At 34.8% G+C, this 57,671-nt stretch carries 38 protein-coding genes, 1 rRNA gene and 2 pseudogenes (1 of these 41 running past the window's edge); 35 read left to right on the forward strand and 6 right to left on the reverse strand.

Going from position 1 to position 57,671, the window contains the following annotated elements; translation table 11 throughout:
• Positions 1 to 159: 159 nt before the first annotated feature.
• Positions 160 to 269: ribosomal RNA gene (gene rrf / locus B0A65_RS04665) — 5S ribosomal RNA — on the forward strand.
• Positions 270 to 373: 104 nt separating this feature from the next.
• Here the strand turns inward: rrf and B0A65_RS04670 are convergent.
• Positions 374 to 982, reverse strand: a complete 609-nt coding sequence (locus B0A65_RS04670; protein WP_074662361.1) for a transposase — start codon at positions 980 to 982, stop codon at positions 374 to 376.
• Between the two features lie 30 nt (positions 983 to 1,012).
• A complete protein-coding gene (locus tag B0A65_RS04675; RefSeq protein WP_074662358.1) occupies positions 1,013 to 2,170 on the reverse strand; it encodes an IS3 family transposase in 1,158 nt (385 codons plus the stop codon).
• Positions 2,171 to 2,381: 211 nt separating this feature from the next.
• Between B0A65_RS04675 and B0A65_RS23460 the strand changes: the two genes are divergently transcribed.
• Together B0A65_RS23460 and B0A65_RS23465 are read left to right on the forward strand one after the other, a co-directional pair.
• The gene (locus B0A65_RS23460; RefSeq protein ID WP_242670232.1) at positions 2,382 to 2,807 is read left to right on the forward strand and encodes a DUF1016 N-terminal domain-containing protein; all 426 of its coding nucleotides are present in this window, start codon (positions 2,382 to 2,384) and stop codon (positions 2,805 to 2,807) included.
• Between the two features lie 57 nt (positions 2,808 to 2,864).
• Positions 2,865 to 3,404 (forward strand): DUF1016 domain-containing protein, encoded by a 540-nt coding sequence (locus tag B0A65_RS23465; RefSeq protein WP_262490016.1) that lies wholly within the window; start codon positions 2,865 to 2,867, stop codon positions 3,402 to 3,404.
• A 226-nt stretch (positions 3,405 to 3,630) separates the two neighbouring features.
• On the opposite strand, the gene B0A65_RS23470 is transcribed toward B0A65_RS23465, so the two are convergent.
• On the reverse strand, positions 3,631 to 4,206 hold the full coding sequence (locus tag B0A65_RS23470) for a DUF1016 domain-containing protein (RefSeq protein ID WP_262490017.1): 576 nt from the start codon (positions 4,204 to 4,206) through the stop codon (positions 3,631 to 3,633).
• A gap of 18 nt (positions 4,207 to 4,224) precedes the next feature.
• A pseudogene (locus B0A65_RS23475) lies at positions 4,225 to 4,776 on the reverse strand (DUF1016 N-terminal domain-containing protein); the annotation flags it as partial.
• Between the two features lie 1,085 nt (positions 4,777 to 5,861).
• On the opposite strand from B0A65_RS23475, the gene B0A65_RS04690 reads away from it, so the two are divergent.
• Both B0A65_RS04690 and xylE read left to right on the forward strand, forming a co-directional pair.
• The gene (locus B0A65_RS04690) at positions 5,862 to 7,604 is read left to right on the forward strand and encodes a glycoside hydrolase family 43 protein (protein WP_074662356.1); all 1,743 of its coding nucleotides are present in this window, start codon (positions 5,862 to 5,864) and stop codon (positions 7,602 to 7,604) included.
• Between the two features lie 108 nt (positions 7,605 to 7,712).
• On the forward strand, positions 7,713 to 9,134 hold the full coding sequence (xylE, locus tag B0A65_RS04695) for a D-xylose transporter XylE (protein ID WP_074662353.1): 1,422 nt from the start codon (positions 7,713 to 7,715) through the stop codon (positions 9,132 to 9,134).
• Positions 9,135 to 9,145: 11 nt separating this feature from the next.
• Here xylE and B0A65_RS04700 read toward each other — a convergent pair whose 3' ends face one another.
• Positions 9,146 to 10,021 (reverse strand): AraC family transcriptional regulator, encoded by an 876-nt coding sequence (locus B0A65_RS04700; protein WP_074662350.1) that lies wholly within the window; start codon positions 10,019 to 10,021, stop codon positions 9,146 to 9,148.
• 149 nt (positions 10,022 to 10,170) lie between these two features.
• On the opposite strand from B0A65_RS04700, the gene B0A65_RS04705 reads away from it, so the two are divergent.
• From B0A65_RS04705 to B0A65_RS04815, 23 genes are all read left to right on the forward strand, one after another.
• A complete protein-coding gene (locus B0A65_RS04705) occupies positions 10,171 to 11,034 on the forward strand; it encodes a phytanoyl-CoA dioxygenase family protein (RefSeq protein WP_074662348.1) in 864 nt (287 codons plus the stop codon).
• Positions 11,035 to 11,042: 8 nt separating this feature from the next.
• Positions 11,043 to 11,861, forward strand: coding sequence for a sugar phosphate isomerase/epimerase family protein (locus tag B0A65_RS04710; protein ID WP_074662345.1), 819 nt, complete (start codon positions 11,043 to 11,045; stop codon positions 11,859 to 11,861).
• 8 nt (positions 11,862 to 11,869) lie between these two features.
• Entirely contained in the window at positions 11,870 to 14,422 is a 2,553-nt protein-coding gene (locus B0A65_RS04715) for an alpha-glucuronidase family glycosyl hydrolase (RefSeq protein ID WP_074662343.1), read from the forward strand.
• A gap of 438 nt (positions 14,423 to 14,860) precedes the next feature.
• On the forward strand, positions 14,861 to 18,004 hold the full coding sequence (locus B0A65_RS04720; protein ID WP_074662340.1) for a SusC/RagA family TonB-linked outer membrane protein: 3,144 nt from the start codon (positions 14,861 to 14,863) through the stop codon (positions 18,002 to 18,004).
• A gap of 10 nt (positions 18,005 to 18,014) precedes the next feature.
• Positions 18,015 to 19,709, forward strand: coding sequence for a RagB/SusD family nutrient uptake outer membrane protein (locus B0A65_RS04725; RefSeq protein WP_074662337.1), 1,695 nt, complete (start codon positions 18,015 to 18,017; stop codon positions 19,707 to 19,709).
• Between the two features lie 17 nt (positions 19,710 to 19,726).
• Positions 19,727 to 20,869, forward strand: a complete 1,143-nt coding sequence (locus B0A65_RS04730) for a glycan-binding surface protein (RefSeq protein ID WP_074662335.1) — start codon at positions 19,727 to 19,729, stop codon at positions 20,867 to 20,869.
• Between the two features lie 26 nt (positions 20,870 to 20,895).
• Positions 20,896 to 22,428 carry a hypothetical protein gene (locus B0A65_RS04735; RefSeq protein WP_074662332.1) on the forward strand — a complete coding sequence of 511 codons (1,533 nt, stop codon included), beginning with the start codon at positions 20,896 to 20,898 and terminating at the stop codon, positions 22,426 to 22,428.
• 96 nt (positions 22,429 to 22,524) lie between these two features.
• Entirely contained in the window at positions 22,525 to 23,628 is a 1,104-nt protein-coding gene (locus B0A65_RS04740) for a glycoside hydrolase family 26 protein (protein ID WP_074662330.1), read from the forward strand.
• A gap of 3 nt (positions 23,629 to 23,631) precedes the next feature.
• Positions 23,632 to 24,927 (forward strand): family 43 glycosylhydrolase, encoded by a 1,296-nt coding sequence (locus B0A65_RS04745; RefSeq protein WP_083370495.1) that lies wholly within the window; start codon positions 23,632 to 23,634, stop codon positions 24,925 to 24,927.
• Positions 24,928 to 25,060: 133 nt separating this feature from the next.
• Positions 25,061 to 27,331 (forward strand): GH92 family glycosyl hydrolase, encoded by a 2,271-nt coding sequence (locus B0A65_RS04750; RefSeq protein ID WP_074662325.1) that lies wholly within the window; start codon positions 25,061 to 25,063, stop codon positions 27,329 to 27,331.
• 28 nt (positions 27,332 to 27,359) lie between these two features.
• Positions 27,360 to 29,324: a sialate O-acetylesterase gene (locus tag B0A65_RS04755; RefSeq protein WP_074662323.1), complete on the forward strand. Its 1,965-nt coding sequence runs from the start codon at positions 27,360 to 27,362 to the stop codon at positions 29,322 to 29,324.
• A 2-nt stretch (positions 29,325 to 29,326) separates the two neighbouring features.
• On the forward strand, positions 29,327 to 31,246 hold the full coding sequence (locus B0A65_RS04760; protein ID WP_083370494.1) for a sialate O-acetylesterase: 1,920 nt from the start codon (positions 29,327 to 29,329) through the stop codon (positions 31,244 to 31,246).
• A 16-nt stretch (positions 31,247 to 31,262) separates the two neighbouring features.
• Positions 31,263 to 32,624, forward strand: a complete 1,362-nt coding sequence (locus B0A65_RS04765) for a family 43 glycosylhydrolase (RefSeq protein ID WP_166670613.1) — start codon at positions 31,263 to 31,265, stop codon at positions 32,622 to 32,624.
• Between the two features lie 30 nt (positions 32,625 to 32,654).
• The gene (locus tag B0A65_RS04770) at positions 32,655 to 34,211 is read left to right on the forward strand and encodes a glycosyl hydrolase (RefSeq protein ID WP_083370493.1); all 1,557 of its coding nucleotides are present in this window, start codon (positions 32,655 to 32,657) and stop codon (positions 34,209 to 34,211) included.
• 53 nt (positions 34,212 to 34,264) lie between these two features.
• The gene (locus B0A65_RS04775; protein WP_074662318.1) at positions 34,265 to 35,143 is read left to right on the forward strand and encodes an AraC family transcriptional regulator; all 879 of its coding nucleotides are present in this window, start codon (positions 34,265 to 34,267) and stop codon (positions 35,141 to 35,143) included.
• A 412-nt stretch (positions 35,144 to 35,555) separates the two neighbouring features.
• A complete protein-coding gene (locus B0A65_RS04780; protein ID WP_074662315.1) occupies positions 35,556 to 37,769 on the forward strand; it encodes a family 43 glycosylhydrolase in 2,214 nt (737 codons plus the stop codon).
• A 16-nt stretch (positions 37,770 to 37,785) separates the two neighbouring features.
• Positions 37,786 to 40,764, forward strand: coding sequence for an RICIN domain-containing protein (locus tag B0A65_RS04785; RefSeq protein ID WP_074662313.1), 2,979 nt, complete (start codon positions 37,786 to 37,788; stop codon positions 40,762 to 40,764).
• A 23-nt stretch (positions 40,765 to 40,787) separates the two neighbouring features.
• Positions 40,788 to 43,091: an RICIN domain-containing protein gene (locus B0A65_RS04790; RefSeq protein WP_074662310.1), complete on the forward strand. Its 2,304-nt coding sequence runs from the start codon at positions 40,788 to 40,790 to the stop codon at positions 43,089 to 43,091.
• A 44-nt stretch (positions 43,092 to 43,135) separates the two neighbouring features.
• Positions 43,136 to 45,739, forward strand: a complete 2,604-nt coding sequence (locus B0A65_RS04795) for a glycosyl hydrolase (protein ID WP_074662307.1) — start codon at positions 43,136 to 43,138, stop codon at positions 45,737 to 45,739.
• A 436-nt stretch (positions 45,740 to 46,175) separates the two neighbouring features.
• A complete protein-coding gene (gene xylA, locus B0A65_RS04800; protein ID WP_074662305.1) occupies positions 46,176 to 47,501 on the forward strand; it encodes a xylose isomerase in 1,326 nt (441 codons plus the stop codon).
• A gap of 24 nt (positions 47,502 to 47,525) precedes the next feature.
• Positions 47,526 to 48,584, forward strand: a complete 1,059-nt coding sequence (locus B0A65_RS04805) for a LacI family DNA-binding transcriptional regulator (protein ID WP_074662302.1) — start codon at positions 47,526 to 47,528, stop codon at positions 48,582 to 48,584.
• 120 nt (positions 48,585 to 48,704) lie between these two features.
• On the forward strand, positions 48,705 to 49,787 hold the full coding sequence (locus B0A65_RS04810) for a glycoside hydrolase family 43 protein (protein ID WP_074662298.1): 1,083 nt from the start codon (positions 48,705 to 48,707) through the stop codon (positions 49,785 to 49,787).
• A 216-nt stretch (positions 49,788 to 50,003) separates the two neighbouring features.
• Positions 50,004 to 51,194 (forward strand): TlpA family protein disulfide reductase, encoded by a 1,191-nt coding sequence (locus B0A65_RS04815; protein WP_074662295.1) that lies wholly within the window; start codon positions 50,004 to 50,006, stop codon positions 51,192 to 51,194.
• 369 nt (positions 51,195 to 51,563) lie between these two features.
• On the opposite strand, the gene B0A65_RS04820 is transcribed toward B0A65_RS04815, so the two are convergent.
• Positions 51,564 to 52,028: a JAB domain-containing protein gene (locus tag B0A65_RS04820; protein WP_035685144.1), complete on the reverse strand. Its 465-nt coding sequence runs from the start codon at positions 52,026 to 52,028 to the stop codon at positions 51,564 to 51,566.
• A 390-nt stretch (positions 52,029 to 52,418) separates the two neighbouring features.
• Here B0A65_RS04820 and B0A65_RS04825 point away from each other — a divergent pair.
• The 7 genes and pseudogenes from B0A65_RS04825 to B0A65_RS04850 all read left to right on the forward strand — a co-directional run.
• A pseudogene (locus B0A65_RS04825) lies at positions 52,419 to 53,463 on the forward strand (tyrosine-type recombinase/integrase).
• A 136-nt stretch (positions 53,464 to 53,599) separates the two neighbouring features.
• Positions 53,600 to 54,163, forward strand: coding sequence for a hypothetical protein (locus tag B0A65_RS04830; protein WP_074662292.1), 564 nt, complete (start codon positions 53,600 to 53,602; stop codon positions 54,161 to 54,163).
• On the forward strand, positions 54,163 to 54,288 hold the full coding sequence (locus B0A65_RS23605; RefSeq protein ID WP_262490015.1) for a hypothetical protein: 126 nt from the start codon (positions 54,163 to 54,165) through the stop codon (positions 54,286 to 54,288). The genes B0A65_RS04830 and B0A65_RS23605 overlap by 1 nt, the downstream gene beginning before the upstream one ends.
• A gap of 39 nt (positions 54,289 to 54,327) precedes the next feature.
• Complete coding sequence (locus B0A65_RS04835) at positions 54,328 to 54,777, forward strand: DUF7832 domain-containing protein (protein WP_074662290.1); 450 nt, start codon at positions 54,328 to 54,330, stop codon at positions 54,775 to 54,777.
• Between the two features lie 210 nt (positions 54,778 to 54,987).
• On the forward strand, positions 54,988 to 55,542 hold the full coding sequence (locus B0A65_RS04840; protein ID WP_074662287.1) for a hypothetical protein: 555 nt from the start codon (positions 54,988 to 54,990) through the stop codon (positions 55,540 to 55,542).
• A gap of 178 nt (positions 55,543 to 55,720) precedes the next feature.
• Positions 55,721 to 57,193, forward strand: a complete 1,473-nt coding sequence (locus tag B0A65_RS04845; protein ID WP_074662285.1) for a phytoene desaturase family protein — start codon at positions 55,721 to 55,723, stop codon at positions 57,191 to 57,193.
• Between the two features lie 160 nt (positions 57,194 to 57,353).
• Positions 57,354 to 57,671: the 5' portion of a hypothetical protein gene (locus B0A65_RS04850; RefSeq protein ID WP_074662282.1), read on the forward strand. Its footprint extends 117 nt past the window's final position; 318 of the gene's 435 nt are visible here — the first part of the coding sequence; its start codon is at positions 57,354 to 57,356; its stop codon lies off the right edge, out of view.

The raw sequence follows: 57,671 nt of genomic DNA on the forward strand, positions 1-57,671 counted from the left end.
GCTTATGTACACCCTTTTCCTCCCGAGCAATCGGGAGGAAGAAACTTTCTAAATAAATCTTACTTTTCTTTATCTCAGTATGTTAAGATATTATTTTTAATTATGAATTGTGAATTATCAATTATTAATTAAAAAAGTTACCTAAAGTAACAACGACCTTAAGGTGGTTATTGCGGCGGGGCTCACCTCTTCCCATCCCGAACAGAGTAGTTAAGCCCGCCTGCGCAGATGGTACTGCAGTTATGTGGGAGAGTATGTCGTCGCCTTTCTTTTAAAAACCCTGTTTCTAACGAAACAGGGTTTTTTGTTTTACAAAACAGGCAGTTATGTGGAACCCCCGATAGCTATCGGGGGGCAGTGAAGGCAAACATTTTCAAGTTTTGATTTTATACTTTTTTACTGCAACATGCAGATTTAATTCGCGCATATATCTACGCACTGTATCAGCAGATAATTGGTATCCTGATCTTTGAAGTTCTACGCTTATGCGTTTAGATCCATAACGTTTTTGAGATAATATAAATATCGATACTATTTCTTCCTTGACCATCATTTTCCATTTTTGTCTTTCAGAAACAAATTCATTTTTCCAGTTGTTGTAGCTTCCAAAGTTTACCTCAAGAATTTTACACATCATATAACTTGAATAATTTTGTTCATTTTTAGCTATATATTCAAATATAAAAGGTGGTCCTTTTTGAAGGTAATCTGCTGCTTCTTTAATAATTTTAAATTCAGTATCTAACTCTCTAGTTTTTATTTCAAGATCATATATTTTTTTTTCCTGGGAAGTTAATTTTGTTTTTTCTAGAACAGAGAAATTTTCTTCGCCGTGTATAATATAGTTTTTTCGCCAGTTCCACAACGTGTTGTATGTTATGTTGAATTTTCGTGCGATGTGTACTAGTTTAACTTTTTCAAAACTTAGCTTGACAACTTTTAGTTTGAAATCAGGGTGGTATTCTTTTTTATTTAGTTTCATAAATGTAATTGACGATTTTATTTTTTGGCATTATATTTCTGCATTGAACTCTTCGATTGTTTTATATTTAAGTGCTGAGTGTCTCCTTTTTTTGTTGTACCAGTTTTCTATATAGTCAAATATCTCCGCTCTCATCTCTTTTGGAGTTAATAATGTTTTCTGACTGTATATTAATTCTCTTTTTAATGATTTAAAAAAGCTTTCAGAAACAGCGTTATCGATGCTATTTCCCTTTCCGCTCATACTTTGTACACACTTATGTTGACTAAGAGTACTGGTAAAGAGTTTGTTCGCATACTGTGTTCCGCGATCAGAGTGGAATATTAAACCTTCTTGTATTTTGCGATTGCTTATAGCCATATTCCAGGCAGGAAGAATGGTTGTAGTAGTTGAAAGCAAAGAGCTAAGGTTCCAGCCCACTATTTTCCGGTCATATAAGTCTATTATGACGGTAAGGTATAAAAAACGTTTTTCGATCTGTAGATAGGTGATGTCGGAAACCCAAACCTTTGAAGGTTTATCTGTCGTAAACTGCCTGTTAAGTATATTTGGCGAAATATATAACGTATGCTTTGAATCTGTGGTAACTTTGTACTTCTTTTTAACTTTACGTTTAAGACCAAGCTGCTTCATAAAAAATGTAACCTGATCTTCTGATATATGTATTCCTCTTTTGCAAATCTCTCTGGCGATTAAGACACAACCACGGTATTGTTTAAATTCATAAAAGACAGAAGTTATTGCATCTTTGTATAGGCTGACCTGTATTTCTCTTTTTGAGAGAGGATACTGCATCCTTAAATTATACATTGAAGTAGAAACCCCTAAAACCTGACACATTATACCAATGGGGTATTTATTTTTGTTTTGATGGATAAAATTGTACAGCTCTTGTTTGCTCTGAGGTTTTAATTTTATAACTTCTCTAAGTATCACTAATCTTAATTGCGATTCTGCAAGTTTCTTTTCTGATTCAAAAATCTTTAAATCCTCATAATAAATTCTTTTTTTACCTAAGCCAGGAAAACTACCCTCTTTATATTTTCGATAAATTGACCTCCATTTAGAAAGCAATTTTGGTGATATTTCAAGTTCGTTGGCTGTGTCAAGAACATTTCTTCTTTCATAACTCAGCAGAACTGCCTTCATTTTAAAGTCAGATGTGTGACGTCGTTGTATTTCTGCCATCTTATTTGAAAATTAAGTGATATTGTTTTTTGTTGATTTTTGATAATATAATTGCGTCCGCACTACGGACGTAATTTATTTTAAGTTTAAAACGTTTGTGTTAATCCTAAAAGAAAGTTTGATACATATATTTATAACTGTGTGAACTTACTTTTAGTATTTTTGTTTTTGTAAGATACATTTTACGAGACTTATTATTAATAATTATGTGATGGCGGATAAAGAAAATAATATAACATTTATTGAAATTGATTTACTTACTGAATTATCTCAACTTGTTGAGCAAACTCAACAGCAAGTTATCGTTCAAAACAATAGTTCTTTAACATTGCTTTTTTGGCAAATTGGTTTTAGAATTAATGAAACTATACTTCAAAATAAGCGCGCTGAATACGGAAAACAAATTGTGCCGACACTGTCGGCACAATTGGAAACTAAATATGGTAGAAGTTTTACTGAAAAAAACTTAAGAAGAATGCTTCGTTTTGCAGAGCAATTTTCAGATAAACAAATGGTGATAGCACTTTCTCAAAAATTAAGTTGGTCACATTTCATTGAATTATTGCCCATAAAAAATCATGACGCTATGATATTTTATGCAAATCAAGTAAGCAACCAACTTATGAGTGTAAGGTAGCTTCGAAAACAAATAGAAAAGAAAACTTTTGAACGTACAACAATAGCAAATGTACAAATACCTGCTTCTGATTATAATTTAAAATATAGTTTCAAGGATCCTTATTTATTGGATTTTCTAAATTTAGGGAATGCTTATTTAGAAAAGGATTTAGAGCAGGCAATATTGTATGAATTAGAAAAATTCATTCTTGAGCTTGGGAAGGGATTTACATTTGTGGAACGTCAAAAAAGAATGATAATAGATGGTGAAGATTTTAATTTAGATTTACTGTTCTATCATCGTAAATTAAAACGACTAGTAGCAATTGAATTGAAGTTAGGGAAGTTCCAAGCTAAACACAAAGGACAAATGGAGCTTTATTTACGATGGTTAGACAAGTATGAAAAGCAAGAAGGTGAAAATACTCCAATTGGATTAATACTCTGCGCCGAAAGTAGCCGTGAACAGATAGAATTACTTGAAATGCATAAAGACGGGATAATAGTTGCTGAATACTGGACCGATTTGCCACCGAAAAAACAGTTTGAAGAAAAAATTCATTCATTATTGACAGAAGCAAAGGAAAAAATAGAAAGAAAATACCTGTCTGAATAATTTCAGATCCAATTATGTCCGCACTGTGAACACAATTTAAATTAAAGGACAATTAATTTATTAAATAGTTTTTTTAAAATTTAAAAAACTGCAGTAAATTATTTTTACAATATGACCTTTGAATATTCGAACCCTAGGTCGATTGAACCTGTCAATACTGGATTTTTACTTTTGTAAAAGGGAAGTGCCACGATTCTGCCAAAAAAATTAAATGTCAATTTCTTTCTTATATTTCCTTTCTGTCCTCTTGAAAATTTGCCAATTCTTTGTTGACTTCTTCCAGTAATTGCTGCTCGGTTGGAAGATATAAATGATACTGGCTTGCAATAATACTTTTGTTGCTTTCAGGTAATGTGAATTTAACTACACCGTCATTTTTATTAGCGCAGAGCAATATTCCAATTGTAGGGTTTTCATTCTCATTTTTCTCGATTCGGTCATAATAGTTGACATACATCTGCAACTGACCAATATCCTGGTGAGTAAGCTTATGTGTTTTGATTTCTATCAAAACAAAGCATTGAAGTAATCTATTATAAAATACCAGATCTACAAAAAACTCATCTCCATCAATATGAATTCTTTTTTGTCTTGCAACAAAAGAAAAGCCATTTCCTATTTCCAATAAAAACTCCTGAAGATGCGTTATAATGGCCTGTTCAAGATCTTTTTCATAATAAGAAGCTTCACGTTTTAAACCTAAGAATTCCAAATACATCGGGTCTTTGATAATCTCCCGGGCATCTGAAGGCAAATTTTCATTTTTAGCAACTGCCAGGACACTTTCTTTATCACTGCTCATTAAGAGGCGTTCATATAAACTGCTGTTTATTTGACGTTCCAATTGACGTGATGTCCAATTGTTTTTTACACTTTCAGCAATATAGAACTCTCTTTTTTCTTGAGTATCAATTGATAATAAGAACTTGTATTGTGTCCAGCTCAATTGTGTCCGCAGTGCGGACACAATTGGAAAAGTCCTGTAAAATTAACGATACCAGTTTAATTGACGGTAAGAAAATCCACTGCCATACTCGGGCTGTAATTGTTCTGCAAGAAATCTAATTAAGTAAGTTCCATAATCAGCTCTTTCTTTTCCCTGCTGTTCTTCCTCAAAAATACGTTTCCCAATAGACCAGTACATTCTGGTTCTTTCGTTATCAACTGCTCTAATTGCACTCTCTTTTGATGTCGCAATTATTGCCTTTATATCAGGAATTATGGATTGGTTTTGAAGCATTTTTTTTTTAAGTAAGGAAGTTAGTTGTAGTTTGCAAACATACAAAAAAGTAATAAAAACAGATAAAATCAAATGGGTTGCTACGAAATGAAAGTAGTAGATTGTTTTGTTAAAAATCTGTTTTTTACGCATTTGTGCTGTTTTTATTCAAGAGCAGAATTTCTTTTGGAAGTGTTGTAGATATTTTTGATATAACCAATCACTGATTTTTTTGCTCTTACCGATGCCTAGTTGCTATGGTAAATTAATTTTGTTACGTCGTGAAAAAAAACACTCTCAGCTACTACTGAAGAGTACAAAAAATAAATTGTGCCGACATTGTCGGCACAATTAGAAGATAGATATCGGAAGAACCTCGAAGAAAACAATCTTTGAATTATGTAATATATAGATCTGTCTACAGATAATGAATTTTGTCGTGACAGTGTCACGACAATTAAGTTTGCCTCTCTTCTTAGCAATTGATAGTTACTGATATATTATTTGCTAGCTGAAGTAAAAACTTTAATCGAAAGAGTTTTTTTTTAGTAGCGGTATTCTAGTATGAAATTTTCTTTCTGCTAGTAGTTAGTAATGTTTCGAACTTAAACTCTTAAATATTTGTTTCACAGGGTTTTAATTTGGTCCTGGGTCTGAATGCACCTATTTTGCACCTAAAATAAAATAATGTTTTCTTATGTAATCTATTTTATAAAAAATTTAGAGACTTATAGGACATAAATTTTACAACGGTTATGAGTGCGAGATGTGGACTTGACGGGATTACAATCGAACACCTTATTCCTATATTAATGTTCTTCGATGGCTTAAAAGAATATCGTGATAAGCCTTGAAATTAAAGGTTTTTTTAGATTTTTAGTGATTTTTAAAATCATTAAGAGTGCATAATTTTATATCAGATTTTTAATGGGTTGAATAAAAAATAATTTTTTAAGTACGAAATATACTTTAAAAAAGTACTAAAGGTGTTCGACAGTCGAACACTTTGACTTAACTACTTCAGAGCAAGTTATTGCTTAAAAATAATGTTCGAAATAATTTTGCGACCATAAAATAAATTATGCTGATCGAATACATCCAAGAAGATATTCTGGTAGCTGATCAATAGAAGCACAGGAATTATTAAGGATTAGATAGTATTCAATTCTGACAAGAAAGTACCAGACTCTTAAAAAACGAATCCATAGGTTTGATTTTAAAACACTAAAAGTTTTAGAATGCAAAAAATATATCATTTATTAAAGAAAATAATAGCTTGCTTTTCAATCCTGTTACTAAGTAACTGCATTAAAATTTCAGAAAATAGAAAGCATGATAAAGAAGAAAACATTGCTGCTTTTGATTGGTTTCGTTATGAAGGTAACGACGATATTTATAAAAAACTTTCTTCTGATAAAGAAAAATATTTAAATCCGATTTTGGCAGGATTTTATCCAGATCCAAGTATTTGCAGGGTCGGTGATAAATTCTATCTGGTAAATTCCTCTTTCTCTTATTTTCCAGGATTGCCAATTTTTGAAAGTACAGATATGGTCAATTGGAAACAGATTGGTCATGTCATTGATCGCTCAGAACAACTGGATCTTAAGCTTGCCGTTTCAAAAGGACTTTATGCACCAACTATCAGATACAACAAAGGAATTTTTTATCTAGTCTGTACGAATGTTGATGCCGGTGGAAATTTTTTGGTAACAGCAAAAAATCCGACTGGGCCATGGTCAAATCCGATTTGGCTCCCTGAAATTGAAGGAATTGATCCGGACATTTTTTTTGATGACGATGGTAAAGTATACATCACTCATAATGGTCCGCCGCCACATAATATTTCAGTTCATGAAGGTCATAGAGCCATTTACATGATGGAATTTGATCTTGAAAAATCTAAAACTTTCGGGGAATCAAAATTGGTTGTAAATGGAGGAACAGATATGTCTCAAAAACCAGTTTGGATTGAGGGTCCGCATATTATTAAAAAAGACGGATTTTACTTTATGATTTGTGCGCAAGGCGGAACAGAATACAATCATTCTGAAGTAGTTTTTAGAAGTAAAAATATTTTTGGTCCTTACATTAGTTTTCCAAATAACCCAATCTTAACCCAAAAAGATTTAGACAAAACAAGAGAAAATCCTGTAACAACAACGGGTCATGCCGATTTTGTTGAGTTACCAAATGGCGATTGGTGGTCAGTATTTTTAGGCTGCAGACCTTATGGTGACGATCTTTATAATACCGGAAGAGAAACTTTTATGCTTCCTGTAAAATGGAAAGAAGGCTGGCCGGAAATTATAGGAGGTAAAGAACCAATTCCATTTCAATTGAAAAAGCCGAATCTTCCTTCATCAAAAGAAAACATTCCGCCAATGAATGGAAATTTTATTTGGCAGGATGATTTCAGTAAATATAAATTAGATTTTAAATGGAATTTTATTCGAACGACTTCTGAAAAATGGTATTCACTGCAAAAAGGGAAATTACTAATAGAAGCGAGAAAAGAATCAATTCAAACTGAAACTAATTTTTCTTTTATTGGAAGAAGACAGCAGCATCTGAATTTTGATGTTTCAACTAAAGTGGATTTTAAACTTAAAAACAAATCTGAAGCGACTGGTTTAGTAGCTTTTCAAAACGAAAAAAGTTATTTTATTTTAGGAAAACGTCTCAATGATTCAGGGAAACAAGAAGTTTTTGTAGAACGGGTTTCCAAAATAATAAATAACGGAAAAGGGGAAATAATCGCTAAAAAAGTTTTGAAAGAAAACTCAGATTCGGTTTTGTTTAGAATTGAAGGGAAGGCGGGTTTATTCAATTTTTATTATAAAGAAAAAGAAAATGATTCCTGGATTGTTCTCCTAAAAAATAGTGACACTACAATTTTAAGCACCAAATTTGCCGGAGGTTTTGTAGGAACCTATTTAGGGATGTACGCTTCCGGTAATCATTTTATTACAAAAGAGTAATCTGTAATAATGTAGTAAAAAAAGAATTCAAAGAATAACTTTTAAATGTATTAAATAATTATACATTGCGCTAAAAAAATAAAAGATTCAAAATTTTATAATTAAAAAATGGATAAAACTGCAAATTACCGGTATTTGTTACAATTGACTATTATTGCCACTTTTGGTGGTTTTCTTTTTGGCTATCACACTGCTGTTATTTCGGGTGCAGTCGGATCACTAGAAAAATTTTTCGTACTTCCTTTTGGCTTAGATGAAACTGCTGCAAGTTCACGTTTAGGATTTGTGGTTTCCAGTGCCTTAATAGGTTGTATAATTGGAGGACTTTTCAGCGGATTTATAAGTAAAAAACTAGGCAGAAAAAAAGGATTAGTGCTTGCAGCCGTTTTATTTTTAATTTCTTCAATCGGTTCGGCTGCGCCAGAGTTATTCATTAAAACAGTTGGAACCGGTGATCATACTTTTATAAACTTTTTTATGTTTTATAGAACAATTGGTGGAATTGGGGTTGGATTGGCTTCTATGCTTTCGCCTTTATATATTGCTGAAATTGCACCCGCAGCAAGCAGAGGTAAATTGGTTTCAATGAATCAGTTTGCGATTATCTTTGGGATGCTTGTCGTTTATTTTGTCAATTATTTTATTGCAAAACAAGGAGATAGTAATTGGTTAGATTCGATAGGCTGGAGATTTATGTTTGCTTCTGAAATTGTTCCGGCAGTTCTTTTCTTAGGATTATTATTCTTTGTTCCGGATACACCACGATCTTTAATGTTACAGTCGAAACCTGAGGAAGCGCTTGCGGTTTTACAGAAAATAAACAATCCTGAAGAAGCCAATAGAATTTTAGGAGAAATCAAAAGTACGCTTGTAGATCATTCCGGAAAACTATTTTCTTATGGTTCAGCGGTTATTATTTTTGGTTTACTGCTTTCTTTTTTTCAGCAGTTTGTGGGCATAAACGTCGTTTTATATTATGCACCTGAAATATTCAAAACAATGGGATCCGGAACCGACAGCGCTTTATTGCAGACTATTATTGTCGGCGCCGTAAATTTATTATTTACAGTTGTAGCTATTCAAACCGTTGACAAAGTAGGCAGAAAACCCTTAATGATTATTGGGGCATTGGCAATGGCTGCAGCAATGTTTGCGCTTGGTTTGTCATTCTTTAGTCATTCTGTGGGAATTGTTGCTTTGTTATGCATGCTAGTTTATGTAGCCGGTTTTGCAATGTCCTGGGGACCTGTAACCTGGGTTTTACTTTCTGAAATGTTTCCAAATAAGATCAGAGGAAAAGCAATGGCAGCGGCAGTTGCCATGCAGTGGATTTCAAATTATCTGGTTTCCTGGTCTTTTCCAGTAATGGATAAAAATAGTTATTTAGTACAGCAATTCAACCATGGCTTTGCCTATTGGATATATGGTTTTATGGGAATTCTGGCGTTGTTTTTTGTATGGAAATTTATTCCCGAAACCAAAGGAAAAACTCTCGAAGAAATGGAAAATTTATGGGATAAAAGGAAATAAACAATTACAGATTAAGCAATATCCGGAATTTCAAAATAAGACTCCTTTTTGTATAGAATTCTATACTTTGAAGGGGTCATTTTTTTAAGTTTTAAAAAGTGTTTATTGAAATTGGCAATCGTCTGGAAACCACTGTCGTAGCAAATATCAGACACAGCAAGATTTGTTTCCAACAGAAGATTACATACATGTCCGATTCTAATTTCATTTAAAAAATTCACATACGATTTTTTGGTACTTTTCTTAAAATAATTGCAAAATGCAGGTTCGGTCATTCCGGCGAGATCAGCAATATCTTTAATCTTAATCTCATTCTGAAAGTTCTGAATACTATAATTAAAGATCTTTTCAATCCTGATCTTTTCTTTAATATTATGAAACGCAATCTGCTGTTCGGTTAATTTAGTATAACAATTTTTCTTTGTTAGGATTGCCAGACATTTATAGAGTAATAAAATACGTTTGTGTGAAGAAGCATCTTGCATCTTTGTAATTAACTTTCCGAGCTTTAATTTATGCTTTTCGTTAATCTTCAAACCTAATTGAGAAGTAGCAATAAGTTGTTTTATCTCCAGGTTTTCAGGTAAGTTTAAAAAATCAGTTCCCCAAAAGTCTTCTTTAAATTGAATAACTATTGCGCTGGTTATCATGTTTTTATCTCTTTTTTGGAAAGTGTGCGGAACATTAGGTCCAATGAAATAAACATCGCCCGTTTTAAACTCACTTACATCATTACCGATAAAGCCCAAACCTTCGCCTTGCGTAAACAAAATCAGTTCATTTTCAATATGCTGATGCCAGGTTACCTCAAAGTTGGGTGTGCAGTACGTTCTGGCAACAAACGAATTATTTTGCGATAATGGTAATTTTTGTACATGTGGTTTCATAACATAGAAATTTTATTACAATTATTTACGAAGATAATCAAAAATATTAAAATAGTTTATAAACTAAACAATTCTGGAGCAGTTTGTTCGTGAAAATCTCTTTTTATTTGCAATGTTAATGATTTATTAATAAAACTAATAACCCAAAAATGACAGAATCTAATCTAAATATAAAAGAGCAACGTGAGTTTTATGACAAAAACGGTTACCTCATAGTATCAAATCTGCTTACTGATCTTGAAGTGGAAACACTCAAAAATGAAAGCAAAGAAATCTTTAAAGGAAATCGTGGTTTTATCAAAGGTTTAATCGAACCATCAGAAACTGAAAATGATGATGATATCTTAAAAAAATATGTAGCAATTCATTTTCCGCATAAAATTTCAGAAGTTATATTTTCATATTTGAAACATAATAAAATTGTAGACGTTCTTCAGAATTTAGTTAGTGAGAATGTAAAATGCATGCAATCTATGTTGTTTGTAAAAGCACCTGGAAAAGCGGGACAATCATGGCATCAGGATGAATTTTATATTCCAACTAGAGATAAATCTTTAGTTGGTGCATGGATTGCCATTGACGATGCAACTATAGAAAATGGCTGTCTTTGGATTATTCCCGGATCGCACAAAGAAGGTTATATCATGCCAAGAATAAAAAATACCAATGAAAATTTTGCCGACGTTGACACGGTTGATGTTTCAAAATATTCTGAAGATCAGATTATTCCGGTAGAAGTAAAAAAAGGTTCTGTTGTTTTCTTTAACGGATATACGTTACACAGTTCACTTAGAAATAAAACTGAAAGTAATTTTAGAACCGCTTTGGTAAATCATTATATGAGTGCCGAATCAATGCTTCCGTGGGATCAGGATGGCAGGCTGCCTGCATCTGATGATTTACGAGATATTGTTATGGTCGCAGGAACTGATCCGTATTCGTATAAAATGATTGTTGATTTGAATAAACCTTTTTTAAGGCCGGAAGTTTTAAAAATAAAATCAACTCTATAAAACAATGTATGAATATTAATTTTTTTTGCCCGCGCTGGGGAAATGAGGATTTAAAATGGGAGGATTTCTTTATAAAAGTAAAAAATGCTGGTTTTGATGGTGTTGAATGGGCAATTAATAAAGAAGTTACCAGAAATAAAATAAAAGAAATTTTGCAAACGGCCAAAGAATATAATTTAATCATGATCGGACAGCATTTTGACACACAAAATGCCAATTTTGAAGAACATTTAGAAAATTATCAGAAATGGTTGGAAAAAGTTTCAGGATTAGATTTTTATTGTATTAATTCGCAGACCGGAAAAGATTTTTTTAGCAAAGAACAAAATGAGAAAATTATTGAAGCCGCTAAACAAAACGAATTAAAAACAGGAATTTCAATTTATCATGAAACCCACAGAAATAAATTTTCGTTTGCAGCGCACATAACAGCGGTTTATTTGAAGGAAAACCCGGAATTGAAAATAACATTAGACGCTTCGCACTGGGTAAATGTAGCAGAATCATATCTCGAAGACCAACAACAGGCCATGGATCTCGCGATATTGAGAACAGAACATATACATGCAAGAATTGGACATACAGAAGCGGTTCAGGTTTCTGATCCTTTTGCACCCGAATGGAACGAGGCTTTAGAAAAACATCTTTTTTGGTGGGACGCAGTCATCAAAAGAAAAAAAGATAATGGTTCTAAAATGAGTATTACAACAGAGTTTGGTCCTGTGCCGTATATGCCCGTTTTACCCTATACGAATCAGCCTGTGGCAAGTCAGTGGGACATTAACCACAAAATGATGCAGTTTTTAAAAAAGAGATATGCCGATTAAATTTAAATATGAGTAATAAAATGGTTTTTATAATTGAATTTAAAAATAGTGTGATAAAATTACTTTGCTTGTTTGCAATTGTAATGCTTCTGGTTAGCTGTAAATCTTCTGACGAGGTTACCATTTATTATCCAAAGCATGCATCGCCAAAAGAAATTCTGGCAGCAAAAGAACTTCAGAAATATATTTTTCTTACGACTGATAAATTGCCTGAATTGGAAGTTTACAGTAATGAAGATGAAATTTCAGGGAAGTCAATTGTTTTGAGTACGTACAATAATTTCAAAGATAAAAGATCAATAAGTGCGATAGAAGGCGATGCCTATTATCTAAAATCTAAAAACGAAGAACAGCTATTTATTGTTGGAGCCACATCTGAAGGTATTTTGTACGGAGCTTATAAATTTATAGAATCATTAGGAATTGGTTTTATGATCGACGGCGATATTATTCCGGAGGAAAAGATAGAAAATCTGGCACTTTCAGGATTTAATGAAAAGCACAAACCAGTTTTTGAATTAAGAGGAATTCAGCCATTTCATGATTTTCCGGAAGGTCCAGATTGGTGGAACGAGGAAGATTATAAAGCCATCATTTCGCAATTGCCAAAAATGGGAATGAACTTTATTGGTTTTCATACCTATCCTGAAAAAAGACCTTTCGGGGGTTGGGAACGTGCAGAGCCAATGGTTTGGATCGGCACTAAAGATCAAGTTAATAAAGACGGTTCGGTAAAATCGGCTTATCCGGTATTGCATTCTAATACGAAAGACAGCACTTGGGCCTATTATCCAAAAATGACGTCTAATTATCATTTTGGAGCAGCTCAATTATTCGAAACAGATAATTATGGCGCTTCTTACATGCAAAACCTTTCAGGATGGCCGCATACAGAACAGGAAAATGTAAAAATATTTAATGCCGTTGGATCACTGCTAGGAAACACTTTTACGCTTGCAAAAGATCTTGGTGTAAAAACCTGTCTGGGTACAGAAACGCCTTTGACAATTCCGTTTGATGTACAGCAAAAAATGATCGCAAAAGGAATTGATGTTAATTCTAAAGAAGCAAAAGTAATGTTGTACGAAGGAATATTTTCCAGAATTATGGCATCACATCCGTTAGATTATTATTGGTTTTGGACACCGGAAACCTGGACTTGGGACGGACAAAATGATGAAGCTGTTGAAAGAACAATTCAGGATATTCAAAGTGCAATTTTGGCGAAACAAAATGTAAAAGCACCTTTTAAACTGGCTACAAGCGGTTGGGTTTTAGGACCTGCAAGAGACAGAGCGGAGTTTGACAATTTGTTTCCGAAAGAAATGCCTTTTTCGGTAATCAACAGAGAAGTTGGATTTACACCGGTTGAGTCGGCTTTCAAAAATGTAAAAGACCGTCCGAAATGGCAAATTTCATGGATTGAAGACGATCCTGCAATGGTAACGCCACAATTCTGGGCAGGAAGAGTTCTTAAAGATGCGTCTGATGCGTATCGTTATGGCTGCACCGGAATGATGGGAATTCATTGGAGAACCAGAAATCTTTCGCCTGCTTTTATGGCATTGGCACAGTCTGGCTGGGAAGCTGATACGTATAAAACAGTTGGAGACAGTGTTAGACATTTAGATTCTAATGAATTATACAAAAAATGGTCGGCATTGCAGTTTGGAAAAAAAGCTTCGGCAGAAATGGGAAAATTGTTTGCTTCTCTAGACGGAGGAAATTTCAAATTGAACAGTAAAGACCGTCACGCTAATTTTCCAAGAACTGCAGACTGGGGCAAAAAAGGCCCCGGAATGATTAGACCCAATTACGAAGCCTGGACAACCTTTCAGAAAAAATATGATTTTATTAAAACTTTTGAAACCAATAAGAAATTCGTAATAGGAAAAGATAATTTAAGCAGATATAATTATTGGTTAAACACCTTTTATTATGCTAAATACCAAGGTTTATCAGGTTGTTTATTAGGAGAAATGGAGAAATTGAAAACACAACTGGATAAAACTAAAGACCAAACTGAAAAGCAAAAACTGGCAGAAAAACTATTGACAAAAAGAAATGAACTCGCTGCTGCATGGACAAAAATGGGGAACAGTTTAATGCAAACCGTTTCTACAAATGGTGAAATGGGCACAATTGCGAATTTGGAACAACATAATTTAGGAAGTCTTAATCAGATTCATCAATATGATGATGTTTTGAAAAAGATTTTAACCAATATTCCTGATTTAATTTTATCGGATCAATACGCAGGGAAATTGAGAATTGTAATGCCGACAAGACAGACAATTGTAAAACAAGGAGAATCATTAGTTTCTAAAATCAGAATATTGTCGCCGGAAAAAGTGACTTCGGTAAAAGTATTTTACAAAGCATTGAACTCCGATAAATTTGAACAAAAAGAATTGAAAAATGTTGATCGAAATGTTTATCAATTAGCTATTAATAAAAAGGATTACAACCAAAATAGTTTTCTGTATTATGTTGAAGTAAAATCAGGAGCAGCTACCGTTCGTTTTCCGGAAGCAACTACAGAAGCTGTAACGGTTTGGTAATTGTCATCAAAAATAAAAATTTATTTACGGTCTTAAAATAGTTAACTCATATTGTTTCTTCTCCGAATTAAAACACTGCCTGCCGTTTTAATTATCGAAGCTGAAAGTTAACCGGAATCTAAAATTATTTATTAAAAAAATCGAAATGTGATTTGCTTGTAATCAAGCGAACAGGACTCTTTTTGCCCTTTTTTAAATGAATTCAAATTAAAATCTAAATCAAAAAAAAACAAAAAATAATCATGAACTAAAGAAAACTTAACCAAAATGCTAGAAATGAATTTGAAGTTTTTGTAGTTACAACTGAAGATATTTAGAAAGTGTTGTCCAAAACTTTGACCAGGTACGGGACAACCTTGAGGAACTTTCTAAGATTTAACTTCAAAAAAACTACAACTACAATTAAAAAAAACATGACTAATTAAATAACTAAACCTTATGAAAAAAATCTTAATGACCAGCCTCTTTTGGCTTCTATTTATACCGGTAGCTCTTGCACAGCAGCAGATTACGGGTAAGGTTACCGACGAGCATTCCGGAGATCCGCTTCCGGGTGTAAACATTAAAACCGAAGGTGGTGGGCAGACCGCAATGACGGATTATAACGGATCTTATACGATTAATGCGGGAAAATCGACCAATCTTTTATTTTCTTTTATTGGATACAAAACAAAAAAAATAAATACCGGAGATTTAAAAGTATTGAATGTTGCGCTTTCGTCTGAATCAGAATCGCTTCAGGAAATTGTAGTTACAGGTTATACCAAAGTCAAAAAGACGGATTTAACCAGTGCACAGGCTACTATTACTGCGAAAGCAATTAATGAAACGGTAAATACAACCGTTGAACAGGCTATTCAGGGTAGAGCTGCGGGTGTTTATGTAACGCAGAATTCAGGTGAACCAGGAGGAGGTTTGTCAGTTAATATTCGCGGGGTAAATTCATTAAACGGGACAAATCAGCCTTTGTATGTAATTGACGGTGTTCAGATTACAGTGCAGGAAATAGGAAGCGGATTATTGAGTTCAAATAGTCCGCTATCAGGTTTGAATCCGGCAGATATTGAAACGATGAATATTTTACAAGGTCCTTCTGCAACAGCGCTTTACGGTTCCAGAGGTACAAATGGGGTAATTGTAATTACTACTAAAAGAGGTAAGGCAGGAAAAATTAAAATTGCATACGATTATACGTATTCTTTGCAGGCACCGCCAAAGAAAATCAATGTGATGAATTTAAGACAATATGCACAGTTGATGGGAGAATACCAACAACAGGCAGGAGGTGTAATTCCGGCAGAATTTTTGGATCCTTCTATTTTAGGACAAGGAACAGACTGGCAGGAAGAGCTTTACCGTTTAGCACCAATGACAAAACATCAATTGCGTTTGAGCGGTGGTAGCGATACTACAACCTATTATTTATCAGGAGAATATTTTAATCAACAAGGTATTTCTCAAGGTTCAAACTTTGACCGTTATTCTGTTCGTTTGAATTTGGACAACAAAGCCAATGATTGGCTAACTCTTGGAGCAAACTTTAATATCAACCAAACGGATAATGTGGCAGCAGCGACGTCTGAATCAGTTGTTTTGAATGCGACGAAATTAAGTCCAAATATCCCCGTAAAAAACTTTGACGGAACTTATGGAGGAGGAAGTACAGATCCGGCTTCTCCGGAAAGATACAGTTCTCCAAACCCGATTGCGATGGCAAACTTAAATACAAATGAAGTTTTGACCAGACAGTTTTTAGGAGGATTGAATTTGAAAATTGACATTATCGATGGATTGTCTTTTAAAACTTCTTTTAATACCAATATCGAATACGGAAGCGGTGTTTATTTTCTTCCAAAATATAAATTTGGCGTTAACGAAAGAATCAATACACAGCTTACAAATGTTGAAAACAGAAATACATATTGGAAATTTGACCAATTCTTAAACTATGATAAAGCTTTTGGAGATCATACCGTAACCGCAATTTTCGGACACGAAGCACAAAGCGGAGCTTGGAAACAATTGACAGGTTATAGAGAAAATTTCCCTGTGGCAATTCCGGATTTAAATGTTGGAGATCAATCTACATCAATCGCTACGGGAGGTAAAAACGACTGGGCTTTAGAATCTTTCTTAGGTAGTGCAGGATATAATTATAGAAACAGATATTTTATTAATGCCACTTTAAGAGCCGATGGATCTTCTAACTTTGGTCCGGACAATAAGTGGGGTTATTTCCCATCTGCTTCTGCGGCATGGAGAATTTCTGAAGAGCCTTTCTTTAAAGTAAAACAAATCAGCGAATTAAAATTACGTTTTGAATCTGGAACCACAGGAAGCAACGGACCAGGAGGAGTTATTTATGGAAGACTTGACGGAGCACCAACACAATGGGGAACTGGTTTCTTGCCAAGTAAATATGCCAATTCAGATTTAAAATGGGAAGAAACAACAACCAACAATATCGGTTTCAATTTAGGATTATTTAATAACAGAATTACAATTGAAGGAGATGTTTACGTAAAAAAAACCGACAACTTAATTATGGATCTTCCTTTGCCACTTTATTATGGTGTTGATGGAGAAGGAGGAATGACGCCTCCTACTGTAAACGTTGGAGCTTTAAAAAACAAAGGTTGGAGTATTGCTGTAAATACAGTAAATATTAAAACAGCAGATTTCTCTTGGACAACAAATGTAAACGTTTCGCATTTTGATACAAAAATTGAAAAATTCTATACACAGTCGGCTATTTTAGATCGTTATTCCCGTTATTTTCAGGAATGGACACAGCGTTCTGTTGTAGGTCAAACGCCGTGGCAATTTTATGGTTATGTTGAAGAAGGATTATTCAAATCGCTTGACGAAATCAATAACAGCGCTTTGCCGGTTGATAACCAAGGAAATAAACTTCCGGTAAACAAAGATCAAGGTGGTGTTTGGGTTGGAGATGTGAAATATAAGGATATCAATAATGATGGAAAAATTGACGAAAAAGATCAGACTTTTATCGGAAATCCATATCCAAAATTATTTGGAGGTATGACTAATACTTTCACTTACAAACAATTCACTTTAGGAATTTTATTAACGGGTTCTTACGGAAATGATATTTACAATTACACAAAACGTGTGAACTCAAATCCGGTAAACGTAAGCGTTGGTAACAATTTATTAGTTCACGCCTTAGATTACGCACGAATTGGTGAAGATGCAAATGGAAATCCGTACATCATAAATCCAGATACAGACGTAGCAAGAATTTCGAACACACGAAACGGAAACTACGATAGACATACGAGTAAATGGGTTGAAGATGGTTCTTATTTAAGAATTAAAAACGTCTCATTAAACTATGATTTCAGTAAAGAAACACTTAGAGGAATTCCTGGTGTAACAGGATTCAGACTTGGTTTTGCGGTTCAAAACATCGCAACATTTACTAAATATTCAGGATATGATCCAGAAGTAGGTTCTTACGTTGGAAGCGGTTCAAACGCTGGTTCTCAGCCAATCGGATTTGATTACGGACGTTATCCGTTGACACCAATGTATTCATTTAATTTAGGAATTAACTTTTAAAAATAGCGTGATGAAAAATATACTATTTAAAATTTCTTTTACAGTATCCAGCCTGTTTTTAATATTATTGACCAGTTGTTCTGAAGAATTTTTAGAAAGACCGCCACAGGACGTTCCCGTAGATGCAGAATTTTATAAAACAGACGAACAAGTTTTGGCAGGATCAGCATTACTATACAATAAAGTATGGTTTTTATACAATGATAAAGCTTCATTTAGTGTAGGTGATTTTAGAGGAGGAACCATGATGTCGGTTTACAATTATCCTGATATGGTACAGTTCAACACAACTTCTAATTCACAAATGAATTATGATGTTTGGAAATCTCTTTTCAATACAATCGGTCAGTGTAATACTTACATTATCAACGTTAATAAATATGCAGGTCCAAGTGTAAATCCGGATATTAAAAAACAAACTATTGCCGAAGCCCGATTTATGAGAGCAACTGCTTATAGTTTATTAACGATGAATTATGGTGCTGTACCCATTATTACCAACAATTTTACATTGGTTGGAGATACTACGCAAGTTCGTAATACGCCCGAAAGTGTATGGAAATTTATTACTAAAGATTACCGCGCTGCTGCAGAAGATCTTAAAGAAACACCTTTGCAAACAGGAAGAATTACTAAATGGGCAGCAGAAGGAATGTTAGCAAGAACTTACTTGAACAGAGCAGGCGTAGGAAGAACTGAAGGTAATAGAAATCAGGTTTTCTTAGATTCTACAAAATATTACGCAGAGAGAGTAATCACAAGAAGTGGTGCAAAATTAGAACCTAAATACGCCGATTTATATTTGACAAAAAACGAAAATAATGCAGAATCTTTGTTTTCATTACAATGGTTATATACAGGTACTTACAGTTCTACTACAAATACCGCACCTTCCTCTTTAGCATTTAGCCCTTCAATTGCCAATGGCGACGGATGGGGAGGAGATTTTAGTGCAACATGGTGGATTTTAAGTAAATACGAAGGAATAAATCCAGTTGTGGGAAGTCCGGGAATGATGGAAGGAAAAACACTCGATCAACGTTTAAAAGCTACATTTATGCTTCCCGGTGCGCATTATCCTGAAATCACGCAAACATTAGAAGATGGTACAGAACAGGAACTTCGTTTTCCTTATAGTCAGGGAGCAGAGATCAGTTATGCTTCAACAAAAAAATATGTTGTGGGTAAAGCTAAAGATAACGCAGGTTTGGCAGGATTTCATACGTACGAAATCAATACTTATATGTTGCGTCTGGCAGAAATGTATTTGGCTTACGCCGAAGCTGCGGTTGGAAACAACGGTTCAACTTCAGATACAAAAGCAATTCAATATTTTAATGCTGTGCACACAAGAGCTGGTTTAAATGCAATTCAGGGTCCATTAACTTTTGACAGAATTTTTGATGAAAGAATGATTGAGTTTTCTGTAGAAGCGATGGCATGGTACGATTTAGTTCGTCTGCATTATTACAATCCGCAGAAAGCGTATGATATTATCAGCAATCAGGATAGATCTGCTTTTGCGATTGAACCGGACAGAATTCCAAACCCAACATCCTGGACATTTACTAAAACGCCTTGGGTAACAGTAAGAAGTTATGCAGCAAATGATGGTAACTTTTTAATTCCGATTCCGGCAACAGAAATGAGTCAGGCGCCAAATTTAGGAAAAACACCGGTAGATTATTATGCAGGTAAACAGTAATTTTTAAAAAAGACAATATGAAAACTTTATATAAAATAACAGCAGCCTTATTAGTTGTTTTAGGAACAACGGTGGTTTCTTGTTCTTCTGAAGAAGCAGCCAGCAGAAGTCCGATTATCAATTACGTAAGACTAACAGATCCGGCTTCATCAGATTCATTATTGGTAGAAGCAGGTCAGGGACAGCTTTTGGCTTTAATTGGGGATAATCTTCAGGATACAAAAGAAGTTTGGTTTAATAATCTTAAAGCCTTTATTTCTCCAACTTATGTAACTAAGAATTCGATTATTACTAATGTACCGGGGAAAATTCCAACAGAAATCAACAATCAAATTCGATTAGTTAATGGTTCGGGCGGAGTTTATACTTATGATTTTTCAGTGAAAATTGGAAAACCGTACATGAAAGCCATGAAAAGTGAATATGTTGCAACTGGAAAAATTGCAACCATTCAGGGAGACTTTTTCTATGAGCCAATGACAGTAACTTTTACCGGAGGCGCGCAGGCAACAATTTCAAGTATAGATAATGATCAGATTTTGAATATTGTAGTTCCGGAAGGAGCACAGCCGGGACCAATTACGATCAAAACCAATTTTGGAGAAACAAAGTCTGATTTCTGGTTTAGAGACAACCGAAACATTTTTGTAAGTGGCGCAACAGGTTCAGATTTTATCGTCACAAATCCTGGCGATGGAGATCCTGAAGCCATTAATGGAAATTACATCAGAGTAAAGAAAAACATCGGAAGCTGGGATTTTACAGCATTCTTCAATGGCGGACCAGACGTATTTGGTGCGGAAAGCAGAAATGTTCCGGATGATGCATTGACACATCCAGAAAAATACAATTTCAAATTCGAAATAAATACACTGAAACCGTATAACGCTAACGGATTAAAATTTCAGGTTCTATTAGACAAAGCTTCAGATTTTGATGATTATTATTGGAGCGGAGGCGTGTATTTATGGAGTCCGCCTTATGATACAGAAGGCGAATGGGAAACTATCGTTGTGCCTTTAGAAAAAGTTTTATTAGGACCAGGTCATGATGTAAATGCAGCCGGATATTTCTCCCGCTTAATTGTTCACGGTGACGGCGCTCTTGATGCAGATATTTCTGTAGATAACTTTAGGGTTGTACCAAAAAGTTTAAAATAATTCATTTTATATAAAACAAAACCAAAATGAAAAAATTTAAAAATAAACCATTTTATCTCCTGATTATGTTATTCATAATCGTTGGAGCCGCTGTATCCTGCAGCAATGACGACTCTAAAAGCAGTAATGATGTCGTTGAACTTTTGAGTTTTGGTCCTTCGGGGCAAAAACATGGCGAGCAAATAGCCTTTATCGGTCATAATCTGGATCGTGTGACTTCTATAATGCTTCCGGGTGTTGAAGTTTCAAGTGATGATTTTGTTTCGCAGACTTCAGAAAAAATAGAATTGATTATTCCTGAAGAAGCAACAGAAGGAAAAGTAACTTTAGTTTATGACGGTGGAGAAATAACATCAAAAACCGTTTTAAGTTTTGATGTGCCGTTTATGATTGCAAGTATTACACCTCAGGCCAAACCAGGTGAGAATATTACGATTACAGGAGATTATTTAAACTGGGTAACGTCTGTAGTTTTTGCTGACGGAATCGAAGTTAAAGAATTCGTAAGCGCTTCTTTAAAACAATTAGTGGTTAAAGTTCCAATGGATGCAAAAACTGGATCTATTCTGATTATTGGAGGCGGAACAGAACCTTATACGTTTGAAACGGAAAGTGATATCATCATCGATTTGCCAAAAGTGACTTCTCTGGAACCAACTAGTGTAAAACACAGTGATTTATTAAGTATTAATGGAGAAGATCTTGATTTGGTAAAATCGATTAAATTTCCAAATAGTACAGAAAGTGCCGCTTTTGAAAGTCAAACGGCTACAAAAATTGTGGTAAAAGTACCAAATACAGCAACGAATGGTAAAATAGCTTTAACAGCTTATTCCGGAGTTGTTGTAGAAACGGAACAAGCAGTAAAAATCATTCTGCCAATTATCACAGATGCAGCGCCAAAACCAGTTGCAATTGATGCAGATTGGACACTTACAGGAACCGATTTAGATTTGGTTAAAGAAGTAATAATTCCGGGTGCAGCAATGCCAATTACGACTTTCTCAACTCATACAGCAACCAAAATTGTTTTAAAAGTACCAGAAGGATCTTTTAATGGTACAATCAAATTAAAAACAATCAATGACTTTTTGATAGAAACTAATACTGAAATTCAAATCGCTGGTCTTACTGATATTCCGTTAACCAGAGTAATTTACGATGACGATTACAGAAATGGTTTCGGAAACTGGAGCTGGGGCGGAGATGTAAATCCTGCTTACACCACAGAAGTGAGAGAAGGAACAAAAGCCATTAGAAAAGATTGGCAGGATTGGGACGGACTTCGTTTTGGCGGAGGAAATGTTTCTACAGCCGGAATGACAGAATTAGCATTCTCTGTTTACGGTGGAGAAGGTTTAGAGAATAATCAGCAATTAGGAATTATGATTAATGGAAATTGGGGTATCACTACAGTTCAGGTCAAAATTGGAGCCTGGACAGATGTTGTCATTCCGTTATCTAGTTTACCGGCTTTAAGCGGAGCAACCAAAATAGAAGATTTTGCAATTCAGGGCAAGTTCGGATATGTAATTGTCGATAAAGTTGGATTGCGTTAATTATAAGTAAGTTAGGTTAGTAATTTTCCAGACAAAGAAGAAGCTTGGTTGAGCCCCAAGCATTCTTCTTTGTCTATTTTAAAAATTGGAATAAAAATGAAATTTTATACTATTATTTTTTGTGCTATTGTTTTGAGTTCCTGTAATAAACAAAAAAATACTTCTAAAGCAGAAGAAAAAGAAACTGCAAAAAGTATTTTATTACAGAACATGAAAACGCTGGCAAAAAATGGAATCATTTTCGGTCATCAGGACGATTTGGCTTACGGTGTAGGCTGGTCTTATGTAGATGGAGAATCAGATGTAAAAAAAGTGGTTGGAGATTATCCGGGAGTTTATGGTTGGGATTTAGGGCATTTAGAATTGGGTGAAGATGTAAATATTGATGGCGTTCCTTTTGTTAAAATGAAAAAATATGTAACAGAAGTTTACAAAAGAGGCGGGATTAATACATTTAGCTGGCATCAAACAAACCCTTTCAACAGAAATTCTGCATGGGACAGTACTTCGACAATAAAACTTATTTTGAAAAATGCTGAGGTTAAAAGAGATTATTTGAAAGATTTAGATAAAGCGGCAGCTTTTTTTAATGGTTTGAAAGATGAAAGAGGAAATACGATTCCGGTTATTTTCAGGCCGTTGCACGAACAGACGGGCGATTGGTTTTGGTGGGGAAAGAAGCAGACTGCATCGAAAGACTATATTCAGCTTTGGAGAATCACGGTTGATTATTTAAAAAGCAAAGGCGTTAAAAATGTTTTATACGCTTTTTCTACCACTGAATTTCCAAACAAAGAATTTTTCTTAGAAAGATATCCTGGCGATAATTATGTAGATGTTTTAGGTTTTGATGCTTATCAGAACGATACTGCAAAAACCAATTCTGAATTTGTACAGGGAATAAAAAATCAAATCAAAATGCTAAATGAAATCGGAAAAGAGCACAATAAGCTAACAGCATTAACCGAAATCGGACAGGAAAAAGTACCGAATAAAAAATGGTGGACAGAGATCTTACTTCCTATTGTTCAGAATTCTAATTTGTCTTATGTTTTGCTTTGGAGAAACGGAAGACCAGATCATTATTTTGTTCCATATCCGGGACAGATTAGTGAAAATGATTTTAAAACATTTTATAAAACTCCTAAAGTTATTTTCCAGAAAGAATTAACCAAAGAGAATATTTACAATAAAAAATAAAACATGAATAGTAGATTAATAACTCTTTTTTTAAGCTTTTTTACCGTTGCTATAATGGCGCAAAATCCCGTTGTTCCGGGTTATTTTGCAGATCCAAGTATAAAGAAATTTGGCGATACGTATTATATGTACTCCACAACAGACGGTTATTTTAGCGGAAATGACGGCGAAATTTTAGTCTGGACAACAAAAAACTTAGCTGATTGGGATGTTCAATCCGTTCCCGGTTTACCACATGAAACCGTTTGGGCTCCGGCAGTAATTCAGGGCGATAACGGAAAATACTATTTGTATTGCCAAAGTTCGGTCGATTATTCCGGTTATGTTTATTCGGGAGATTCACCAACGGGGCCTTTCAAAAAAGAAGCGCATTTAGGCGGTTTTGATATTGAGCCTTTTCGCGATCCCGTTTCAGGAAAAATCTATGTAATTTCTGCAGGACGCGAATTATTTTTAATGGATAATGATGTAAAGTCTCCAACGTATTTAACCAAAATCGAAAAGAAACTTTCCATAAAAGGAAACCTTTTTGATTATACAGAAGGTCCATATTTAGTATATAAAGATGGATTATATTATTGCATGTGGGCAGGTGGACGCTGTTGGGAAACGAGTTATAAGGTGCGTTACGCCGTATCAAAAAATATTGATGGCCCTTACGAAGAAGCATCAAACAGTCCGATTTTAAAAACCGATGAAAAAGCCGGAATTTCTGGTCCAGGTCATCATTCGATTACAGAAATTGACGGACGTTCCTTTATGTTCTACCACAGACAGGATTTGGCAAAAGGCCCAACTTGCGATTATCGTTTTTCAGCCGTTTCTGAAGTCGAGTTCAAAAACGGTAAAATCAATCTCGTTTCTTATGTAGATGATTTGGCTAAAACGTTAAATAAAAAAGGAAAATACACCAATTTGGCTCTAAACAAAAATGCTTTCGCCAGCAGTCAAAATGCAGGCTTTGAAGCCGGAAAAGTAGTTGATGGAAGAAATGATACACGTTGGACAACCAGCAGCGCACCAAGTGATGTTACAATAGATTTAGGTCAGGAATTTTCGTTTGACGCTGTTCGTGTCTGTTTCGAATATCCGGATAAATGGGTCACTTTCAAAATAGAAACATCAACAGATTATCAGAATTGGCAGTTGTATGCCGATCATAGTCAGGAAGCTGTTCAGGGTTATAAAGAAATGCTTCAGACCAAAACTGAGAAAGCGCGCTATGTAAAAGTTACGGTTAATAATTCAGAAGACAGAAACGCTTCTCTTTGGGAAGTTCAGGTTTTAAAAAACAACTGATTTGGCTTCTCCTGCAAGGTTTTGGAAACCTTGTAGGTATTTTGATTATCCGAATAAAGAAAGCAGACCTACAAGGTTTTGAAAACCTTGCAGGAACGACTCATATAAAATAGAATAATTTTTAATAAATAAAATGAAAATAACAAAACATAAAAGCACCGTCTTAGCTGCACTGTTTTTTGCCGGAAGTTTTGCTTTTGCACAAAAAAAAGCTCCTGTAGATTATGTAAATAATTTTATAGGAACAGGCGAATGGGGAAATTTGTATCCGGGCGCTCAAGCACCTTTCGGAATGATTTCTATAAGTCCGAACAATGTGTTTGAAAATTACGAAACGTCACGTTCAGGATACCGTTATACACAAGATGAAATTTATGGTTTCGGCATGACGCATTTCTCTGGAGTAGGCTGCCATGCCATGCAGGATTTGCCATTCACGCCTGTTGTCGGCGATTTGAATGTTTCTCCAGTTTATAATAAATCAGCTTATAAGAGTAAATTTTCGCATCAAAATGAAGTGGCGAAACCGGGATATTATTCGGTAAAATTAGATACATATCAAACCGATGTAAAATTTACAACCACACAAAGAGCTTCTATTGGCGAGATTGATTTTCCATTAAATAAAGAAGCTTCAGTAGTTTTTGCTCCAACAAATAATGCCAACGGAATCAGTGCCGGACAACTGAATATTGATTCTAAAAAAAACAGAGTAAGCGGTTTTATGTCAACAGGAGGTTTTTGCTGGCGTGATCCAAACGACCGTCCTTATAAAGTTTATTTTGTAGCTGAATTTGACGTTCCTTTTAAAGAAGTAGGAAATTGGCGTGCAGAAAATAAAACTAAAGGAAGTGAAAATATTTCAGGAAGTGCGATTGCAGCTTATGTTACTTTTAACCTTGAAGGAAAAACGAAGGTAAAAATGAGATCGGCAATTTCGTTTGTCAGTGTAGAAAATGCAATTCAGAATCTAAATGCAGAAATATCCGATTGGAATTTCGAAAATACCTACCAAAACGTGCACTCGGAATGGGAAAAGTATTTGAATAAAATTGTAGTTGAAGGAAAAAATGAAGACGAGAAAACTGTTTTTTATACTTCAGTTTCGCGTACTCTTTTACAACCAAATGTTTTTGAAGATGTAAATGGAGATTATATAGGCTTTGATGATAAAATTCACAAAATTGAAAAAGGCAGAAATAAATATGTAAACTTTTCGCTTTGGGATACTTACAGAACAACAGCACAGGTGCAGGCGATTATTGCGCCAAAAGAATCTTCAGACATGATTCAGTCTTTGTTGTTAGATGCACAGCAAGGCGGATCTTTTCCAAATTGGAGCATGAACAATCAGGAATATGGAGTAATGAACGGCTATTCTCCATTTCCATTTATTGCTAATATGTATGCGATGGGTGCCAAAGATTTTGATTTGATAATGGTTAAAGACATGATGAAAAAAGTATCAACAGAATTTCATTCCAGCAGACAATCTCACGGCTGGTACGCGGTTGAAGAATATAAGAAATTAGGTTATGTTCCTGTTGATCTTCACGGTTACGGTGCTTCTATGACTTTAGAATATGGAGTTGACGATTATTCAATTGCTAAAATTTGCAAAGCAGCAAATGATTTGGAAGCTGAAAAATATTATCTAAATCGTTCTCAAAATGCATTCACATTATTAAATCCCGAAAATAAATTAATTCAGGGAAGAAATTCTGATGGAAAATTTATTACGCCATTTAGTGATTCCAGTGAAAATGGTTTTAATGAAGGATGCGCCATGCAGTATTTCTGGAGTGTTCCGCAGAGTATGAAAAAATTAATTGACAAAGCAGGCGGAGCAGGTTTTATAGAAAAACGTCTGGATCAGTTTGTGTCTAAAATTGAAACAGGCTGGGCTCCCGAAAAACCTTTTTACTGGGTTGGAAACGAACCTTGTTTTGGAGCAATGTACGTTTATAATTATCTGCAAAAACCCTGGAAAGCGCAATACAATGTTCGTCGCGTAACAGAAGTTTTTAAAAATTCGCCAAACGGAATGCCAGGCGATGATGATGTTGGTGCGATGTCAGCTTTGTATGTTTTCTCAGCTTTAGGTTTTTATCCGAATTTACCCGGAGAAGCCGGATTTACAATAACTGGGCCTTTATTTGAAAAAACAACCATCAGTTTAGAAAACGGAAAGAAGATTACAATTGATGGGAAAAATGCGGAGTTTAATGCGCCTTACATTCAGGAAATGAAACTAAATGGAAAAAATGTTTCCAGTTTATGGCTCGATTGGAATGCATTAAGTCAAGGCGGATCAATCGAATTTAAAATGGGCAAAAATCCAAATAAAAAATGGGGAAGTGCCATAAGTGATATGCCTCCAACCTATTATCCGGAAAAGAAATAAGATTTAGAATAAAATATAAACACAAAGTATGAAACGTATTTCAATTGTACTGGCACTGCTTTTTACTGTTCTCTCTAATACTGTTTTTGCAACTGTAAAATTGCCAAAACTTGTGGGAGATAATATGGTTTTGCAGAGAGAAATAAAGATCCCAATTTGGGGTTGGGCAGATGTTGGAGAAAAAGTGTCAGTAAATTTTTTAGGTTCGAAATATCAGACCAAAACCGGAAAAGACGGGAAATGGAAATTAGAGCTTAAAGCTGTTCCTGCCGGAGGTCCTTATGAAATGATCATTCAGGGAAAAAATACAATCAGCTTGAGGAATATTTTGATTGGAGATGTTTGGATCGCTTCGGGACAATCGAATATGGAATGGCCATTAATTGCAAACGTCAACAATTACAAAAAAGAAATTGCCGATGCCAATTATCCAAATATCAGATTATTTATGGTGGAAAAAGCCGTTGCAAGTCATCCTAAAGAAGATGTTGTAAGCAACGGTTGGGTAGAATGTAGTACCGAAACGATTCCGAATTTTTCCGCTGTTGCGTATTTTTTCGGAAGAGATCTTCAAAAAGAAATTAAGGTTCCAATTGGTTTAATCAGTTCGAATTGGGGCGGAACTCCTGCTGAATCTTGGACGGATTTAGAAAGCATAAAACATTTTCCAAGATACAGAGTTGAAGCAGAAAACCTTTCTACAAACAAAACGGATGTAGCTGATATTTTATCAGCTTATAAAAATGATTTAGCAATCTGGTCAAAAAACTCAGGAAAAGACAGAGGATATCAGGAAGACGGAAAAACATGGGCAGATTTTGATTTGGATGTTTCAAATTGGTCTTCGATGAGTCTACCGGGAAATTGGGAACAGGAAAATATCCTTCCTAATTATGACGGAATAGTTTGGTTTCGTAAAGAAATCAATCTAACAAATAATGAGGTCTCAAAATCCATAACACTTCATTTATCAAAAATTGATGATGAAGATATTACATATTTCAACGGTATTAAAATTGGAGAAACAATAGGACACGAAGCTTTAAGAACTTATGTCGTTCCGAAAAATCTTTTAAAAGCAGGCAGAAATGTAATTACAATTCGTGTAAACGATACCGGCGGCGGCGGCGGAATCTATGGCAATGCGGAAGATTTATTTATGGAAATTGGATCCGCTCAAAAAACATTAGCAGGAAACTGGAACTACAAAACGGCTGTTGATGCCACTAATATGCCTAAATATCCATTAAGCAGAGAACCTCAATATGTACCGACCACTTTGTACAATGCCATGATAGCACCGTTAATTCCGTACGGAATCAAAGGAGCAATTTGGTATCAGGGAGAATCAAACGCAGATCGTTCATTTGAATACGGAACTTTATTTCCGGATATGATAAGAGGCTGGAGAGCAAAATGGGGTTATGATTTTCCGTTTCTGTTTGTTCAATTAGCCAATTTCATGCATGATAAACCGACACCTTCGGATTACGAATGGGCAGAATTAAGAGAAGCGCAAACAAAAGCTTTGCAACTGCCAAATACCGCAATGGCGTTGGCAATTGACATTGGAAATCCCGACGATATTCATCCAAAAAACAAACAAGATGTTGGAAAAAGATTGGCGCTTTCGGCTTTAAAAGTAGCTTATAATAAAGAGGTAGTTTTTGGCGGTCCACAATTTAAATCTCTTGAAATCAAAGGAAATGAAATCATAATTTCTTTTACTAATCTGGGTTCAGGTTTAGAACTTCGTGATGCTTATGGCTACGCAAAAGGCTTCGCCATTGCCGGAACGGATCAAAAATATGTTTGGGCAAAAGGGTATCAAAAAGACAATACAATTGTGCTTTACAATGATGAGATTCAAAGTCCGGTTTCGGTACGTTACGATTGGAGCAACAATCCTGACGGGAATATTTACAATAAAGAAGGATTGCCTTTGTTGCCATTTCGCACTGATAATTTTAAAGGAATCACAGAAAATAAATAAGAATGTTAAAGAGAATAATTTTTTTAGTTTGTTTAAACATGTTTGCTGTCAATGCCTGGTGTAAAATTTCTTTGCCAGGCTTTGTTTCAGACGGCATGGTTTTACAGCGTGATGCAAAATTGCCAATCTGGGGCTGGGCAGATTCGGGTGAAAAAATTACAGTCCGTTTTCAAAAACAAGTAAAAACAGCCATAACAGGTAAAGATGGAAAATGGCATCTTAACTTAGATCCTGTTTCTTCAGGAGGACCTTACACGATTGAGTTTCTCGGAAAAAATAAAATCGAAGTGAAAAATGTATTAGTCGGTGATGTCTTTTTAGCAACCGGCCAATCGAATATGGAATTCACGACGTATTCTGTTACCAATAGTCGCGACGAAATTTTAAAAGCCAATTTTCCTGATATCCATTTTTTTAGAGCGGCGTTAAATGTTGCCAATCAGCCCATTGATACCTTGAAAGGAGATTGGAAAGAAGTTAGTCCGGAAACTGTTGGAGATTTTTCCGGCGTTGCGTATTTTTTTGCCAGAGAACTATATCAGAAAAAGAAAATTCCGATTGGTGTTATTGTTACGGCTTGGGGCGGTTCTCCTATTGAACCGTGGATAAGAGCAGAAGATTTACAGCGATTTCCTGAGTTTCAAAACGAACTTTTAAACTTAAAAACAGGAAGAGATTGGCATTCTACTTTTATTCAATATGAAAGTGATATGAAGTCTTTTCATGAAAGTAATTTGGGTGTAAAAAATGGTGTAAACTTAACAGTATATAACGATGATGAATGGGAATCTGTAGAATTTCCTTTTGATTTAAAAGCATTAGAAATCGCTGATAATTACGGAGGAAATGTCTGGATTAGAAAAAGATTTGATTTGAATGAAAGTTTTAATTCAAACTTAAAATCAACTTTATTTCTTGGGAAAATAAACGGAAACGTGAATTTATACATTAATGGAAATGAAATTACAAAAAGTGAAAAGAAAGAAGACGGAACCTATTTTATAATTCCCGAAAATGTTTTACAGCAAACAAATAATCAAATTGCTTTAAAATTTTTAGAAATCTGGGGAGGGAATATTGGAGAAATGGGACAAACTGTTTTTATCCAAAATGAATCTTCAAAAATGAATATTACAGGAAACTGGAAATTCAATTCTAAAATCGAAATGAAAATCCCAGATTATGTTTCCAGCAATACAACGCCAAGTACGATTTACAACGCGATGATTGCACCTTTGATTCCTTTTGCGATAAAAGGAGTAATCTGGTATCAGGGAGAATCGAATGTAGATCGCGCAAAGCAATATCAAACTTTATTTCCGGCTTTGATTGAAGGTTGGCGCAAACAATGGAAATCAGATTTTCCTTTTCTTTTTGTGCAGCTTGCAGGATTTATGGAAGATAAAAAGGAACCGTCAGATTACAAATGGGCGGCTCTTCGCGAAGCACAGCAAACGACTTTGAAACTTCCCAAAACCGGAATGGCCGTTGCGATTGATCTCGGTGAGAAGAATGACATTCACCCAAAAAACAAACAAGATGTTGGAAAACGTCTCGCGCTGGCAGCGGAAAAAGTGGTTTATGGCAATACTGAAATTGTGGATTCGGGGCCAACTTTTAAAAGCTTTTCTGTTGATAATGGAAAAATCAGAATTCAGTTTGAAAATTTTGGTTCAGGTTTACTCTTAAAAGATAAATACGGTTATGTAAGAGGATTTTCTATTGCAGGAAATGACAAAATCTTCAAATGGGCAAAAGGTTTTCAGGAAGGTAATAACATTATTTTATACAATGACGAAATTGAAAATCCAACTGCTGTAAGATACGATTGGGGAAACAGTCCGGATGGTAATTTATACAATCAGGTAGGACTTCCGGCAGTGCCTTTTCGAACAGATGATTATCCTTTACATTTTGAATAATATTAAAATCAATTATATGATTACAAAAAACATAAAAAATAAAGTATGTATTTTGGGGATTATGGTGGCCATTTGTTTTTCCGCGAAAGCGCAAAACCCATTATTTCCGCATATTTACACGGCAGATCCTTCTGTGCATGTTTGGGAAAACGACCCCAATACGCTTTGGGTTTACGCATCGCACGATGTGCCGGGAACTAATCATCATGCGACCATGTTTGATTATCATGTTTTCTCAACCACCGATTTAAAATCCTGGACCGATCACGGCAGAGTTTTATCTGTTGACGATGTTTCGTGGGCTATCAGTCATGCTTGGGCAATTGATGCAGTGCTTTGGAAAGGTACTTATTATTTGGTTTATGGAATGAAAGAACGTGCCACCGGAATGTTTAGAACCGGATTAGCGACAAGCCAAAGACCAGAAGGACCGTTTACTGATATCGGTTTTATAAAAGGCGTAGAATGGGGACAGGATCCAGCTTTGTTTGTTGATGAAGATAGTCAGGCGTATTTATTTTGGGGTTCTTCAAATTCCTGTTTTGCAGCAAAACTAACAGACGATTTAAAAGCCATTGTTCCGGAAACAAAAATAGAATTAACCTCGCAGTTAACCAATGTTTTTGAAGGACCTTGGGTACATAAATATCAGGGAAAATATTATTTGTCTTATCCGGGACTTCAAAACAAACAATGGCCGGAAATCATGTATTATGCCGTTGCAGACAAACCTTTAGGACCTTATGAATATAAAGGAATTTATATTCCGCAGTTTGAAAAACAATCGGGAACCAACCACGGTTCAATCATTAAATATAAAAATAATTGGCTGGCATTTTATCACAGCGCATGGATTTCGGGTGTAAGCGAATCCAGAAATGTGATGGCAGATTTTCTGGAATACGATAAAAAAGGCGCGATCAAAATGATTCATCCAACTAAAGTAGGTTTAGGGAAATCGGTTTGCACTATTTTGTTAGAAGCTGAAAATGGTAAAGCTGCCGGAGGAAAACTGGACGGAACACAAACAGCAGATTCGCAAAAAGGTTTTACCGGACGCGGGTATGTAACCGGTTTTGATATTGATGAAGATTACGTAAAAGTGCTGGTGCAATTGGCTAAAGATGAAAAATTCAAATTAAGAATTCGATATGCTGCTCCAAAAGATACCAAAATTAATTTGATTGTAAATGAATTGATGTACAATGGTTCAACTTCTACCTGGAAAGATATTGTATTTCCAAAATCGGACAACTTCAACTATTTTGATGTAGGAATTGTGAACCTAAGAACTGGGGATAATTATATAAAACTAACAAGTCAGAATGGGAATATCAATGTTGATAATTTCCTTCTTGAACCTATTTCGGAAAACTAAAAAAATAGCAAAAAATAAACTAAAGAAATTATGAAGAAATTTTTAAAACCACTAATAATTCTGTTTAGCATTGTCGTGCTGGATGGCTGCTCATCAAATGGAGATGAGGATAAAAATGTTCCCGTTGGAGAAAAGTCAACTGCTACAATTTCGGCAACGAAAAGTGCAGCTTCGGAACCGGCAACAAATGGAGAATTTACCATTAAATTATCAAAATCGGTTACTGTACCAGTAACGCTTTCGCTGAAATTTGGCGGAACTGCTAAAAACGGAGAAGATTACAAAACGATTGCCAATTCGGTTACTGTTTCTGCAAAAAGTAATTCGGTTGTTATTCCGGTCGAAATTCTTTCGGATAAAATTGCAGAAGGAGAAGAAACGGTAGAAATTACCTTAACGGCTTCTAGTAATGCTGATGTCGTAATAGGAAATCCTGAAAAAGCAAGTTTAACAATTACTGATGAAGTAGTTGCAATCGATTTAAAACCGGAACAGGCGAGAAATTATATGGTCAATAAAAATGCTACAGACGAAACTGTAGCGCTTTTTTATAATCTTAAAACATTAGCCAAAACTTCTTTTATGATCGGTCAGCATGATGCTTTGCTTAGTTTTTATAAAAACAATACGGGCGATTCTGATATAAAAAAAACAACAGGTTTTGATCCGGGAATGTCTGGCGGCGATTTCATGTTTATTGCCGATGACGAAAACACGGGAAAAGACGATAATTGGTGGTATGCACAAGAAAAACTGATTACCGGAGCAGCCGTAAAAGCTTACAATAAAGGAATGGTAAATATGTTCTGTTGGCATTTGCGTGAACCTTATGAAGGGAAATCATTTTATACAAGCGAAATGACCGATATACAGAAAAAAAATGCATTTAAAAGTATTCTTCCTGGTGGTGTAAATCATGAATATTACAAGAAAAAACTGGAAAAAATTGCACAAGTTACAAAAGCCTTAAAAGGCACTGATGGTAAATTGATTCCAATTATTTTCAGACCGTTTCATGAATTTGACGGCGATTGGTTTTGGTGGGGAAAATCGTTTTGCACGGCTGACGAATACATTCAGAATTGGCGGTTTACGGTTGAATATTTAAGAGATACATTGGGTGTGAGTAATATGCTCTTTGCCTTTTCTCCAGATGCAAGTTTTACTTCAGAAAGCGATTATTTATCAAGATATCCTGGCGATGCTTATGTAGATGTTTTAGGTTTTGATGATTATGGGGATTTTGATAATAAAGGAGAAAGTGGTGTGAACAATGCTAACAAAAAATTGCAGATTATTTCTAAACTGGCTAAAGAAAGAGTGAAAATTGCAGGTTTGACAGAAACAGGATATTTTATTACACCAGGAAAAAATAATATTATTTCAGGCTTATACTCAACTAATTTTTACAATGCAATGACGCAGAATAATGTCGATCTCTCTTTTATAACATTTTGGGGCAACGGCGGAGATACGTATTGCACACCGCCACCTGCTGCTACAGATGCTAGTGATTTTATACAGTTTACAAGAAAAGACAAAGCTGCCTTGCTCAATAAAACTCCGAATATGTATAAAATGCCATAACAAAGCCGTAAAAAGTTTACAATTAAAATAATGTCAGTCTAAAAAAGAATAAAATGGGGACTACAAATACATTTCACAGAGAAATAGCACCGCTTTCTGCCGAAGATAGTTTTTTGGTATTTGACAGGGTAAAAGATAATTTTGATTTTCCGGTGCATTATCATCCGGAATTTGAGATCAATTTTATTTCAAATGGAAAAGGAATACGAAGAGTTGTAGGAGATAATATTGACGAAATCGAGGATGTAGAGTTGGTTTTAATTGGGCCCAATTTATATCATGGATGGGAAAATCATAAATGTAAAAATGATAAAATACACGAGATAACCATTCAGTTTCATAAAGATTTGTTTCCGGAATCTTTATTGTCAAGACGTATTATGGGACCGATAAACGAAATGTTTAACCGGGCCAATCATGGAATTTTATTCTCTGAGGCAACGGCAAGAAAATTGATGCCACAATTGCTGAAAATTTCGAAGTTGGATGGTATGGATTATTTCCTGGAAATAACTTCAATACTTTACGATCTGGCTAATTCAAGAAATCAGCGCCTATTGTCAACTTATACTGTTGATGGCGAAAGATATGAAGATTACGATAAAATGAAAGTGATTTACGATTATGTTCAGAATAACTTTCAGGAAAAGATATCTTTAGATGAAATGGCCAATGCCGCTTGTATGTCAAACGCTTCATTTAATCGTTTTGTTAAGAAAAGAACAGGCAAAACTTTGGTTAATTATTTAAGAGACATTCGAATCGGTTACGCAGCACGATGGCTTCTGGAAGACGATGTGAGTGTTTCTGAAGTAGCTTATAAATCCGGATTTCATAGTATCGCCAATTTCAACAGAACATTTAAGGCATTAAAAAAATGTACGCCAAGTCAATATAGAGATGATTTTTTTGGAATGAAAAGAATCTTATAAAATTTTAATTTAATGTTGTTTAAGTAGAAAGGTTTTCGGAAGTAAATTCTGAGAACCTTTTTCTTTTTTTTAAGGAGTTTTTATAATTCATTTTTATGTAAATCATATTTTACAATAGATTCTTTTTTGAGTCTAATAAAATTATAGACTTTAAATTAATATAAATTTCATTTATATTAAAATAGTTTATAAAGTGAATAATTTTGTGATAGTGTATTCTTGTAAAAGTCTTTTTATTTGTATTGTAAATTACTGCTATATAAATAGTTCTGAAATTGTATGCCTTTTTTAGTTGAATTGTGCAGCGAATGATATTTTTTGTTTTTCGCAGTTAATTCTATTATTTTAATTTTAATGAAATACACTAAAAAGCTGATTCAGACAAAAATCTCTAACTAAATAACCCAAATTTATGAAAAGTCAAACTTTACGAATTTTAAGTTTATTTACATTATTTTATTTCAGTATTATTTTGGACGGAAAGGCTCAGGGCACTTTCACAAATCCGATAATGCAGGCAGAAAGTCCTGATCCTTATGTCGTTTACAACAACGGATTTTACTATTTTATGGTAACTACCGGAGATGGAGTATGGATTCATAAAGCAGCAAATCTTCAGGATGTTGGAAATGCACCGCGAACAAAAGTCTGGAGTTCAGGCGGAGAAATCCGAAGAGATGTCTGGGCACCAGAATTGCATTATATCAATGGAAAATGGTACATATATGCCTGCGGAAATCTTTCTGACGATGGCTTTAATATGCGAATGTTTGTTTTAGAAGGAAATTCTCAAGACCCGCTTGGTTCTTATACATACAGAGGAATTTTAGCACCAGAAGCTTCAGGAATTGACGAAAGTCCGTGGCAGGATCCGGCAACCGGAATTTTATATATGACTTGGTCGCAATTTGATCCACAAGGACAAACGATCTGGATTGCTAGAATGGATAGTCCAACTCAGGTTAGTAATCAAAGAGTTCGCATTTCTGAACCTGTTTTTAATTGGGAAAGAACCGACGGATTGGTAAATGAAGGTCCGATATTTTTGCAAAAAGGAAATAGTCTGCATATTATTTACAGTGCAAGTCAATGCGCTTCGGCAGCTTATGCTTTAGGAAGATTGACTTGTACCGATGGAAATTATCTTAATCCAGGATCGTGGCAGAAAGTTGGTCCCGTTTTCCAGAGAAATGATGCCAATGAAGTTTATGGAACTGGTCACAACGGTTTTACAAAATCTCCTGATGGCACTGAAGATTGGATTATTTACCACGCCAAACACGGTACTTCTTTTACAAATTCAGACAGAAGCACACGTATTCAGAAATTCACTTGGAATCCAGATAATACACCAAATTTTGGAGTTCCGGTTCGTGAAGGAGTTGCAATTCCCGTCCCTTCAGTAAATGGTGCTGTTCAAACGCCTTTCAACGGAGTTATTAATTTGCCTGGAATTGTCGAAGCAGAAAATTTCGATAATGGAGGAGAAGGCGTTGCCTATCACGATGCAAATCCGCAAAATATGACAGGAGCTTTTCGTAATGAAGGTGTAGATATTGAAGCCAGTACAGAAGGATATTACAACTTGTGTTTTTCTGAAAATGGAGAATGGACAGAATACACCGTAAATGTTACGCAAAGCGGAAATTATGCGATTGATGCAAGAGTGGCTTCTACGATTGGCGGAAGTTTTCATTTGGAATTTAACGGACAAAATGTTACTGGTGCTTTAGCTGTTCCAAATACTGGTGGCTGGCAAAACTGGCAATGGCTTCATAAGGAAGTGTATTTAAACAGCGGTACTTACGTAATGCGTTTTGCAATCGATCAAGCAGGTTTTAATACGAACGGCTTCATCTTTACAAATCTTGGCGGAGGAAACGGAATAGTTTCTGGACAAACGTATCGATTAGTAAATCGAAACAGCAATCAGGTTTTAGAAATTGGCGGTTGTAATACGGATGACGGTGCAAGAGCCCAGCAATGGCCTTGGTTGAACAGTGGTTGTCAAAAATGGAAAGTAGAAGCTACAGACAGTGGTTATTACAAATTAACAGCGCAACATAGTAATAAAACATTGGATATTGTGGGTTGCTCAAATGATATTGGAGCTGGAATTCAGCAATGGCCTTGGGTTGGCGGTGTTTGCGAACAATGGAGCATTGAATCAACAGATAATGGATTTTACAGAATTATTTCCCGTGCCAGCGGATTAGCATTGGAAGTTCAGGACGCTTTGACTACAAATGGAGCTAATGTGCGACAATGGCCATGGAATACCGCATTTTGCCAGCAATGGAAATTGGAAGTTGTTGGAGGTACAGCAAAATCAAGCTTAAAAAGTCAAACTTCAGAAGAATTAGTTGAAAATGAAACTCAGATTCCAGATTTAATTTTATTTCCAAATCCAGCAAACGATCAGGTTGAAATTTTATTTCCGCAAACCGATGGAAATACAGCATCACTTCAGATTACTAATATTTTGGGAGAAATTAAAGTTTCTAAAAATGGATTAATGGAAGGAAAAACTACGATTAATATATCAAACCTAAACCCTGGAATTTATGTAGTGAGTTTAGATAATGGTTCGAAAATAATAACAAAAAAGTTGATTATTAAAAATTAAAAAACTTGTACGCATTATGAAAAAATCAACCAAAATATTCTTTTTCTTGCTGGTGTTACATTTATTTTTTCTAAACAACAATTGGGCACAGTTAGTACAAATATCAACTCCAGCAGGTGTAGTTACGAATAATTACATTCGTGTTGAAGGAACTTCTTCGGGCGTTGAAAAGCCTATGTGGTATGAAGTCTTTTCTGAAAATGGGAAGATGATCGATTTAGGTGCTTTCAAGCAAGCTCCAAATTGGTTTTTTATAGCAAGACATTTAGCAGCAGGCACAAATCAAATAAAAGTGTATGGTGTCAATAGCAGTAACAACCAAGCGTCTGCAAGTATTAATTTAATTATAAATACTTCCGGAGAACCCGTTGTTCGTCCTCGTCCTAATCCGGCAGAAATATGGTGGGGAGGTTTGGGAGCCAATCAACAATTAGCCGATTTTCCTGACCAATGGAATATGGTTAAAAAATATGCAGATGGTTACTTTTTTCATGCCTCGGCTTGGGGAACTGAAAATAATGGATTAATGCAAAATGTAATTCAACAATCCGCTCCGTTCGGCACAAAATTTATGGCTGAGCTTGGAGGAGGAACAGGAACAGATGCTGGTTGGCCACAATGGCAACACATTGCCTGGGGTGCCGGAGCAGATGGATGGATCATAAACCGATACAATAGTACAGGGCTGATTTTAAGTGAAATTACACATGATTTTCAACCCAATTGGAGAGATTTTGCCACAGCTTATCCAACATTAAATGAACAACAATGTGTTGATCTTATGACGACACAGTGGATTGAATATTATAAAAAAGACAACATTGTTTTTCCACACATTAAACATGCTCTCACACAATCGCCGGTTTGGTGGGGATGGAATAATTATCCTTCCTTAAATCCAGATACTGAAGTAGATCATTTTACCTTAAACGGTCGTGCTTATAATTTTAATATGGCGATGGTTATGGAGAATATGAGCGCGAAATCAAAAACGTTACCCGATCATAAAAATTGGGCTTTCTTCTCCGATTTTCCTTGGTACACAATGGTTTGGGGAGAAGACAAATTAACGACATCCGGAAATCCGGGAACGTTGGGATTTGTGGCAAGAGAAAAACAGCGAAATTATGAACAATGGTTGCATGATAATGGAAATCGCCATATAGCAGTTTGTAACGACGATCCGGGTGGAGATTTAATGAGCAATCCTGCGGAATGGAATCGTCAATTTGCGGCAGGATCGATGAAAAGTATTTATCTGCAACAAAGAGAAGGGCACAGACCAGATAGTTTTTTGATGGAAAGCTGGTATTTTGGAGGAACTCCACAAAGAGGTTTTCCAGATAAAGTAACACCAGAATCGGATGATAATTCTTTTACAGGAATAGCAAAAAATGCAATCAAATATCTTAAAGGAATTAAAGATGTAAATGGCACGCTGGAAACGCTTGAACTTTCAAGTACTCCAAATGGAAATTCAAGAACCTTTGTATTAAAAAATACTGGTGATGTAGCTTGTATGCCGGCACTTGCAGCTGTAGAAGAAGGAGATGAAGTAATTGTAACACATTGGTTTGATAGTGCTAATAATGATATTTCGAATTTTGTCAAAAGCAAAGAAGGATGGGTTTATACACCTTTACTACAGCCCGGAGCATCTATTTCTATAAGATGTGACATAAGCCAATCTGCGGGAAATAAAAAAATTATGCTGGAGGCCTTTTGGAATCCACAAGATCCAACAGGAATAGTAAGAGACCGTGAATCCTGGATTTTAGGTCAGGGAGGAATTCAATCGCCTTATTTGGGTTCGCCATGGTCTATACCTGGAATTGTCGAAGCTGAAAATTTTGATAATGGAGGAGAAGGAGTTGCTTATCACGATACCAATCTACAAAATATAACAGGCGCATATCGTAACGAAGGTGTAGACATTGAGTCCAGTTCTGAAGGTTATTATAATTTATGTTTTTCTGATACTGGAGAATGGACTGAATATACTGTCAATGTAACTCAAAGTGGGAATTATGCGATAGATGCCAGAGTTGCTTCAATGGCTGGTGGAAATTTTCATTTAGAATTTAATGGACAAAATGTAACAGGTTCTCTTGTTGCTCCAAATACTGGAGGCTGGCAGAACTGGCAATGGGTTCATAAAGAGGTGTATTTAAACAGCGGTAGTTATGTAATGCGTTTTGCAATCGATCAACCAGGCTTCAATACAAACGGATTTGTCTTTACTAATCTTGGAGGAGGAAACGGAATAGCTTCCGGACAAACGTATCGATTAGTAAACCGAAACAGCAATCAGGTTTTAGAAATTGGCGGTTGTAATACGGCTGACGGCGCAAGAGCACAGCAATGGCCTTGGTTGAACAGTGTCTGCCAAAAATGGAAGGTAGAAACTACTGATAGTGGTTATTACAAATTAACAGCGCAACACAGTAATAAAACCTTGGATATTGTGGGTTGTTCAAATGATATTGGAGCAGGAATTCAGCAATGGCCTTGGGTCGGAGGTGATTGTGAACAGTGGAGTATTGAGCCAACAGATAACGGTTTTTACCGAATTATTTCCCGTGCAAGCGGACTTGCTTTAGAAGTTCGTGATGCCTTAACTACAAATGGAGCAGAAGTAAGACAATGGTCGTGGAACACTGCAGCTTGCCAGCAATGGAAATTAGAACCGATCAGTTCCACTGCTAAATCAAGTTTAAAAACAGAAGAACTTACCGCGGTTGAAGATAGTGCTGAAACGGTCCGTTTATATCCTAATCCGGCTAACGATAAAGTAAAATTGTTATTTCCTCAAAATGAGGGAGAATTTGCGACTATTCAAATCACAGATTTACTTGGGAATACTCAGATTTCTATAAAAGGTGTGACAGATGGTGAAACTTCATTGGACATTTCAAAACTAAATGCAGGCATTTATATTGTTTCAATTTCGAATGGAACAACTATAACTAATAAAAAGCTTGTGGTGAAAAAATAGTGTTTTTGAAAAAACAGAAGAATATGACTAGAATAAATACTTTCAAAACAGCAATTACAATAATGCTAATTTTTCTTACGGTAGTAAAAATAAGTGCTCAGAAACAGGTTGGAATATTTTATTTTTCCAATTTTGGACATTATTTGTACCAGCCTCAAATATTATCTCCAACGGGAGATTCCTGGATTATGCAGCAACAGTCACCGCCTTACAGTCCGCCGGGAGTAATTAATTTTTGGGGAAAGCCTTTGTATGCCAGTACGCATGGAGACGGGACTATCAAAAATAATTATGTTTTTTATTTTAATGGAGATCCAAATCAAACCAACAATGGATTATTGGATTATCATGCTGATTTAATCACACAAGCTTCAATTGATTTTATTGTGCTGGATTTTACAAATGGTGCTTTAGATTTTCCTGACGGACCGTCTTATATTTCTGCCACAAAAGCATTGTGCAAAAGATGGCAGGAAAGAATGAATGCGGGGTTACCGGTTCCTAAAATTGTATTTTTTGTTAAAGACGAAATCGCTTTAGATATTGTAGAGAATACCTATTTTAATGTCTATCGTCAAGATATGTTTTACAATTATTTGGGAAAGAAATTATTGTTGACCGCTATGCCCAATATGAATCTTCCACAAGGAGATCCGGGACAACCAGCCGTTCCTACAAATGGTAAATATGCAAATTACACTGCCAGACACTGTTGGGGCTTGGATAATACAGGAAGTTACTGGCAGTTTAAAGTAAATTCAGATGTACCGCCACCGCCATTTTACTATAACGGGCAACCGGAACAAATGTCTGTCCCTGTTGCAACACAGGCTACTTATATGACGACAGATGGAATCAATCCTTCCGCAGGAGCAAAAGGCAGAGTTAATGGAGATTATTTTGTAAAATATATGGATGCTGCAAAAAATGCAAATGTAAAGTTTGCTTTTATTCATTCCTGGAACGAATGGATTACAGGAAACTGGGGGACACAATCTTCGCCACATTTTGTAGATCAGTGGCTGCAGGAATACAGTTCTGATATCGAGCCTATGACAGGCGGACATGGTTCTTATTATTATGATTTAATGAAAACTAAAATCGCAGAATTTAAAGGAATTTCTTTAAATCAGACACCTTATGCCGGTGTAATCAATTTGCCCGGAATTGTTGAAGCAGAAAACTATGATAATGGTGGAGAAGGAATAGCGTATCACGACACAAATCCGCAAAATATAACAGGCGCATATCGTAACGAAGGTGTAGACATTGAGTCCAGTTCTGAAGGTTATTATAATTTATGTTTTTCTGATACTGGAGAATGGACTGAATATACTGTCAATGTAACTCAAAGTGGGAATTATGCGATAGATGCCAGAGTTGCTTCAATGGCTGGTGGAAATTTTCATTTAGAATTTAATGGACAAAATGTAACAGGTTCTCTAGCTGCACCTAATACTGGAGGCTGGCAAAATTGGCAATGGGTTCATAAAGAAGTGTACTTAAACAGTGGAACTTATGTGATGCGTTTTGCCATTGATCAGCCAGGCTTTAATACCAACGGATTTGTTTTTACTTTTCTGAATAATAATAATGCAATTACCTCCGGACAAACTTATCGTTTAGTAAACCGAAACAGCAATCAGGTTTTAGAAATTGGAGGTTGCAATACAGCAGATGGGGCAGTAGCGCAAGAATGGCCATGGCTAAATAGCGCTTGTCAAAAATGGAAAGTAGAAGCTACTGATAGCGGTTATTATAAACTAACGGCGCAACACAGCAATAAAACATTAGATATTGTTGGATGTTCTAATTCAGCAGGAGCATTGATTCAGCAATGGCCTTGGGTTGGTGGTGTCTGTGAACAATGGAGTATTGAACCAACGGATAATGGATTTTATAGGATTATTTCCCGTGCAAGCGGACTTGCCTTAGAGGTTCGCGATGCCTTAACTACAAATGGAGCAGAAGTAAGACAATGGACTTGGAACACTGCTTCCTGCCAGCAATGGAAATTAGAACCCGTTAGCTCTACAGCAAAATTGACTCAAAATTTAGGGCTTTCAGAAAATGAAAAAATGATTTCTGATGTATTGCTTTTTCCTAATCCCGCAGTAAATCAGGTTCAGGTTTTGTTTTCCCAGAATGATGAAGAGAATGTAACGATTCAAATTGTGGATATGTCCGGAAAAATTGTTCAGTCAAAAAATAATATCAAAGGCGGTCAGATCAATGTTGATACATCAAATTTAAGTTCAGGAATTTATGTTGTTAAAATCAAAAGCGAAGAAAAAACAATGACGAAGAAGCTTATCATTAAAAAATAAAACCACACTGTTACTTTACTAATTAACTATTTAAACCAAAATTTATGAAAAAAATCTACTATTATTTTTTAAGCATTTTTCTGCTCACAGGACTCAGTTCCAGAGCAGATATAGTGATAGAAGCAGAAACTGGAAACCTGTTTGGAACGCAATTTTTAAATTCCACCGCAGGATATTCCGGAACAGGATATGTAGGAAGTTTTGACAACGGAGGCGATAATGTTTCCTGGACATTTAATCTTCCATCTGCCGGATTGTACGAAATTAGATTTCGATATGCTTCTCCCTTTTCAGCAAAGAATTATGATCTTCAGGTTAATAATGAAAACGCACAGCCTACATTTTTGCAAAGTACAGGATGGAGCAATTCTTCAGCAGGAAAATATTTTCTGACTGCAGGTTCAAACACTATTAAAGTTTTTATGGGTTGGGGTTATTTTGATATTGATAATTTGACGCTGGTACCAGCTTCGGTAAATCCGCCAATTGCACCCGCAGCAAGCCTTGCAGATGCAAATGCAACGGCAACTACAAAATCACTTTATAATTATATGAAAAGTCTTTACGGAAATAAAGTACTTTCAGGACAGCAGGATGATATTCAATATATTATTAATACAACAGGAAAAGAGCCGGCAGTCGCAGGTTTTGATTTAATGGATTATTCGCCTTCAAGAATAGAAAAAAGCGGATACACGCCGTCAAGTTCAGAAGCCAATATTGCGTGGGCGACAAAAGGAGCAAACAGAGGAATGATTAGCTTGGTCTGGCATTGGAATCCACCAACAGATTTAATAGATCAGCCTACTAAAGAATGGTGGAGAGGATTTTATACAGATGCCACAACTTTTGATATTCAGGCTGTTTTGGCTGATAAAAATGGTACACGATATGCTTTATTACTTCGTGATATTGATGCTATTGCAGTGCAGCTTCAGAAATATTCAAATGCTAATATTCCAGTACTTTTCAGACCACTTCATGAGGCTAGTGGTGGCTGGTTTTGGTGGGGTGCAAAAGGGCCAGGACCATTCAAAGAATTATGGCAGATTATGTACAACAGATTAGTAAATTATCATGGTCTTCATAATTTAATTTGGGTTTATACAGGTACAGCAGATGCAGCCTGGTATCCGGGAAATAGTTATGTGGATATATTTAGTCTTGATATTTATGGAAATGCCGGAGCAAGTATGAGCGTTGATTGGGATGGAACACAATCTTTTATGCAAACTAACGGAATCAATAAAATGTTGTCACTTTCAGAAACCGGAAATCTTCCGGATCCTGATAAAGTTAGAGCTTTTGGAACTTGGTGGTCTTGGTATGCCAACTGGCCTGGGACTTATTTAACAGGGCAACCAACGAGCGTTGTGCAAAAAATGTTTTTGGATAATGATGTCATTACATTGGATGAACTTCCCGATTGGAGAAACTTTAGCGGAGGCGGTGTTCAAACACCTTATGCAGGAGTTATCAATCTTCCCGGAATTGTGGAAGCTGAAAATTTTGATAATGGAGGAGAAGGTGTAGCTTATCATGATACTAATCCGCAAAATATAACTGGAGCATATCGTAATGAAGGAGTAGATATTGAAAACAGCACCGAAGGCTATTATAATTTATGTTTTTCAGATACCGGTGAATGGACAGAATATACCGTAAATGTTACACAGAGCGGTACTTATGCAATTGATGCGAGAGTAGCCTCTGCAGGTGGTGGAAGTTTCCATTTAGAATTTAACGGACAAAATGTAACGGGTTCTTTGGTTGCTCCAAATACAGGTGGATGGCAAAACTGGCAATGGATTCATAAAGAAGTTTACCTAAATAGCGGAACTTACGTAATGCGTTTTGCGATTGATCAACCAGGTTTTAATACCAACGGTTTCATTTTTACACATCTTGGAGGAGGAAATGGAATTGTTTCTGGGCAAACATATCGTTTGGTTAACAGAAATAGTAATCAGGTTTTAGAAATTGGCGGTTGCAATACTACCGATGGTGCGTTGGCACAACAATGGTCGTGGCTGAATAGTGCTTGTCAAAAATGGAAAGTCGAATCTACCGACAGTGGTTATTATAAATTAACGGCACAACATAGTGATAAAACACTGGATATTGTGGGATGTTCTAATTCAGCTGGTGCGCTGATTCAGCAATGGCCGTGGGTTGGCGGCGTTTGTGAGCAATGGAGCATTGAACCAACAGATAGCGGTTATTACAGAATTATTTCACGCTCAAGCGGACTTGCTTTAGAAGTTCGAGATGCATTAACGACTAATGGTGCAGAAGTAAGGCAATGGACTTGGAATACTGCTTCTTGCCAACAATGGAAATTGGAAGCGGTTTCATCAACATCAAAAATGAGCCAAAGTTTGGGTGTTGCCGAGAATGAGGAACAACAAAATAAGATTAGTATTTATCCCAATCCGGCAGCTAATCAGTTAACAGTGAACATTCCAAGTATAATAAGTGAAAAAGTAAGCGTTGAAATAATTGATGTTTCCGGAAATATTAAAATTTCCAACAAAATTTCAGCTGGAGAAAATAATATAGATACATCAAAATTAAGTGATGGCATTTACATTGTAGCTATTAGTAGTGGTAACACAATTACTTCTCAAAAATTAATTATTCGCAATTAAGGTTGATTTTTAATTCTTATTAAATGATTAAGAGTTTGTTTAATAGCAAACTCTTTCATTTATAAGGTAAAATGAGAAATAATTACAGCAAGTTTTAAATATTTAATGACGTAAAATATTGATAAAGAAATATTCAATAAAAAAGAATTAGAATAGAAGATGTATAGGATATGATATTGGGAGTTCTTCAGACAAAGTTGCTTTGGTTGAGGCAGAAACAGGAAAAAAAGTAATTGTTTTGAATGAAACAGGTGCAGTGGGCGCCGCAAGAGCAGTCGGATTAGTATCTGGCGATTTGAAAAATTCGGTTCTGATATTTCAAAAAATGATCATGTTATGACCTTTTTGCCTTTACAAAACAAAGAACCATATCAGACAGCCTATCAAAAATGGAAAAAAGAATTAGCTACAATATTAAATAAAAAATAAAATAGAAATGATAGTTTTAGGAAATAAAGAATTCTGCAAAGGTATTGGTCAAATTAAATTTGAAGGTGCAGCATCCGACAATCCGTTGGCATTTAAATATTACAATCCAGAGCAAATTGTGGCTGGAAAAACCATGCGCGAACACTTTAGATTTGCCATTGCGTACGGGCATACATTCTGCGGACAAGGAAGTGATCCGTTTGGACCGGGAACCCAAAATTTTGCGTGGGATCAGTCTTCAGATCCAATTCAGGCGGCAAAAGACAAAGCCGATGCTGCTTTTGAATTTATCAGCAAAATGGGATTCGATTATTTCTGTTTTCACGATTACGATTTAATTGCCGAAGGACCAACTTTCGCAGAATCAGAAAAACGTCTTTCAGCGATTACAGAATATTTAAAACAGAAAAAAGCAGAATCCGGAATTAAGTTGCTTTGGGGAACTTCAAACTGTTTTTCAAATCCAAGATTTATGAATGGAGCGGCTACAAATCCTGATTTTAATGTCGTGGCAAGAGCGGGCGGACAAGTAAAATTAGCACTTGATGCAACAATAGCTTTAGACGGAGAAAATTATGTTTTCTGGGGCGGACGAGAAGGATATATGTCGCTTCTGAATACCTATATGGGAAGAGAATTAGATCACATGGCACAATTCCTTACTATGTCAAGAGATTATGCAAGAGCACAAGGTTTTAAAGGAACTTTCTTCATTGAACCAAAACCTATGGAACCGTCTAAACACCAATACGATTTTGATTCTGCAACAGCAATCGGATTTTTGCGTGAATATGGTTTAGACAAAGATTTCAAGATTAATATCGAAGTAAATCATGCGACATTGGCGCACCACACTTTTCAACATGAATTGGAAGTGGCTGCAAAAGCCGGAATGTTAGGAAGCATTGATGCCAACAGAGGAGATTACCAAAACGGTTGGGATACAGATCAATTTCCAAACAACATTCAGGAAACTACAGAAGCGATGTTGGTATTCTTAAAAGCCGGCGGACTGCAAGGCGGAGGCGTTAATTTTGATGCTAAAATCAGAAGAAATTCGACAGATATGGAAGATGTTTTCTTAGCACACATTGGTGGCGCAGATACTTTTGCAAGAGCTTTATTGACCGCAGACAAAATTATTACTTCATCACCATACGAAAAATTAAGAGCAGAAAGATATAGTTCTTTTGATTCCGGAAAAGGAAAAGATTTCGCAGACGGAAAATTAAACCTGAAAGACCTTTACAATATCGCTCATGAAAACGGAGAATTGACTTTGCAAAGCGGCAAACAGGAATTGTTTGAAAATATTATCAATCAGTATATTTAATTAGTTTAATGTAATCCTAAAGTAATGATGAAGAAAAATGTTTCAATAAAGGATATTGCTCAGGATTTAAAAACCTCAATAACAACAGTTTCTTTTGTTTTAAATGGAAAATCAGAAGAAAAACACATATCAAAAAAGCTTACTAAAGAAATCTTAGAGCATGCATTGAAAATTGGTTACAAACCCAACCAAATTGCCCAAAGTTTACGAACCGGAAAATCAAAGATATTAGTTTTTATGGTGGAGGATATTTCTAATGGGTTTTTTGCAAAACTGGCTAAAATCATTGAATATGCTGCGTATGAGAATGGATACAAGCTTGTTTTCTGCAGTACTGAAAATAAGGATGAAAAATCAACGGAGTTAATTGAACTGTTTAAAAATAGAAATGTAGACGGTTTTATTATTGTTCCTTCACCGGGAATAAAAAATGTAATCGAAGATTTAATTAAAGAAAAATATCCCGTTATACTGCTTGATCGTTATTTCTCCGATCTCAAATGTAATAGTGTTGTTATAGATAATCAACAATCCTCTTTTGATGCAACTAATCATTTAATTATCAATAATTATAAAAACATAGCTTTTATAACGACTGATTCTGAACAAAATCAGATGCAAAATCGTTTGCAGGGGTATGAAGATGCGATTAATTTGAAAAAACTAAAAGCACATGTACTTAAAATACCATTTGAAGAAATAGGAAAAATGAATACAAAAGAGAAGATAAAAGAATTTATAGATACTATAATGGACCTAGATGCGGTCTTTTTTGCGACAAATTATTTAGCAAAAGCCGGATTTGAAGTTTTTAAAGAGACTAATCCCAATTTATTTCACGAGTTGGGAATTGTAAATTTTGATGATAATGAAATTTTTGAAATTTACAATCCGTCTATTACAGCAATTTCTCAGCCAGTAGAAGCAATTGGAGCCAAATTAATTGACTCAATGTTACGATTACTGAATCAGAATGAAGAAAGCGAAATGTCTGAAAATATTGTGTTTAAGACTAAGTTAATTATTCGGGAATCTTCACTATCAAAAAAGTGTAATGCAAAAACTATTTCGGAAGCGGTTTGAAGATAAAAATTTAGCAATGATTATATAGTCTACAGTTTCTTAGAAAGTGAAGTGGAAAAACAGCAAATTAACTAATAAAAAAGCTTCTTGTATTATTTGAAGTTTAACGTAAAATAGAAAATGAAAAAGAATAACTTATTACTGTTTTCGATAGTCATAGGATTGCAATTCTCTTGCAAATCCCAAAACATTGGAAATAAAACCACTCAAAAGATGCAAAATAATAATCCTGTTTTTGAAGGATGGTATGCTGATCCCGAGGCGATAATTTTTGAAAATGAATACTGGATTTATCCCACTTATTCTGATGATTATGGAGTTCCGGATGTGTCACAAAAGATTTCAGAAAAACAAATACAAATTCAGAAAAACACAATTAATAAGCAATACTTAAAACAGACGTTTTTAAATGCTTTTTCTTCCAAAGATTTAGTCACTTGGAAGAAACATTCGCATATCTTAGACATAGAAAATGTTTCCTGGGCTGCATATTCTGTTTGGGCGCCGTCTATAATCCATTCTAACAATAAATATTATTTGTTTTTTAGTGCTAATGATATACAGTCTAACAGTCAGATTGGTGGAATTGGTGTAGCAGTTTCAAACCAACCGCAAGGACCATTTAAAGATGCTATTGGAAAGCCGTTGATCGACAGTTTTCATAACGGAGCGCAACCAATTGACCAATTTGTTTTTAAAGATGACAATGGGCAAAATTATTTGTATTATGGAGGTTGGGGACACTGTAATATCGTAAAATTGAGTGCTGATTTTCTTCATCTTGAAAAATTTGATGATGGAGAAACATTCAAAGAAATTACACCTCAAAATTATGCTGAAGGAGCATATGTTTTTAAACGAAATAGCAAATATTATATGATGTGGTCAGAAGGAGACTGGACTGGTCCGGATTACAGTGTTTCCTACGCTATCGCTGATTCTCCCATTGGACCATTTAAACGCATTGATAAAATTTTACAGCAAGATGTTAAAGTTGCAAGAGGAGCAGGACATAATTCTGTAATACATGTTCCAAATACAGATAAATGGTATATTGTGTATCATAGAAGACCGTTAAGCACTGATAATGGGAATCATCGTGAGGTTTGTATAGATAAAATGTATTTTAATGAAGATGGAACGATTAAACCAATCAAAATTACTTTTGAAGGAATTAAAGATGCTCTGCTTTTGAAGAAGTAATGTCTTAGAATTTTAATCCTAAATAATGGACAAAATCCGTTGGACTTTTTAAATTATGATCATAGAATTGTTTATAGGTCAAAAAGTGTAGATCAATTATATAAATAAATTTACTATGAAAAACTTTTTAAAGATTACTTATTTGCTAATTATATTACTAATACTATTTTAAGTATTCTTATATCATCTTCATACGGTGCTTTTCAACAATTTATAATGAAAGATTTTTACGGAATTAGGAGTTTGAGTGAAGGAGCTTTGTTTCTAGGGGTTATGAGATTTATTTATTATTTTGTATTTATGATATTCTTTTTTTATTGGTTAAGTAGTAAACTTAATTTTGGTAATAAGCTATTACAATTAATAATTTTAAATTGTTCAATATATGTCTTTATCTCTCTTATATATGGGTTTGTTCTAAAACCAAAAACAAAAGAATTATTTGTAAACCCAATATTTTATATCAGCATTTTATCAACCATTTTAAGTTCCATTTTAGCTCTCTACAACAAAACAAAATTTACTGATAAAAATTTCAAAGAAAAAGAAGCCAGGAACATTCATTTTCTAGAACAAAAGCGTTTGCTTTCTTATAAAAATGATCATTGGTATTATGGAAAAGTATCTGGATTCCAAGTCTCTGAAACTTATCCTAAATTTGATGAAACAATTGATTTAGACAACAATTCTGATTTCTTGTTTTCAACTGATTATCAAGAATTGGTAATAATTAAATTCTACCAAAATATTAAAATAGATAGTACCGAGTATTTCATTAGTGCAAAGAATGCTATACCGGAAATCAAGGCTCTTAGAAGTCCAAGTATTAGAAATCACTTAATTAAATATTCAGTCGCAGATGTTAATATTAGAAACTCAAACTATGAAATAATATACCACGAATTTTCATCCATTGTAACCGACCCAAAAATAAAAGAAAAACTCACTACACAATTTTTGGTAGCCGATGCCTTAAAACCTGGAAGTCCTTCTCCTAAATTTGATTATGAAAACCAAAAAGGAGGGAAAACAACCTTAGAGAGTCTAAATGGGAAATATATATACATCTATCTTTGGGCAACATGGTGTGGACCTTGTCGTGAACAAATTCCGTTTCTTCAAAAAATAGAAGAACAACACAAAGGAAAGAACATCGAATTTGTAAGCATTTCAATAGATGCACAAAAAGATCAAGAGAAATGGAGCAAATTTGTAACCGAAAAACAATTAGGAGGGATTCAATTATTAGCAGAAAACGAATGGGAATCACAATTTCTTAAAGCGTATGGCGTATTTTCTGTCCCAACTTTTATTCTCATAGATCCTGCCGGTAATATTGTCAATGCCTATGCACCTAAACCATCTGACGATAAGCTTATTGACTTATTTAATAGTCTGAAAATTTAATTTAAGAAATGAATAAATCAGTTAAAATAGTTCTATTCCTAATTTTAGGATAAGAAAAGTGATGTTAACAAAGAGCATTATAAAGAAATAGTCAAAAACAAAAAAAAACTCTAGATTTCTCTGAAGCTTTTCTCGTTGTAGCGGGAACAGTACTCGAACCTGTGTCCGCCGCGGCAGATATAAGCCGGCGAGCTGTAAATTAAAACAAAAAGCTCCAGATTTCTCTGAAGCTTTGTCTTAGTAGCGGGAAGCATTCAATTATCTAACCATTTTATTGAAGATTACTATATGATTATTGCACTTGCATCTTAAAAATATACATAGGATAATCTTTAACTTTTTTGGATATAAAATTAGTTAAAAAGGCGCTTATAAAGCGCCTTCATCAGCAAAGGAGTAGTAGGATTCGGAAGTTATAATTAATGAATCCAGTAAGGTGATATCAAGGAGCCTTCCTGCTTCTTTTACTTTTCGAGTTATCTGTTTATCGGCTTCAGAGGCTGTTAGGTTTCCTGAAGGATGATTGTGGATCATCATCAAAGATGTGGCATTTGCCTTCAGAGCTGCCGAGAATATTAATCTAAGATCTACAACAGTTCCTGCAATTCCTCCAGAAGAAATTTCGTAAATACCAAGTGCTTTATGAGCGTGATTCAAAAGCAATACTTTGAACTGCTCGAAGAATTCTATTTTATTATAATCCCAAGCTGAAAGCATTAGTATATATGCATCTTTTGAAGATTTGATTTGTGGTCTTTCAGAGTTTTTTACTTTTGTTTTGTAGATCAGTTCAATTTCAGATACAGTCTGCCAGTTTTGATTTAAAGTTTCCATAGTTTCTATATTTTATATTAATTATGGAATATTCGCTGGGAATCGCTCAGCAAGCGCAAAAAGCAACGCAATAAAGCAGGAATTTTTTCCTGCATTTATGGGGGAATTTTTTGCTAGCGCCCGCAGGCGATTCCCGAACTTTGTGACGAAATTAAATAAGATTAAGAAGAATAAAGAGCCGTTTGATTACCTAATTTTAATAGTGAAAGATTACCATAATATGTGTGAAGAAAAATTAAACTCTTCGATGATTAAAATATAAAACTTTGAAGGGAATTGATAATTGCACGATCTACCAAAATTCAGCTTATTTTATTACTCTTCTTTTGTCTTTATACTCATTTTGAGATTGATCTTAATTTATTATTTTAGTAGTTAAATTGCATAAGTATGAATTGGGAAGCCAAAATTATCACGTATAAAAAAGAAAAGCGAATAGCAGTTTATTTTGAGAAAAACACCGAATTAATAGTTCGAATAAAAAAGCTAACAGGTTCTCGCTGGAGTCAAAGTTTGGGAGTTGGGCACCTTCCTGATACGGTTGAAAATAGAGAGCGATTTCATTTGGCACCTCCCTCTTATTCATTACCATCAGAAGACGGCATTGAGCAAATCGAAAAATTCAAACAAATACTGCGTTCCAAACGTTACAGCGAAAACACTGTTACGACTTACAGCGAAGCCCTGAAATCTTTTTTGGTTTTCTACCGGGAGAAAGCGGTTGCCGAAATTACCAACGAAGATGTGATTGTATATAATAACGAGTATATCTTAAAAAATAATCTTTCGGCCTCTTATCAAAACCAAATCGTTAATGCTGTTAAATTGTTTTTTCAAACCATTCGAGAAACCAAGATGATAGTGGATAAAATTCATCGTCCCAAAAATGCCAAAACCCTACCTAATGTTTTGAGCAAAGAAGAAGTCAAATTGATTTTGAATGCCCATAGTAACATCAAACACAAAATGATGCTTTCGCTGATATACAGTTGTGGCTTGCGCTGTGGTGAATTATTAGCGCTTAGACCTGTTCATATCGATTCTAAAAGAAATATTGTATTGCTTAAAAAACTCCAAAGGAAAAAAAGACAGAATTACACCTTTATCTCCTAAAATTTTAGAAATGCTTCGGGAATACTATGTCTTATTTAAACCCACAACCTATTTGTTTGAAGGTGCAAATCCTGGTGAGCCCTATTCAGAAAAAAGTTTGCAAAGTGTATTAAAACAAGCACTCAAAAAAGTTGCCATAACAAAACCTGTAAGTTTACATTGGTTGCGCCATAGCTTCGCTACGCATTTACTTGAAAGCGGAACTGATTTAAGGTATATTCAAGAATTATTAGGCCATCAAAGTAGTAAAACTACCGAAATTTACACCCATGTTAGTACGAAAAGTATTCAACAAATAAAAAGTCCGTTTGATGATTTATGAAATAAAAATCCTATTTTTGAAAAGAAATAATACTGACAATTGTCAGACATAGCGACCCAATTTGGGGTAGATAAGTCGGACGTAGTCAGACATATATACAAGTTAGCTGTAACCATCCACAAATCAAGAAACTAAAATGAAAAATATCCTTTTGTTATTATTTACAATTATGATGATTTCTTGTAATAAGAAAACGGAAAAAAATGATACTGTAACACTAAACCAAAATGACAATGTAGATTTTTTTCGACCAGCCGATCTTGGTGCCTTTGGGTCGAAAACGAGATTAATTCTTTACGCTAATTTTGATGAATGTGGAGAATGGGGCGGACATAAAGAAAGTTTTGAAATATTTTCTAAAGAGGACAAGCAATTCTACGCCAATTATAAAAGAACAAAAGTAGATTGTAATAAAATTGGAGAGTTGTATGGAAAGCCAGAATTTCAACAACCGTATATAATCAAAGAAATAAAATTAGCCGACAAACAGAAAAAAGCAATTAATATTTACTTATCACAGCTTATTAAAAGTAAGATTAAAGAAGATTTTCCTGGAAATGCTGGACAGAATTTTGGTGCGATTAAAACTGATTCAACCCTAGTTATTGATGTTTACGACAGTGATAAAAAAAATCTTGAAAATTACAACAAATTACTCAAGGAGTTTCGTTTGGAAATTGTAAAATATGAATACCGATAATGGCTACAGCTAACAGCCACTACAACGGATTTGGGCAATTGGGCTTAATGGAAAGATGGTTTTGTACTTGGGATGATTTGGCTAATCCGAAAATAGGACTTAATTTAGTCCCAAACCCGCTGTAGTAGCAAGACGTTAGGCAACATTTAACACAACCATCATAAATGGCAAGTATAGACAGAATAGATTGGCATCAAACAGAAGATTTTCCCGAAAATGTTCCTCTTGAAAATGGAGGAACTCATATCGGAATGTATTTAAATTGGATTATCGAAAACAATTTAATTGGCGAGATTCACTTGACGGAATCTGCAAGCTTATTAGAAGATGTAAAAGCCAAAAAAATTACTGGTCGTGATTTCCTGATTAAATGTTGTGATGGAAAGTTTTGGGCAGAAGATTTGAATGAAATAGGACTAAAATTTACCGAAGATTATTATTCATCTGACAAATATTTTGGCGATTATGCAAACAATTTAGATTCAAATCAAGATAGTATTTATGAATATGAAAACAGTTGGGAAAACTACGAAAAAATAGGGTTTGTAATAGATAAACGCTTTAAAGAGTGGCAGAAAAAGAGTAACAAAAAACCTTGGCAATTCTGGAAATAAAAACGTCGCCTAACAGCCACTACAGCGGATTTGGGCATTTCGCTTAATGGAAAGATGGTTTTGTATTTGGAAGATTTGGCAAATCCGAAGAATGGGCTTAATTTAGTCCCAAACCCGCTGTAGTGCCAGAACGTTAGCGATAATGCCACGGAAAACTAGAAAATTCAGCTATTCATAACTCAAAGCCTACTTTGAATTTTAAAAACACTAATGGAAAAGAAACTCAGAATATACACTCCAAACAACTCTTTTAAGATTGATAAGCGTTTACTAATTCTATTGCTTTTATTTTCAATTGTGTTTTTAATCTATTCTACAAAATCTAACTTTCCTTCAAATGAAGAGAATCTAGAATTATTTGGATTTGTTTTTGTAATCATTACTTTTCTATATTCACTTTTTTTTATGATAAGCAATTTTTTTATTTGTGAAACCACAAATGGAGAATATAGTGGTTACCTGATTATAGATAACGATAAAATTACTTGTAATCTTGATGTTTACACAATTTACGATATTGAAAAAATAAGCATTTTAAGTATTTATTTTCTCGGAAAATTTAATGGTAATATAAAAGCTTGGGAACGTAAAAAATCAAATGGCGTTAAAAATTATATTGAGATATATAAAAAAGGTGGAGAATGTCAAAAATATTTTTTTCTACAGACTAAAACAGAAAACATAACAATGTTTTCAGATGAACTTAGAACTTATTATCGATTTGGAAAATTAGAAGAACAGAATTATAAAAATATTGTTAACTAAAGGCACTATCGCTAACAGGTACTACAAAGGATTTGGGCATTTGGCTTAATGGAAGAATGGTTTTGTATTTGGGATGATTTGGCAAATCCGAAAATAGGGCTTAATTTAGTCCCAAACCCGCTGTAGTGCCAGAACGTTGGGCGATATTTTACCGCGCATATACACCACTGACAACTAAATGATTGAAGATTACGACATAGCAATTTTCGGAGGAGGAATTTCTGGATTTTCTACTGCATTAAGACTACAAAGTAAAGGATATAAAACAATTGTTTTTGAATCTCATGGACAGTTGGGAGGATGTGCAGGATTTTTTACCAAAAAGGGTTTTTCATTTGATGTTGGAGCGACTACTTTGGTAGATTTCGTAGAAGACGGAGTTGGTGGGAATTTCTTCAGGGACATAAGTTTAGAACTTCCAAAAGGAGAATACATTGATTATGTCGCTTGGCTTCCAGATAGACAAGTTACACTTTACCGAGATTTTGAAAAATGGAATAAAGAACGTCTAGACAAATTAGGCTCAACTGACAAACACATTAAATTTTGGAATCTTATGGACAAGGTAACAAAAGTGTTTTGGAATGCAAGCAGAGAAAATATTAAGTTACCAATACGCAATCCAAAGGATTTATACATTATAATAAAAACTATTGGAATCCAAAATTTGTATTTGGCAAAATACATCAATTCAACAATGCTTGATATACTAAAAAAATACAATTTAGAGAATGACAAACCACTTATTGGATTGCTGTCGATGTTAATTGAAGACACAGTTCATAGTAGTATTGACAAAGCACCATTTATTAATTCAGCGTTAGGAACTACCATTAGAGGTGCTGGACTTATGAGAGCAGACGGAGGAATGAAAAGTTTTTGGAATTATTTATCAAACCATTATTCAAAAATAGGAGGAACATTAAAAAAAGGAAATAGGGTTTTAGATTTCAAAAAGGAAAATGATAATTGGATTATAACAACAAATAAAGGGGAATTTAAATCTAAAAAAATTATAAGTTCTTTACCAATAGATTTGACATATGAAATTTGTCCTAATCCTATAAAAAATAAATTACAATCATTTATAACAAAGAATGAGAACCATCAAGGAAGTGCAGTAGTCATTTTTTTAGGTATTCCAGAAGAGGAAGTTGCAAATCAAATTTTAACTCATCATCAAATGTTACTTGATTATGAAACAAAATTAGGAAATGGAAACAATATGTTTATTTCTATTTCTGCAAAAGACGATAACATTTCTGCACCAACAGGCTTTCGTTCTGTAATGATTTCAACACATTGCGAACTATCAGAATGGTTAAGTTTATCTGAAAAAGAATATCAAATAAAAAAACAAAATATTGGACAACACTTAATTGAATGTGCGAGAAAGGTTTATCCAAACCTTGGGAAAAACGCAGTTATTTACGAAATAGGAACTCCTTTGTCATATCAAAAGTTCACAAACAGAACGAATGGAAGTGTTGGCGGATTTAAGCAAACTCTTAAAAACTCAAATCTCAATGCAATTCCACAAGATATTGGAATAGAAAATTTTTGGCTAACCGGTGATAATACGTGGCCTGGACTTGGGACAGTTGCAGGATTAATTTCAGGTAGAATAGCTAGTGAATACGCTCAAAAATAAAAACATCGCCCAACAACTACTACAACGGATTTGGGTAATTGGCTTAATGGTAAAATGTTTTTGTATTTGTTATGATTTGGCAAATCCGAAGAATGGGCTTAATTTAGTCCCAAACCCGCTGTAGTACCAGAACGTTATAGAGCATTTAAAAAAAAAAAGCATGAGAATTAAAATCTTATTTATTTCACTTATAATTTTAGGATGTTCTAACAAGGTTCACAAAACAAATAATCCAATTGAAAAAACTGAATATATTCTCAAAGCAATACAAAAAAATCAATTTGAATTAATACAAAACGAATATTTAGGAATTGAAAATAATTCTCAAAACATCGAAGCCATTGATGCAATGACAAAAAGTGTTTTAGAAGGCATAGAAAAATATGGAATTCCAAAACTTACCCAGATTAATATTGTAAAAGAAGAGAAATGGCCAATTCCAAATGATTTTAAAAATATTTTGACTAGTGATTCCGTG

Origin of the sequence: Flavobacterium frigidimaris (genome assembly GCF_002217275.1) — a bacterium.
Lineage (GTDB): Bacteria > Bacteroidota > Bacteroidia > Flavobacteriales > Flavobacteriaceae > Flavobacterium > Flavobacterium aquidurense.

Bases quoted from the DNA above. Each gene is read 5' to 3' on its own strand.
- B0A65_RS04735 (WP_074662332.1), top strand. From the start codon at position 20,896: ATGAAAAAATTTAAAAATAAACCATTTTATCTCCTGATTATGTTATTC.
- B0A65_RS04770 (WP_083370493.1), top strand. From the start codon at position 32,655: ATGAAGAAATTTTTAAAACCACTAATAATTCTGTTTAGCATTGTCGTG.
- B0A65_RS04845 (WP_074662285.1), top strand. From the start codon at position 55,721: ATGATTGAAGATTACGACATAGCAATTTTCGGAGGAGGAATTTCTGGA.
- B0A65_RS04675 (WP_074662358.1), bottom strand. From the start codon at position 2,170: ATGGCAGAAATACAACGACGTCACACATCTGACTTTAAAATGAAGGCA.
- B0A65_RS04710 (WP_074662345.1), top strand. From the start codon at position 11,043: ATGAATATTAATTTTTTTTGCCCGCGCTGGGGAAATGAGGATTTAAAA.
- B0A65_RS04690 (WP_074662356.1), top strand. From the start codon at position 5,862: ATGCAAAAAATATATCATTTATTAAAGAAAATAATAGCTTGCTTTTCA.
- B0A65_RS04750 (WP_074662325.1), top strand. From the start codon at position 25,061: ATGAAAATAACAAAACATAAAAGCACCGTCTTAGCTGCACTGTTTTTT.
- B0A65_RS04715 (WP_074662343.1), top strand. From the start codon at position 11,870: ATGAGTAATAAAATGGTTTTTATAATTGAATTTAAAAATAGTGTGATA.
- B0A65_RS04815 (WP_074662295.1), top strand. From the start codon at position 50,004: ATGAAAGATTTTTACGGAATTAGGAGTTTGAGTGAAGGAGCTTTGTTT.
- B0A65_RS04830 (WP_074662292.1), top strand. From the start codon at position 53,600: ATGAAAAATATCCTTTTGTTATTATTTACAATTATGATGATTTCTTGT.
- xylE (WP_074662353.1), top strand. From the start codon at position 7,713: ATGGATAAAACTGCAAATTACCGGTATTTGTTACAATTGACTATTATT.
- B0A65_RS04720 (WP_074662340.1), top strand. From the start codon at position 14,861: ATGAAAAAAATCTTAATGACCAGCCTCTTTTGGCTTCTATTTATACCG.
- xylA (WP_074662305.1), top strand. From the start codon at position 46,176: ATGATAGTTTTAGGAAATAAAGAATTCTGCAAAGGTATTGGTCAAATT.
- B0A65_RS04755 (WP_074662323.1), top strand. From the start codon at position 27,360: ATGAAACGTATTTCAATTGTACTGGCACTGCTTTTTACTGTTCTCTCT.
- B0A65_RS04840 (WP_074662287.1), top strand. From the start codon at position 54,988: ATGGAAAAGAAACTCAGAATATACACTCCAAACAACTCTTTTAAGATT.
- B0A65_RS23605 (WP_262490015.1), top strand. From the start codon at position 54,163: ATGGCTACAGCTAACAGCCACTACAACGGATTTGGGCAATTGGGCTTA.
- B0A65_RS04760 (WP_083370494.1), top strand. From the start codon at position 29,327: ATGTTAAAGAGAATAATTTTTTTAGTTTGTTTAAACATGTTTGCTGTC.
- B0A65_RS04730 (WP_074662335.1), top strand. From the start codon at position 19,727: ATGAAAACTTTATATAAAATAACAGCAGCCTTATTAGTTGTTTTAGGA.
- B0A65_RS04795 (WP_074662307.1), top strand. From the start codon at position 43,136: ATGAAAAAAATCTACTATTATTTTTTAAGCATTTTTCTGCTCACAGGA.
- B0A65_RS04670 (WP_074662361.1), bottom strand. From the start codon at position 982: ATGAAACTAAATAAAAAAGAATACCACCCTGATTTCAAACTAAAAGTT.
- B0A65_RS04705 (WP_074662348.1), top strand. From the start codon at position 10,171: ATGACAGAATCTAATCTAAATATAAAAGAGCAACGTGAGTTTTATGAC.
- B0A65_RS23460 (WP_242670232.1), top strand. From the start codon at position 2,382: ATGGCGGATAAAGAAAATAATATAACATTTATTGAAATTGATTTACTT.
- B0A65_RS04820 (WP_035685144.1), bottom strand. From the start codon at position 52,028: ATGGAAACTTTAAATCAAAACTGGCAGACTGTATCTGAAATTGAACTG.
- B0A65_RS04725 (WP_074662337.1), top strand. From the start codon at position 18,015: ATGAAAAATATACTATTTAAAATTTCTTTTACAGTATCCAGCCTGTTT.
- B0A65_RS04775 (WP_074662318.1), top strand. From the start codon at position 34,265: ATGGGGACTACAAATACATTTCACAGAGAAATAGCACCGCTTTCTGCC.
- B0A65_RS04805 (WP_074662302.1), top strand. From the start codon at position 47,526: ATGATGAAGAAAAATGTTTCAATAAAGGATATTGCTCAGGATTTAAAA.
- B0A65_RS04835 (WP_074662290.1), top strand. From the start codon at position 54,328: ATGGCAAGTATAGACAGAATAGATTGGCATCAAACAGAAGATTTTCCC.
- B0A65_RS04790 (WP_074662310.1), top strand. From the start codon at position 40,788: ATGACTAGAATAAATACTTTCAAAACAGCAATTACAATAATGCTAATT.
- B0A65_RS04740 (WP_074662330.1), top strand. From the start codon at position 22,525: ATGAAATTTTATACTATTATTTTTTGTGCTATTGTTTTGAGTTCCTGT.
- B0A65_RS04765 (WP_166670613.1), top strand. From the start codon at position 31,263: ATGATTACAAAAAACATAAAAAATAAAGTATGTATTTTGGGGATTATG.
- B0A65_RS04745 (WP_083370495.1), top strand. From the start codon at position 23,632: ATGAATAGTAGATTAATAACTCTTTTTTTAAGCTTTTTTACCGTTGCT.
- B0A65_RS04700 (WP_074662350.1), bottom strand. From the start codon at position 10,021: ATGAAACCACATGTACAAAAATTACCATTATCGCAAAATAATTCGTTT.
- B0A65_RS04780 (WP_074662315.1), top strand. From the start codon at position 35,556: ATGAAAAGTCAAACTTTACGAATTTTAAGTTTATTTACATTATTTTAT.
- B0A65_RS23470 (WP_262490017.1), bottom strand. From the start codon at position 4,206: ATGAGCAGTGATAAAGAAAGTGTCCTGGCAGTTGCTAAAAATGAAAAT.
- B0A65_RS04785 (WP_074662313.1), top strand. From the start codon at position 37,786: ATGAAAAAATCAACCAAAATATTCTTTTTCTTGCTGGTGTTACATTTA.
- B0A65_RS04810 (WP_074662298.1), top strand. From the start codon at position 48,705: ATGAAAAAGAATAACTTATTACTGTTTTCGATAGTCATAGGATTGCAA.